At 65.2% G+C, this 57362-nt stretch carries 59 protein-coding genes and 1 tRNA gene (2 of these 60 cut by a window edge); 14 read left to right on the plus strand and 46 right to left on the minus strand.

The window, feature by feature from the left end; all coding sequences use genetic code 11:
- Positions 1-686, plus strand: the 3' portion of a protein-coding gene (locus BH95_RS02430; RefSeq protein WP_037180872.1) for an alpha/beta fold hydrolase. Its footprint begins 256 nt before the window's first position; the window shows 686 of its 942 coding nt (coding positions 257-942); its start codon lies off the left edge, out of view; the stop codon is at positions 684-686.
- A gap of 19 nt (positions 687-705) precedes the next feature.
- Here BH95_RS02430 and BH95_RS02435 read toward each other — a convergent pair whose 3' ends face one another.
- Both BH95_RS02435 and BH95_RS02440 read right to left on the minus strand, forming a co-directional pair.
- Positions 706-1263, minus strand: a complete 558-nt coding sequence (locus tag BH95_RS02435) for a CbrC family protein (RefSeq protein WP_037181061.1) — start codon at positions 1261-1263, stop codon at positions 706-708.
- A 145-nt stretch (positions 1264-1408) separates the two neighbouring features.
- A tRNA-Asn gene (locus tag BH95_RS02440) sits at positions 1409-1481 on the minus strand.
- A 139-nt stretch (positions 1482-1620) separates the two neighbouring features.
- Here BH95_RS02440 and BH95_RS02445 point away from each other — a divergent pair.
- On the plus strand, positions 1621-1869 hold the full coding sequence (locus BH95_RS02445; protein ID WP_020111626.1) for a hypothetical protein: 249 nt from the start codon (positions 1621-1623) through the stop codon (positions 1867-1869).
- On the opposite strand, the gene dnaG is transcribed toward BH95_RS02445, so the two are convergent.
- From dnaG to BH95_RS02480, 7 genes are all read right to left on the minus strand, one after another.
- The gene (gene dnaG, locus BH95_RS02450; protein ID WP_019667474.1) at positions 1866-3788 is read right to left on the minus strand and encodes a DNA primase; all 1923 of its coding nucleotides are present in this window, start codon (positions 3786-3788) and stop codon (positions 1866-1868) included. The two genes, BH95_RS02445 and dnaG, sit on opposite strands and share 4 nt — an antisense overlap.
- Positions 3789-3830: 42 nt before the next feature.
- Complete coding sequence (locus tag BH95_RS02455; protein ID WP_037141707.1) at positions 3831-5108, minus strand: deoxyguanosinetriphosphate triphosphohydrolase; 1278 nt, start codon at positions 5106-5108, stop codon at positions 3831-3833.
- The gene (locus BH95_RS02460) at positions 5105-5824 is read right to left on the minus strand and encodes a YdcF family protein (RefSeq protein WP_019667476.1); all 720 of its coding nucleotides are present in this window, start codon (positions 5822-5824) and stop codon (positions 5105-5107) included. The genes BH95_RS02455 and BH95_RS02460 overlap by 4 nt, the downstream gene beginning before the upstream one ends.
- A 54-nt stretch (positions 5825-5878) precedes the next feature.
- A complete protein-coding gene (locus BH95_RS02465; protein WP_019667477.1) occupies positions 5879-6487 on the minus strand; it encodes a response regulator transcription factor in 609 nt (202 codons plus the stop codon).
- Complete coding sequence (locus BH95_RS02470; RefSeq protein ID WP_244164787.1) at positions 6484-7602, minus strand: sensor histidine kinase; 1119 nt, start codon at positions 7600-7602, stop codon at positions 6484-6486. The genes BH95_RS02465 and BH95_RS02470 overlap by 4 nt, the downstream gene beginning before the upstream one ends.
- Before the next feature lie 67 nt (positions 7603-7669).
- A complete protein-coding gene (locus BH95_RS02475; protein WP_037180877.1) occupies positions 7670-8455 on the minus strand; it encodes an ABC transporter permease in 786 nt (261 codons plus the stop codon).
- A complete protein-coding gene (locus tag BH95_RS02480) occupies positions 8452-9354 on the minus strand; it encodes an ABC transporter ATP-binding protein (RefSeq protein ID WP_037160766.1) in 903 nt (300 codons plus the stop codon). The genes BH95_RS02475 and BH95_RS02480 overlap by 4 nt, the downstream gene beginning before the upstream one ends.
- 117 nt (positions 9355-9471) lie before the next feature.
- Between BH95_RS02480 and BH95_RS02485 the strand changes: the two genes are divergently transcribed.
- Complete coding sequence (locus tag BH95_RS02485) at positions 9472-11469, plus strand: TPM domain-containing protein (RefSeq protein WP_037180880.1); 1998 nt, start codon at positions 9472-9474, stop codon at positions 11467-11469.
- Positions 11470-11624: 155 nt separating this feature from the next.
- On the opposite strand, the gene BH95_RS02490 is transcribed toward BH95_RS02485, so the two are convergent.
- Positions 11625-13010 carry a glycine--tRNA ligase gene (locus tag BH95_RS02490; RefSeq protein WP_019667482.1) on the minus strand — a complete coding sequence of 462 codons (1386 nt, stop codon included), beginning with the start codon at positions 13008-13010 and terminating at the stop codon, positions 11625-11627.
- 186 nt (positions 13011-13196) lie between these two features.
- On the opposite strand from BH95_RS02490, the gene BH95_RS02495 reads away from it, so the two are divergent.
- A complete protein-coding gene (locus BH95_RS02495) occupies positions 13197-13610 on the plus strand; it encodes an ArsR/SmtB family transcription factor (RefSeq protein WP_019667483.1) in 414 nt (137 codons plus the stop codon).
- Positions 13611-13613: 3 nt separating this feature from the next.
- Positions 13614-14036 (plus strand): Fur family transcriptional regulator, encoded by a 423-nt coding sequence (locus tag BH95_RS02500; protein WP_020111630.1) that lies wholly within the window; start codon positions 13614-13616, stop codon positions 14034-14036.
- A gap of 1 nt (position 14037) precedes the next feature.
- Here BH95_RS02500 and BH95_RS02505 read toward each other — a convergent pair whose 3' ends face one another.
- From BH95_RS02505 to hrcA, 11 genes are all read right to left on the minus strand, one after another.
- Positions 14038-14433, minus strand: a complete 396-nt coding sequence (locus tag BH95_RS02505; protein ID WP_019667485.1) for a hypothetical protein — start codon at positions 14431-14433, stop codon at positions 14038-14040.
- A complete protein-coding gene (locus BH95_RS02510) occupies positions 14426-15244 on the minus strand; it encodes an isoprenyl transferase (protein WP_019667486.1) in 819 nt (272 codons plus the stop codon). The genes BH95_RS02505 and BH95_RS02510 overlap by 8 nt, the downstream gene beginning before the upstream one ends.
- Positions 15201-16025 carry a DNA repair protein RecO gene (recO, locus tag BH95_RS02515; RefSeq protein WP_026348198.1) on the minus strand — a complete coding sequence of 275 codons (825 nt, stop codon included), beginning with the start codon at positions 16023-16025 and terminating at the stop codon, positions 15201-15203. The genes BH95_RS02510 and recO overlap by 44 nt, the downstream gene beginning before the upstream one ends.
- Positions 16026-16077: 52 nt before the next feature.
- On the minus strand, positions 16078-16989 hold the full coding sequence (gene era, locus BH95_RS02520; RefSeq protein WP_020111631.1) for a GTPase Era: 912 nt from the start codon (positions 16987-16989) through the stop codon (positions 16078-16080).
- On the minus strand, positions 16986-18338 hold the full coding sequence (locus BH95_RS02525; RefSeq protein ID WP_019667489.1) for a hemolysin family protein: 1353 nt from the start codon (positions 18336-18338) through the stop codon (positions 16986-16988). The genes era and BH95_RS02525 overlap by 4 nt, the downstream gene beginning before the upstream one ends.
- Complete coding sequence (gene ybeY, locus BH95_RS02530) at positions 18335-18877, minus strand: rRNA maturation RNase YbeY (RefSeq protein WP_019667490.1); 543 nt, start codon at positions 18875-18877, stop codon at positions 18335-18337. The genes BH95_RS02525 and ybeY overlap by 4 nt, the downstream gene beginning before the upstream one ends.
- Positions 18878-18922: 45 nt before the next feature.
- Positions 18923-19924 carry a PhoH family protein gene (locus BH95_RS02535; protein WP_244164808.1) on the minus strand — a complete coding sequence of 334 codons (1002 nt, stop codon included), beginning with the start codon at positions 19922-19924 and terminating at the stop codon, positions 18923-18925.
- A 150-nt stretch (positions 19925-20074) separates the two neighbouring features.
- A complete protein-coding gene (locus BH95_RS02540) occupies positions 20075-20809 on the minus strand; it encodes an alpha/beta hydrolase family protein (protein WP_019667492.1) in 735 nt (244 codons plus the stop codon).
- Entirely contained in the window at positions 20806-21582 is a 777-nt protein-coding gene (locus BH95_RS02545; protein WP_037180885.1) for a 16S rRNA (uracil(1498)-N(3))-methyltransferase, read from the minus strand. The genes BH95_RS02540 and BH95_RS02545 overlap by 4 nt, the downstream gene beginning before the upstream one ends.
- Before the next feature lie 2 nt (positions 21583-21584).
- Positions 21585-22739: a molecular chaperone DnaJ gene (gene dnaJ, locus BH95_RS02550; protein WP_019667494.1), complete on the minus strand. Its 1155-nt coding sequence runs from the start codon at positions 22737-22739 to the stop codon at positions 21585-21587.
- A gap of 63 nt (positions 22740-22802) precedes the next feature.
- Complete coding sequence (hrcA, locus tag BH95_RS02555) at positions 22803-23846, minus strand: heat-inducible transcriptional repressor HrcA (RefSeq protein WP_026348199.1); 1044 nt, start codon at positions 23844-23846, stop codon at positions 22803-22805.
- 128 nt (positions 23847-23974) lie between these two features.
- Here hrcA and BH95_RS02560 point away from each other — a divergent pair, with 128 nt between their 5' ends.
- A complete protein-coding gene (locus tag BH95_RS02560; protein ID WP_019667496.1) occupies positions 23975-24280 on the plus strand; it encodes a type II toxin-antitoxin system VapB family antitoxin in 306 nt (101 codons plus the stop codon).
- Positions 24281-24298: 18 nt separating this feature from the next.
- On the opposite strand, the gene hemW is transcribed toward BH95_RS02560, so the two are convergent.
- Positions 24299-25507 carry a radical SAM family heme chaperone HemW gene (gene hemW, locus BH95_RS02565; RefSeq protein ID WP_037180887.1) on the minus strand — a complete coding sequence of 403 codons (1209 nt, stop codon included), beginning with the start codon at positions 25505-25507 and terminating at the stop codon, positions 24299-24301.
- A gap of 400 nt (positions 25508-25907) precedes the next feature.
- On the opposite strand from hemW, the gene BH95_RS02570 reads away from it, so the two are divergent.
- From BH95_RS02570 to BH95_RS02590, 5 genes are read left to right on the plus strand one after another with little or no spacing between them, the layout of a single operon-like run.
- The gene (locus tag BH95_RS02570; protein WP_020111635.1) at positions 25908-27641 is read left to right on the plus strand and encodes a nitrite/sulfite reductase; all 1734 of its coding nucleotides are present in this window, start codon (positions 25908-25910) and stop codon (positions 27639-27641) included.
- Positions 27638-28348: a phosphoadenylyl-sulfate reductase gene (locus BH95_RS02575; protein ID WP_019667499.1), complete on the plus strand. Its 711-nt coding sequence runs from the start codon at positions 27638-27640 to the stop codon at positions 28346-28348. The genes BH95_RS02570 and BH95_RS02575 overlap by 4 nt, the downstream gene beginning before the upstream one ends.
- A complete protein-coding gene (gene cysD / locus BH95_RS02580; RefSeq protein WP_037180888.1) occupies positions 28345-29280 on the plus strand; it encodes a sulfate adenylyltransferase subunit CysD in 936 nt (311 codons plus the stop codon). The genes BH95_RS02575 and cysD overlap by 4 nt, the downstream gene beginning before the upstream one ends.
- 2 nt (positions 29281-29282) lie before the next feature.
- Positions 29283-30587 (plus strand): sulfate adenylyltransferase subunit 1, encoded by a 1305-nt coding sequence (locus tag BH95_RS02585; RefSeq protein ID WP_019667501.1) that lies wholly within the window; start codon positions 29283-29285, stop codon positions 30585-30587.
- Position 30588: 1 nt separating this feature from the next.
- Positions 30589-31344, plus strand: a complete 756-nt coding sequence (locus BH95_RS02590; RefSeq protein WP_019667502.1) for a sirohydrochlorin chelatase — start codon at positions 30589-30591, stop codon at positions 31342-31344.
- Here BH95_RS02590 and BH95_RS02595 read toward each other — a convergent pair.
- The 7 genes from BH95_RS02595 to BH95_RS02620 all read right to left on the minus strand — a co-directional run bounded on the left by BH95_RS02595 (position 31305) and on the right by BH95_RS02620 (position 36546).
- Positions 31305-31976: a YoaK family protein gene (locus BH95_RS02595; protein WP_020111637.1), complete on the minus strand. Its 672-nt coding sequence runs from the start codon at positions 31974-31976 to the stop codon at positions 31305-31307. The two genes, BH95_RS02590 and BH95_RS02595, sit on opposite strands and share 40 nt — an antisense overlap.
- A 177-nt stretch (positions 31977-32153) precedes the next feature.
- The gene (locus BH95_RS02600) at positions 32154-33221 is read right to left on the minus strand and encodes a sulfate/molybdate ABC transporter ATP-binding protein (RefSeq protein WP_020111638.1); all 1068 of its coding nucleotides are present in this window, start codon (positions 33219-33221) and stop codon (positions 32154-32156) included.
- Positions 33221-34021: a sulfate ABC transporter permease subunit CysW gene (gene cysW, locus BH95_RS02605; protein WP_019667505.1), complete on the minus strand. Its 801-nt coding sequence runs from the start codon at positions 34019-34021 to the stop codon at positions 33221-33223. Before cysW ends, BH95_RS02600 begins: the two co-directional genes overlap by 1 nt.
- Positions 34018-34863, minus strand: coding sequence for a sulfate ABC transporter permease subunit CysT (gene cysT, locus BH95_RS02610; protein WP_080733908.1), 846 nt, complete (start codon positions 34861-34863; stop codon positions 34018-34020). The genes cysW and cysT overlap by 4 nt, the downstream gene beginning before the upstream one ends.
- 5 nt (positions 34864-34868) lie before the next feature.
- The gene (locus BH95_RS02615) at positions 34869-35891 is read right to left on the minus strand and encodes a sulfate ABC transporter substrate-binding protein (protein WP_037180890.1); all 1023 of its coding nucleotides are present in this window, start codon (positions 35889-35891) and stop codon (positions 34869-34871) included.
- A gap of 200 nt (positions 35892-36091) precedes the next feature.
- Complete coding sequence (locus BH95_RS29940; protein ID WP_329955138.1) at positions 36092-36193, minus strand: Ms4533A family Cys-rich leader peptide; 102 nt, start codon at positions 36191-36193, stop codon at positions 36092-36094.
- Positions 36194-36327: 134 nt separating this feature from the next.
- Positions 36328-36546 (minus strand): hypothetical protein, encoded by a 219-nt coding sequence (locus tag BH95_RS02620; RefSeq protein WP_179275155.1) that lies wholly within the window; start codon positions 36544-36546, stop codon positions 36328-36330.
- A gap of 84 nt (positions 36547-36630) precedes the next feature.
- Between BH95_RS02620 and BH95_RS02625 the strand changes: the two genes are divergently transcribed.
- Positions 36631-38673, plus strand: coding sequence for a glycoside hydrolase family 15 protein (locus BH95_RS02625; RefSeq protein WP_019667509.1), 2043 nt, complete (start codon positions 36631-36633; stop codon positions 38671-38673).
- A gap of 58 nt (positions 38674-38731) precedes the next feature.
- On the opposite strand, the gene BH95_RS02630 is transcribed toward BH95_RS02625, so the two are convergent.
- Entirely contained in the window at positions 38732-39736 is a 1005-nt protein-coding gene (locus tag BH95_RS02630; protein ID WP_037141676.1) for a nitronate monooxygenase, read from the minus strand.
- A 22-nt stretch (positions 39737-39758) separates the two neighbouring features.
- Entirely contained in the window at positions 39759-41657 is a 1899-nt protein-coding gene (lepA, locus tag BH95_RS02635; RefSeq protein ID WP_051127752.1) for a translation elongation factor 4, read from the minus strand.
- A gap of 190 nt (positions 41658-41847) precedes the next feature.
- On the opposite strand from lepA, the gene BH95_RS02640 reads away from it, so the two are divergent.
- On the plus strand, positions 41848-42411 hold the full coding sequence (locus BH95_RS02640; protein ID WP_019664685.1) for a type II toxin-antitoxin system PemK/MazF family toxin: 564 nt from the start codon (positions 41848-41850) through the stop codon (positions 42409-42411).
- A gap of 9 nt (positions 42412-42420) precedes the next feature.
- On the opposite strand, the gene BH95_RS02645 is transcribed toward BH95_RS02640, so the two are convergent.
- Genes BH95_RS02645 through BH95_RS02660 form a run of 4 tightly spaced genes read right to left on the minus strand, consistent with a single transcriptional unit; the run spans position 42421 to position 46584 of the window.
- Positions 42421-43191, minus strand: a complete 771-nt coding sequence (locus tag BH95_RS02645) for an aquaporin (RefSeq protein ID WP_019664686.1) — start codon at positions 43189-43191, stop codon at positions 42421-42423.
- A 46-nt stretch (positions 43192-43237) separates the two neighbouring features.
- Positions 43238-44068: a transglutaminase family protein gene (locus BH95_RS02650; protein WP_019664687.1), complete on the minus strand. Its 831-nt coding sequence runs from the start codon at positions 44066-44068 to the stop codon at positions 43238-43240.
- An 8-nt stretch (positions 44069-44076) separates the two neighbouring features.
- Positions 44077-45051: an alpha-E domain-containing protein gene (locus BH95_RS02655; protein ID WP_019664688.1), complete on the minus strand. Its 975-nt coding sequence runs from the start codon at positions 45049-45051 to the stop codon at positions 44077-44079.
- Positions 45052-46584 carry a circularly permuted type 2 ATP-grasp protein gene (locus tag BH95_RS02660; RefSeq protein WP_244164810.1) on the minus strand — a complete coding sequence of 511 codons (1533 nt, stop codon included), beginning with the start codon at positions 46582-46584 and terminating at the stop codon, positions 45052-45054. It lies immediately after the preceding gene.
- 366 nt (positions 46585-46950) lie between these two features.
- On the opposite strand from BH95_RS02660, the gene rpsT reads away from it, so the two are divergent.
- Complete coding sequence (gene rpsT, locus BH95_RS02665; protein WP_019664690.1) at positions 46951-47211, plus strand: 30S ribosomal protein S20; 261 nt, start codon at positions 46951-46953, stop codon at positions 47209-47211.
- A 62-nt stretch (positions 47212-47273) separates the two neighbouring features.
- Here rpsT and holA read toward each other — a convergent pair whose 3' ends face one another.
- The 11 genes from holA to BH95_RS02720 all read right to left on the minus strand — a co-directional run.
- On the minus strand, positions 47274-48248 hold the full coding sequence (holA, locus tag BH95_RS02670) for a DNA polymerase III subunit delta (protein WP_026347724.1): 975 nt from the start codon (positions 48246-48248) through the stop codon (positions 47274-47276).
- A gap of 66 nt (positions 48249-48314) precedes the next feature.
- Entirely contained in the window at positions 48315-49853 is a 1539-nt protein-coding gene (locus BH95_RS02675; RefSeq protein WP_037180894.1) for a ComEC/Rec2 family competence protein, read from the minus strand.
- Positions 49850-50734, minus strand: a complete 885-nt coding sequence (locus BH95_RS02680) for a ComEA family DNA-binding protein (protein WP_019664693.1) — start codon at positions 50732-50734, stop codon at positions 49850-49852. The genes BH95_RS02675 and BH95_RS02680 overlap by 4 nt, the downstream gene beginning before the upstream one ends.
- A 120-nt stretch (positions 50735-50854) precedes the next feature.
- Entirely contained in the window at positions 50855-51697 is an 843-nt protein-coding gene (locus BH95_RS02685) for a DegV family protein (RefSeq protein WP_020111648.1), read from the minus strand.
- Positions 51694-52437: a diglucosylglycerate octanoyltransferase gene (gene octT / locus BH95_RS02690; protein ID WP_019664695.1), complete on the minus strand. Its 744-nt coding sequence runs from the start codon at positions 52435-52437 to the stop codon at positions 51694-51696. The genes BH95_RS02685 and octT overlap by 4 nt, the downstream gene beginning before the upstream one ends.
- A complete protein-coding gene (locus BH95_RS02695) occupies positions 52424-53089 on the minus strand; it encodes a histidine phosphatase family protein (RefSeq protein WP_033190450.1) in 666 nt (221 codons plus the stop codon). Before BH95_RS02695 ends, octT begins: the two co-directional genes overlap by 14 nt.
- A 3-nt stretch (positions 53090-53092) precedes the next feature.
- Positions 53093-53503 (minus strand): ribosome silencing factor, encoded by a 411-nt coding sequence (gene rsfS, locus BH95_RS02700; protein ID WP_019664697.1) that lies wholly within the window; start codon positions 53501-53503, stop codon positions 53093-53095.
- Entirely contained in the window at positions 53504-54232 is a 729-nt protein-coding gene (nadD, locus tag BH95_RS02705; RefSeq protein ID WP_254924953.1) for a nicotinate-nucleotide adenylyltransferase, read from the minus strand.
- Positions 54233-54256: 24 nt separating this feature from the next.
- On the minus strand, positions 54257-55672 hold the full coding sequence (locus BH95_RS02710; protein WP_037180896.1) for a vWA domain-containing protein: 1416 nt from the start codon (positions 55670-55672) through the stop codon (positions 54257-54259).
- Between the two features lies 1 nt (position 55673).
- Positions 55674-56561 carry an AAA family ATPase gene (locus tag BH95_RS02715; protein ID WP_026347725.1) on the minus strand — a complete coding sequence of 296 codons (888 nt, stop codon included), beginning with the start codon at positions 56559-56561 and terminating at the stop codon, positions 55674-55676.
- Between the two features lie 50 nt (positions 56562-56611).
- Positions 56612-57362: the 3' portion of a glutamate-5-semialdehyde dehydrogenase gene (locus tag BH95_RS02720; RefSeq protein WP_019664701.1), read on the minus strand. The gene runs 518 nt beyond the window's last position; only the last 751 of its 1269 coding nucleotides appear in the window; its start codon lies beyond the right edge, outside the window; the stop codon is at positions 56612-56614.

The raw sequence follows: 57362 nt of genomic DNA on the forward strand, positions 1-57362 counted from the left end.
GATCGTCACCCAGCCCTATCTGGGCCACGAACATGCCCTCGCTGCTCGCACTCGGTGACGTGTACGCACTGGACCTGCTGGGCGAACCGGGAATGAGTGTGCAAGAGGTCCCGATCGAGAACGACGACGACAACGCGGCCTGGCTCGACCAGACTCTCGAACAACTCCCCGAGGACGAATTCAACCTACTGGGCCTGTCCATCGGCGGATGGGCCGCGACCAACCTGGCAACCCATTACCCCGACCGTGTTGCCTCCCTGATGCTGATCGACCCGGCGTACACGTTCGCCACCATCCCGCTCGGGACGGCGGTTCGAGCCATCCCGGCATCTGTCTCGTGGCTACCCAAGTCCTGGCGGGATTCGTTCGCCTCGTACACAGCCGGCGGCGCACCTGTCGAGGACAACGCCGTGGCTCGGATGATCGAAACCGCCATGAGCGCCTACTCGATCAAGCTGCCGCAACCGTCGCTGATCCCCGAGAGCGACCTGGAAGGCCTCCGAATGCCTGTCCTCGCGATACTCGCCGGACGATCGGTCATGCACGACGCCTCCGACGCCGAGGAGGTCGCGCGACGTGCACTCGGCAACGGCACCGTCGTCGTCTACCCGGAGGCGTCGCACGCCGTCGGCTCCGAGGAGGCCGACCGGATCGCCGACGAGATCAGCCGATTCCTCTCGTCCTGAACCTGTATCCGGCACTGCCTCAACAGGAGTCGACATGCAGCCGGTGTGCACCGCAGGTCAAGCACTGGAACAGGTAGCCCGACAGATCACCTTCGACTTCCAGACACTTCCTCACGACGACGGGCTCGAAACCGGTTCCACCGTCGACATCGGCGGCGAAGTCCTTCTCGTGCAGATACACGACGAGTTCGTCCGCGCCTACGTATCCGACGAATGCGCAGGGCCTGCCACAGTGGGACCGCCATTGCTCCTGCTGCCACGAGGGGTACGACGGCGTTCGGTCGGACACCTCACGGGCCTCGTCGACATCGACGCTGATCACACCATCCGGCGACGGCGGCACGCCGTCGATACCGATCCAGTCGTTGAACTCACCGTCGAACTTTCGGGCCGCCGTACCGTCGGCGATACACCATGGACAGAGAAACTCGACCTTCGCAACGGAGTAGAACGAACCCTGGTACTTCAGGTCATTCGGTCGACCGCACGCATCGCACTCCCCCTGCGTCTCCTCGAAGAACCCGAGTTCGTACGCGCGCGGATTGAACCGAAAGACGGGCGGGCGGTCGCGGTTCACGTCCTCGATGATGACATCCACAACCCGCGACGAAATTCACCCACCTGTTGTGCGTTGCGCACGTCTGCGTACGCACAACAGGTGGGTGAATGTGCGCCCTCGACAGCAGAAAACCCCCACCCAGGAACTGGATGGGGGTCTCGAGCTCCCCCGGCTGGACTCGAACCAGCAACCGTCCGATTAACAGTCGGAAGCTCTGCCAATTGAGCTACAGGGGATTACTCAGTGGCTTCGCACTCTCGTGCGGGCCGAGAGAAACAATAGCGCACACCCCCATGGGAGTACCAAATCGCCCTGCTCGGGCCCCGTCAGGCAGGATGGTGGGACGCGTGCACAACACTGATCTAAGGACTTGTGATGATTCGTTTGGTTCTGGCTGCTGGGGCGGCGTACGTGCTCGGAGCCAAGGCTGGTCGTGGTCGCTACGAGCAGATTCGTAAGACGGCTTCCGCCGTGGCGGGTAGCCCGGCGACCAAGAAGGTCATCGAGGTCAGCAGGCAGAAGCTGTCGGATTCGCTGAACACGCAGCCGAAGCTCGAGCCGATGAAGCCCATCGACGACGAGACGCAGCTCTACATCCCCCAGGATCAGCTGCGTAAGCGTTAGCCGGCTGCGGAGTCGTCCTCGACGTTGCCGATGGCCTGTTCGAGCAGGCTCCGTCGGTACTGTTCGAGGGCGATGACGTCGCCGAGCAGTGCGTAGTACTCGTCCTGGTTGTCCTGCGGTGACATGCGCTGCATCTTGGATTTGAGCTCGGCGACCTGCTCCCCCACCCAGACTTCCTGTAGACGAGCCAGTACCCCGCCGATGTACCGCGTGAGCGCGATGTCCGCCACCGGGATGTGCTCGACCGCGAGCTCCATCACGAGCGATTTCACGACCGCAGTTTCGGTCCGCTTGGCGACGGCGTCGACCCATTCCCCTCCGCCGAGGCCTGCGGCGGTCCCCCCTGCGGCGGTCACCGCTGCGCTGACGGCGGCGTAGGCGGGGTGAGTGAAGGTCTCGGGAGGCAGTGAGTCGAAGACCGACCCGGCGATCGCCGGGTTCTGCAGCGCGGACTTCAACGCCTCACGCTGAGGCCACAGGGACGGATCCTTGGGGTGTGGACGCGTCGGGCCGGCCGGCACCTCCGCCGGGGGCGCCTGGCGCTTGTCGAACGGTGTGCGTTTCTTCGTGTCTCCGCGTGCGCCCTTCTTGGCTTCGTCTCGAACCCGTGCGAGAACCATCGCGGTGTCGTCCCAACCGGTCCAGCCGGCGAGTTGGCGCGCGTATTCGTCGCGCAGCGATGCGTCCTTGATCCGCGCCACGACGGGGACGGTTCTGCGCAGCGCTTCGACCCGACCTTCGGGCGTGTCCAGATCATGTTCACGCAGAAGCGATTTCACGACGAAGGCGAACATCGGGGTGCGGCGTGCAACGAGGTCACGTACGGCGGGGTCGCCGGATTTCTGCCTCAGCTCGCAGGGATCCATGCCCTCGGGTGCGATGGCGACGAAGGTCTGTCCGGCAATTTTCTGATCACCCTCGAAAGCCTTCATCGCGGCCGCCTGGCCTGCGTCGTCGCCGTCGAAGGTGTAGATGACCTCGCCGCGGAAGTAGCTGTCGTCCATCATGAGTCGACGCAGCATCGCCAGGTGGTCCTCACCGAAGGCGGTGCCGCACGAGGCGACGGCGGTCTTGACGCCTGCCAGGTGCATGGCCATGACGTCGGTGTATCCCTCGACGATGACGGCCTGATGCGATTTGGCGATGTCCTTGCGTGCCATGTCGAGCCCGAACAGCACCTGAGACTTCTTGTACAGCATGGTTTCCGGCGTGTTGATGTACTTGCCGGGCATGGTGTCGTCGTCGAACAGTTTCCTGGCGCCGAAGCCGATGGTGTCGCCGCTCTGACTGCGAATCGGCCACACCAACCGTCGCCGAAACCTGTCGATGGGTGTTCCGCGCTTACCGGGTGTCGCCAGGCCCGCGTCGATGATCTCCTTGGCTTCGAAGCCGCTGGACAGCAGGTGCTTGGTCAGGGTGTCCCAGCCGTCGGGCGCGTATCCGCAGCCGTACGCCAGCGCGGCTTGGCCGTCGAAGTTGCGCTCGGTCAGGTAGTCCCGAGCGGCCTGGGCGTCGGGTTCACGCAGACGCGCGGCGTAGAACTCCTGGGCCGCCGAGTTGGCTGCGATCAACCGCGCTCGGGTGCCCCGGTCACGTTGAACCGATGGCCCTCCGCCCTCGTAGGTGATCGAGTAGTTCAGCCGGTCGGCGAGTTGCTCGACGGCTTCGACGAAGGAGATGTGCTCGATCTTCTGGAGGAAGGAGTAGGCGTCACCTCCCTCACCGCAGCCGAAGCAGTGGAAATGCCCGTGGTTGGGTCGGACGTGGAACGACGGAGATTTCTCGTCGTGGAAGGGGCACAGGCCCTTCATCGAGTCGCCGCCCGCGCGCTTGAGAGAGACGTAGTCACCGACGACGTCTTCGATCCGTGTGCGTTCGCGAATGGCGGCGATGTCACGTTCAGGAATTCGGCCGGCCACGAAGGGCAGTCTAGTCCTGTCCCACGACTCCGACGAAGCGGATCAGCCCCAGCTGGCCTGAGCTCCGAGGCTGCGCTTGTCGATCAGTTCGAGGCGGCTTTCGGTGTACGACGCGATCTGGTCCACCACGACTCGGGTGCGCTCGGCATCGGACTGGGCGCGGTTCCAGGCGGGGACGAAGATAGGGTCCAGCTCACCCGGCCCGGATCGTTCGACCCATTCGGCGACGCGGTGAATGCGGTCGCGTTGGCGTGCCTGCCGCACTTTGTGGCTCGCGTCGGACATCACGTAGCGCAAGGCCATCGTCTTCAGCAGAGCGACCTCGGACGCAACGATCGGCGGGATGACCAAGTCCGCGTCGTACCGGGACAGGGGTTCGGTTCCCCATTTCTGACGGGTGGCGTCGATGGCTGCGGTGGCGAATCGCCCGACCAGCTCGCTGGTCAGATGCTTCAACGCGACCGACGCGGCGAGGGTGCCGTCGAATTCACCGACAGCGAGGACCACCGGCATGCGGGACAGGCGTTCGGCGGCTTCGACGAGCTCGTTCTGGTCTAGGCCGCGAAACTCGCGAACACCGAGTTCGGCGAGCTCTCGTTGCTCGGACCGGTCGCCGAGTGACCGGAGTGCGATGCGGCCGTCGATGACGCCGTCTTCGACGTCGTGAACCGAGTAGGCGACGTCGTCGGCCCAGTCCATGGATTGGGCTTCGAGGCATTTGCGACGGTCGGGTGCGCCGTCGCGTACCCAGTCCAGGATGGCGGAATCGTCATCGTAGGCACCGAATTTCGCGCCGGGCGACGGTCGCAACCAGGGATACTTGATGGCGGCGTCGAGCGATGCGCGGGTGAGATTGAGCCCGACGCTGGTGCCGTCGGAATCGAGGATCTTGGGCTCGATTCCGGTGAGGATGCGCAGGTTCTGCGCGTTGCCCTCGAACCCGCCGCAGTTCGCTGCGACCTCGTCGAGCGCTTTCTCGCCGTTGTGCCCGTAGGGCGGGTGCCCGATGTCGTGGGCGAGACCGGCGAGGTCGACGAGGTCGGGGTCTGCGCCGAGCCCTTCCCCGATGCTGCGACCGATCTGTGCGACCTCGAGTGAATGTGTGAGCCTGGTGCGCGGAGTGTCGCCGTCGCGCGGCCCGGTCACCTGTGTCTTGTCGGCGAGCCTGCGCAATGCCGCGCAGTGCAGCACACGTGCTCGGTCGCGCGCGAACTGACTGCGATGCGACGCGTTTTCCTGCCCGCTGTCCAGCCCGGCGGTCTTGGGTGCTTCGGTGACGAATCGTTCGATGTCGTGGTCGGTGTAGTCGCTCACTGTCATTGCCCTGCCGTGTAGGAGAAGTCCGCGGTGAAGTGCGTCAGCTGATACCACAGCAACGCACCGGTCTCACGCGCGATTCCGTGGGCCTGGGACTCGCGGGTGTACACGGCCGGGCCGGTGCGGGTGGGCGATGTCCACGCTTCGAGTCCAGCGTCGCGGGCCATGGTGCGCGTGCGCAACGAATGCCACGGATCGCTCACCAGCACGACGGACGACTTACCCTGTGCGCGAAGCGTTTCGCTGACCGCCTCGATGCTTTCCAGCGTGTCCGAGCCCTGTTCGACGGCAATGATCTTGTCCGCCGGCACTCCCTGATCGATGAGGTAGTTACGGCCGGACGCAGCCTCCGTGTAGAGGTCGCCTTCCTGCTTCCCGCCGACGGTCACTATTTCCGGTGCGACCCCTTCTTCGTACAACGCGGCTGCCTGTGACAATCGAGCCTCGAACACGCTCGACGGAGTGCCCGAGTACTGCGCTGCGCCGAGCACCACGATCGCCTGTGCAGGCGTGTGGTCGTCGATCCGGGCCACCTGCCAGACCCGCACCGCGGTGCCGCCGACGACGACGAGTCCCATCAGAACTACGCCGACGACGAGCCTCGTCGTCCAGCGACCGAGCGTGCCGAAGAACCCGAGCCGCGCGGGTTCGGGCTCGGTGTATTCGTACGTCTCCCCGTAGGGATCGCCGTACGGATCGCGGTCGACAGTCGAGTTCACTCCTCGAGTTTGCCAGCCCGACCCGCGAGAAGGCGCCTGGGCACGCGGGGCGGCCTACAACCATCCCCGTTCCCGCGCGACTCGGATTGCCTCGGCTCGCGTCGTCGTACCCGTTTTTCCGATTGCCGCGGACAGGTGATTCCGTACCGTCCCTTCCGACAGATGGAGCGCAGCGGCGACTCGACCTGCGGTTCCTCCCTCGGCAGCAGCACGGAGAACTTCCTGCTCACGTGCCGTCAGCGGGGACACTCCGTCGGTCAACGTCTCGGTTGCGAGAGTGGGATCGACCACCCGCAGGCCCATGTGAACGCGCCGGACGGCGTCGGCGAGTTGGCGCGCCGGGGTGTCCTTGACGACGAATCCATCGGCACCCGCGTCGATGGCGCGTCGCAGATATCCGGGCCGGCCGAAAGTGGTGACGATCATCACTCGGCAACCGGGGTAGTGCTTTCTCAGTTCTGCAGTCGCTGCGATGCCGTCGAGGCCAGGCATCTCTACGTCCAGCAGTGCGACGTCCGGGCGATGCTCCACGGCCGCCGCAACCACCTCGTCGCCGCGCCCGACTTCCGCGACGACCTCCAGATCGGATTCCAAGTCCAGCAGCGCCGCCAAGGCGCCTCGGACGAGAGCTTGATCGTCTGCCAACAGCAACCGGATACTCATGCCGCCACCACTTCCACCCGAAATCCACCCGCAGCTGACTTCCCCACGCTCAACGACCCGTTCGACGCCTTCACGCGCTCGGCGAGCCCGCGCAGGCCGTGTCCGTCGTCCGAGATGCTTCCGGACGTACCGACGCCGTCGTCGGAGATCTCGATGCGACCGGGTTCGACGACCACCGTGCACTGGCGGGCCCCACTGTGCCGGATCACGTTGGTGACCGCTTCGCGCACAGTCCACCCGAACAGTTCACGGTTGCGGAGAGGGACAACGTCGGCATCGGCGGGAAACACGGCGTCGATCCCCGCCGCGTCGAGAGCCGACCGCGCCGACGCGAGTTCCGTTGCGACGTCGACCGTGCGCATGGCCCCGACGGTGGAACGGACGTCGCCGAGTGCTTCCCGCGCGAGAGCTTCCACCTCGGCGATCTCGACGGCCGCCCGGGCAGGATCGATCTCGACGAGCCGCCCGGCGAGTTCTGCTTTCACCGTGATGACGGTCAGCGAGTGCCCGAGAATGTCGTGGACATCGCGGCTCACTCGTTCACGTTCGGCGACGACGGCGAGGTCGGCGAGCTGTTGCCGTGCCTCGGCGAGTTCGTGGTTGCGCTTGAAGACCTGAGTGATTCCCCAGGCCGCGACTGCACTGATCACGAGCTGAAATGCGAAGAAGGAACCGGGATCCCAGGACGAAACGATGCGGGGCAGAAGTTCGACGACGGCGACCAGTGCGATGACAACCGCCCACGCCTGACGGGTGGACAACGTCATCATGGCGAGAACCGCCATGTAGATGGTCGCGCCGAACGCCTGACTTCCGATGAGTACAGCAAGGAACAGCGTCAGTGCCGCCATGCCGGTCAGGCTCGCCCAAGCCCATCCACGGGCGAGCGCAGGTCCTTCCCGTCGCGCAGTGCGAAATGCCCAGAACGTGACGACGAACAGAGCACCGAACGCGACGACGGCGGTCACGCCCGCCACTTTCCCGGCCAGACTGGGCAGCGCCAGGGACTCCCCCAGCGGGTACGCGAGATAGAACAGCCAGATCATGCCGAAGACCCAGCCGAAACGGAACGTCCGTCCAAGTCCCTCGGAGTCGTCCGTGTCTGACCGGGTCATGGCGAACACGCTAGTACGTGCGTGGAAATGTGTCCCAGGGGACACATTTCCACGCACAGCGGATCGGTCAGACACGCTTGGTGTCTCGGCGGAACAACACGGCGGCACCGAGTACGAACAGACCGGCCCAGACGGCCAGGTTGGCCAGAGCGATCACGAGCGTCCCCGTCGTCGGACCCGTGAACGGCGCACGCGCAACCGTCGCGAGCCCGTAGAGCGGAGTGAACTTGGCAACGAAGGGGAACCATCCGCTGTCTGCCAGCGGTACGAACAGTCCGCCGGCGAACGCGAGGACGGCGAGGAGCGGACCGAGGACCTGCATCACGTTCTCGGATGGCAGCAGGTATCCCATGAACAGTCCGAAGGCTGCGAACACGCCGCTTCCGAGCCACGCGATGAGGCCGCTGGTGATCCAGATCCAGATCGGCATGTCCGCCCCGACGAACGCGGCGACCACGAAGACCGCCACCACCGACGCAAGGCCCATCGTCATCGCGACCAGGATCTTGGTGACGATGTACGCGACCGGACGCAGCGGTGTCAGCCGGAGCTGTCTGCTCCAGCCCTGCGCCCGCTCGACGGACACCATCGCTCCACCGCTGGTTGCGCCCAGCATCGCACCGTAGACCGCCATGCTGATGGCGATGTACGCGGTGACGTTGCCGTGCGCGAAGGAATAGTCGGACTTGAAATCCGACTGCGAACCGAAGATCACGAAGAACACCGGTGGCATGACGAGAGTGAAGGCAATGGTCCGCCGATTGCGGAACAACCTCTTGATCTCCAGTCCGAGAAACGTGGGGCTGAACCCTCCGAGAGCCAGGGTCGGGCGAGGAGCGGTTGCTGTGGTCATGTCGCACTTCCTACGAGATCGGTTGTCAGAGCGAGGAATGCATCCTCGAGGTTCTTGGAGACGATTTCTACGTCGACGGCGTCGGTGCACGTCAACAGATACCGCGCGACGGCATCGGAATCCTTACCGTGGACTATCACTCGCTCGCCGCGCATCTCGACGTGGTCCACACCTGGAATACGCAGCAGCGCAGTCTGATCCACACCGCGGGCTGTTGCCGTGACAGTTCGACCGGAGGCGAGGTTCTTGACTTCCGCAGCGCTGCCGTCGGCGACGATCCTGCCGTGGCGCAGGAGCACGATTCGATCCGCGTACGCGTCGGCCTCGTCGAGATAGTGCGTCGCGAACATGACCGTGCGGCCGTCGCGAGCATCGTGACGAATCGCATTCCAGAAGTCGCGCCGCCCTTCGACATCCATTCCGGTCGTGGGCTCGTCGAGAAGAATCAGATCGGGTTCCGGCAGCAACGCGAGGGCGAAGCGAAGCCGCTGCTGCTCACCCCCGGAGCATTTCGCCACGCGCCGATCAGCGATCCCAGTGATCCCGGCACGCTCGAGAACGCTGTCGACCGGACTCGTGCGCGGAAACAGTGACGCGGTCAGCTGAATCGTCTCGCGGACCGACAGATCCCGGATGAGCCCTCCGCTCTGCATCACCGCCGACACCCTCCCGTCGGCGATCGCCTCGGCGGGTGAGCGGCCGAACACCCGCGCAGTACCTGTATCGGGCTTGGCCAGCCCGAGCATCATGTCGATCGTCGTCGTCTTGCCCGCTCCGTTCGGACCGAGAAACGCCACCACTTCACCGGGCTCCACGCGCAAACTCACATCCGCGACGGCCTGGACTTTCCCGAAAGCTTTGCTCAGGTGCTCGAGATGCACCGCAGGTGTTGTTGTCATGAGAACTACCCTGCTCGCGTTCGGCCTTTCATCCCTCGTCCGAGCGTCACGTTGTTGCCGTGACACCTGTCATGGGTGGTGCCGCGGTGTTACCACCGGACGGTAGATTCTCATCTCATGACGCAGTTCACGGTCCGACGCTTTTTCGCAGTCACTGTTCTCACGTCGATGCTCGGGTTGGCCACCCTGATCGGAGTGACGGCCCCGGCCTCTGCGGAAGCGCCGTCGAGGCTCGCCGGCCAGATAACGGATTCGGTCGGTGCACTCGACGAATCGGAACTCGTCGACGTTCAGGCCGCGATCGACGATCTGTACAACTCGGCACAACTGCGACTGTGGGTCACGTACGTCGCCGACTTCGACAACCTGTCGGCCGAGCAATGGGCCCAGCAGACCTATCGGGCGAGCGACTTCGGGCAGCGCGACGTGCTGTTGGCGGTCGCCACCGTCGACCGGTCGTACTACCTCGCCGTCGACACGTCGTTGGACCGAATCACCGCGAGCGAGCAGACGGACATTCGGACCGACGACGTCGAGCCCGCTCTGCGAGAACAGGATTGGTCCGGCGCAGCCATCGTTGCCGCTGGATCGCTCGGCGAAGCGTACGCGAGTTCCGGCAGCGGCGGCTCCAGTACACCGTGGCTGATCGGCGCAGGCGTCGTGGTCGTTGCCGGAGGCGGCGCCGTCGTCTACTCCTCGCGGCGCAACAAAGCACGCAGGCAAGCGGGAATCGACGCTGCACACAACATCGACCCCACCGACACCGCAGCACTGTCCGCTCTACCCCTGGAAATTCTCGACGCGAGAGCGCACACGATGCTCGTCGAAACCGACAACGCCGTCCGGTCGAGCGAGGAAGAACTGTCGATTGCGCGCTCGGAATTCGGCGACACCACCTCCGCCCCGTTCATCACCGCGTTCGAAGAGGCGAAGAAGGCGCTCGGAACCGCGTTCGAGATCCGTCAACGCCTCGACGACGCCATCCCGGAAACTCCGGAACAGCGACGCTCGATGCTCATCCAGATCATCTCCTCGTGTGGCCGCGCCGATCACGAACTGAATTCGCGGGTCGCCGAGTTCGAGTCGATGCGAGACCTGCTGATCAACGCAGATTCCAAGCTCGACTCGCTGACGCAGGCCGTCGTCGAACTCACCGTGCGCGTACCCGAGTCGGATGCCGTTCTGAAGGCACTGCACACCGAGTTCGCGGAGCCGGCGCTCGCCTCGATCTCGTCGAACATCACCATGGCCCAGGAGGACATCGAACTGGCCGAGCGCAACATCGAGGTCGGCCGCGAGGCTGCGACGAAACCCGCAGGCCAACAGGGCGAGCTCGTGTCCGCGATCCGGACCGCGGAAAAAGCCGTCGACCAGGCTCGGGCGCTGCTCGACGGAGTAGACCACGCGCAGAACGACATTCGCAATGCAATTGCCACACTGCCCGCAGCGATCGACGACGTTCGTCGCGACATCCAGAATGCCGCCACGCTCGCCGAGCACGGCGGACAGAAGCTTCAGAACGCACGCGCCGCGGCCGAGCAGGCACTCCGCATCGCCGAAGAATCCAAAGCGACCGATCCGCTCGGCAGCTTCACGCAACTCGTCGCTGCCGATCAACACCTCGATGCCGTCATCGCCGACGCCACCGAGGCGAAGACCCAGGACGATCTGCTCCGTTCGCGACTGGCCCGCGACCTCGGTGGCGCACAATCCCAGATCACCGCAGCGAAGGACTACATCTCCACCCGACGCGGCGGCGTCGGCGCGGAAGCTCGCACGAGGCTCGCCGAAGCGGAGCGCCACTTCGCTGCGGCTCGACAACTCGAATCCTCGGACCCGGCCAAGGCAATCCAGCACGCACAGGCAGCAGCCCAGCTGGCATCGAGGGCATCTCAGTCCGCGCAGGCCGACGTACGGGACTGGGAGAATCACAACCGCCCACGAGGCGGTAGCAGCGGGGGCAACGTCGCCGGCGCAGTCCTCGGCGGCATCCTCATCAACAGCGTCCTCCGCGGCGGCGGAGGCGGTGGCTTCGGCGGTGGTGGTTTCGGAGGCGGAGGCTTCGGCGGGGGCGGTGGTGGCGGCGGCTTCGGTGGCGGCGGCGGTCGGTTCTAGCTCCTCTCCGGTGGCCGAACCAGCGCCCCGTCCGGTGAGCGAACAGCGCCCCGTCCGGTGAGCGAATGAACCGTTCGGTCACTTGGAGTGACCGAACGGCTCATTCGGTGCTACGTGCGGGTCTCGACCGAGCCGAAGCTGCGGCGAGGGGTGGACTAGGCGCCCAGTAGCCGGGCCGCGAGGTAGGCCTCGACTTGATCGAGGGCGACGCGTTCCTGTGCCATGGTGTCGCGCTCGCGGATGGTGACCGCCTGGTCGTCGAGGGTGTCGAAGTCGACGGTGATGCAGAACGGCGTACCGATTTCGTCCTGACGACGGTAGCGGCGGCCGATGGCGCCGGCGTCGTCGAATTCGACGTTCCAGTAGGCGCGCAGCTGCTGCGCGAGGTCCTTGGCCTTCGGAGTCAGGTCGGCGTTGCGCGAGAGCGGCAGTACGGCGACCTTGACCGGTGCGAGGCGACGGTCGAGCTTGAGTACGACGCGCTTGTCGACGCCACCCTTGGCGTTGGGGGCTTCGTCCTCGGTGTAGGCGTCGACGAGGAATGCCATGAGTGAACGCGTCAGGCCGGCTGCGGGCTCGATGACGTACGGCGTGTAGCGGGTGTCCGTCGCCTGCTCGTAGTAGCTGAGGTCCTGACCGGACGCTTTGGAGTGGACCGACAGGTCGTAGTCGGTGCGGTTGGCGATGCCTTCGAGCTCGCCCCATTCGCTGCCCTGGAACTTGAAGCGGTATTCGATGTCGACGGTTCGCTTGGAGTAGTGCGAGAGCTTCTCCTGCGCGTGCTCGTAGAGGCGTAGGTTCTCGGGGTCGATACCCAGGTCGGTGTACCACTTCATGCGGTAGTCGATCCAGTACTGGTGCCACTCGTCGTCTTCGCCGGGCTTGACGAAGAACTCCATCTCCATCTGCTCGAACTCACGGGTGCGGAAGATGAAGTTGCCGGGGGTGATCTCGTTGCGGAAGCTCTTGCCGATCTGGCCGATGCCGAACGGCGGCTTCTTGCGCGAGGTGGTGAGGACGTTGGCGAAGTTGACGAAGATTCCCTGCGCCGTCTCGGGACGCAGGTAGTGCAGGCCTTCTTCGTTGTCGACCGGTCCGAGGTAGGTCTTGAGCAGACCCGAGAATGCGCGGGGCTCGGTCCACTGGCCGGGGTCGCCGGTTTCGGGGTCACGGATGTCGGCGAGACCGTTCTCCGGCGGGCGTCCGTGCTTCTCTTCGTACGCTTCGAGGAGGTGGTCTGCGCGGTAGCGCTTGTGCGTGATGAGCGACTCGACCAGCGGATCGGAGAACGTCTCGACGTGTCCCGACGCTTCCCACACCTCACGCGGAAGGATCACCGAGGAGTCGAGGCCGACCGTGTCTTCGCGGCTGGTGACCATGTTGCGCCACCACTGCTTCTTGATGTTGTCCTTGAGCTCGACGCCGAGCGGACCGTAGTCCCACGCCGACTTGGTACCGCCGTAGATCTCACCGCACTGGTAGACGAGTCCTCGACGCTTGGCGAGGTTGGCGACGGTTTCGACTTTGGACTTGGGTGCCACTGGCGGAGCTCTCCATCTTGTGTCTTGCGAGAGGGACTTGTACAGGCGTCAAGACTATCGGTCGAGGGCCGCTTTCTCCGAACGCTCCCGTTCGCGTTTGACATGCGCACTCGTGCATATCAAAATGGAAGTGATTTGCATTAACGATCGCTGGACTACTGTGAAGCAGGTACGCGAGCCCTGAACATGAAGGAGAATCTGTTGGCAATCCTGGAGACGGACCCTTCGCACCTCGGCAACGAACAGCCTGCACACAGCCCCTCCACCGAAGCCCACGTGCATGATCCGTTCGTGTCTGCGCCGCCCGCGCCGGTCCCGGCCAAGGAGACACTGACGGCCGCAGGCGACATCCTGCGCGCGCTGGCAGCGCCTGTTCGAATCGCGATCGTGCTGCAACTTCGTGAATCCGAGAGGTGCGTCCACGAACTGGTGGGCGCCCTCGGAGTGACCCAACCGTTGATCAGTCAGCACCTGCGCGTGCTCAAGGCCGCCGGTGTCGTACAGGGTGAACGCAATGGACGCGAAGTGCTGTACCGACTGGTCGACGATCACCTGGCTCACATCGTCGTCGACGCTGTCGCCCACGCAGAGGAAGGCTGATAGATGCCGGAGAGCACGAGAACCCGCAAGCCCGTCGCAGTCGGGATCCGAGCGACGAAGCAGCGCAGTGCCATTTCGGATCTGTTGGACAACATCGACGAGTTCCGGTCGGCGCAGGATCTGCACGACGAGCTGCGCAAGCGCGGCGAAGGCATCGGGCTGACGACGGTGTATCGCACTCTCCAGGCTCTGGCCGATGCCGGCACCGTCGACGTCCTCAGAATCGACACCGGGGAATCGGTCTACCGGCGGTGCTCGTCCGGCCACCACCACCATCTGGTCTGTCGTGATTGCGGCTACACGGTCGAGGTCGAGGGCCCGACAGTCGAGAAGTGGTCGCAGGGCGTCGCGGAGGACAACGGATTCTCCGACGTCAGCCACACCATCGAGATCTTCGGCACCTGCAACGAGTGCAGGGCCAAGTAGGTCACGGAAGCAGGCCCTCGCGCGCTTTCTCCACTCCTCCGAGGACCAGCACCAGCATGGTCATCAGGGCTTCGTCGTCGAGGCCACTCGCCGGAAACGTGTAGCGCAGCAGCACATCCGCCGATTTCTCGTGGACGTTCACCGAGATGGACCCGAACTGCGAGTCCGCATTACGGTCCGCCACCTTCTTGTGCAGAGCGGCCTTGAGGGGCCGGTCCCACGCCAGCACCGCCGTCAGCGACAGCACCTCGAGCCCTGGCGACAGTGCCACCGAGCGGAGGGAACACAGGGCCCCGGCATAGTCGAAGCCGAGCGAGCCTTCCTCCCCGACGACGACCGTCGCGAACTGCGACAGCGCCAGTTCGGCACGCGACTGCAGGGTCGTGGGCTCACTCATACTTCACTCCTCCGAATCGACGGTCCCTGGACGCGTACTCGATGCACGCTTCCCAGAGGTCCCGGCGATCGAAATCCGGAAACAGTTTCTTCTGAAAGACGAACTCCGCGTATGCGGACTGCCAGATGAGGAAGTTGGATGTGCGCTGCTCCCCCGACGGACGCAGGAACAGATCGACGTCCGGCATGTCTGCTTCGTCGAGGTACTTGGCGACGGTGGCTTCGGTGATCTTCTCGGGATCGAGTTTTCCCGCCGCCACCTGACGCGCGATTTCTCGTGTTGCGTCGGCGATCTCGGCACGCCCACCATAATTGACGCACATCGTCAGCGTCATGACGGTGTTCTTCTTCGTCAGTTCCTCGGCGACTTCCAGTTCCTTGATGACGCTGCGCCACAAGCGAGGCCGTCGTCCGGCCCACCGAACTCGGACACCCATCTCGTTCATCTCGTCACGGCGACGCCGGATGACGTCGCGGTTGAAGCCCATCAGGAACTTCACCTCGTCCGGGCTGCGCTTCCAGTTCTCTGTCGAGAACGCGTAGGCCGACAGCCACTTGACTCCGATGTCGATGCATCCGCAAACGGTGTCCATGAGCACAGCCTCGCCGCGCTCGTGACCTGCGGTTCGTGGCATTCCACGGTCCTGTGCCCACCGGCCGTTGCCGTCCATGACGAGGGCGACGTGACGCGGAATCAGTTCGGGTTGAATGATCGGAGGCGTGGCTCCCGACGGGTGTGGATCAGGGGGCCGAATCGCCCTGTCACCGTCAGACTGACTGCGCGGTTCGCGTCGGAGAATCACGGTCTTCATCCTGCCCGACGCCGGTTGCTCGAACCGCACCAGGCCCGACCTGATGCGGCGCTGTGCGTTCGACGAGCGGCAACGTCCGGAGTTGGCGTTCCAGGTGCCACTGAAGATGAGCGGCGACCAGTCCACTGGCTTGGGACCGAACGGCCGTCGACGTCGTTTCCGTGTAGTCCCATTCACCGCGTTCGAGGGCGACCATCAGGTCCACGACGCCGGTCATGGGCGTCGCCGAACCCGGGGGCCGGCAGTGCACGCACACGGACCCACCTGCCGCGACATGAAATGCTCGGTGCGGCCCCGGAGCTGCACACCGCGCGCATTCGGTCAACGACGGCGCCCAGCCGGAGAAGCCCATGGCTCGGAGCAGGAACGCGTCGAGAATCAATTCAGGAGGGTGAGATCGATCGGCGAGCGCGCGCAGCGCGCCCACGGTCAGCTGGTGCAGACGTTTCGCCGGTGCATGTTCTTCACCGGCCAGCCGCTCCGCGGTCTCGAGGATCGCGCAGCCGGTGGTGTAGCAGCCGTAGTCGCTGACGATGTCGCCGCCGAACGCGTTGACTGTGTGCACCTGGGTGACGATGTCCAGATTTCGACCCGGATGAAGAAGCAAGTCGACGTGGGCAAAGGGCTCGAGCCGAGCCCCGAACTTCGATTTCGTGCGGCGCACCCCCTTCGCGACGGCCCGAACGATGCCGTTGTCACGAGTCAGTAGCGTGACAATACGGTCGGCCTCGCCCAGCTTGTGCTGGCGCAGCACGACTGCGTTGTCCCGGTATAGCCTCACGTACTCCAGTGTCCCACGGAGCGGGGGTAGCGCATCTTCGCCACTCGGGCTTCTAGAAGCCGAGCTTGCCCATCTGCTTCGGGTCGGTCTGCCAGTCCTTGGCGATTTTGACGTGCAGGTCGAGGTAGATCCTCGTGCCGAGGAGTTTTTCGATCTGCAGCCTCGACGCGGTGCCGACCTCTTTCAGTCTCGATCCGCCTTTGCCGATGATGATGGCTTTCTGGCTCGGGCGTTCGACGTAGAGGATCGCGTGGACGTCGAGCATGTTGTCGTGGCCCTCGCGAGGGGTGACCTCGTCGATCACCACGGCGAGCGAGTGCGGGAGTTCGTCGCGCACGCCTTCCAGCGCTGCTTCGCGGATGAGCTCGGCCATCAGGACGTCTTCGGGCTCGTCGGTCAGTTCGCCGTCCGGGTAGAAGGCAGGGCCCTCCGGCAGCTCCGACGCGAACAGGTCGACGAGCTTCTCCACCTGCTCACCCGACGCGGCGGAGACCGGAATGACGTGACTGTCCTCGCCGAGGAGCTTCGAGAGCGCCATCAACTGCTGTACGACGCGTTCCTTCTTGACTTTGTCGATCTTGGTGACGATGCCGATCAACGTGGTCCTGGGCGCGATGTGACGCACCTGTTCGAGGATCCACCGATCGCCGGGGCCGATCTTCTCGTCGGCCGGGATGCAGAGCCCGATGATGTCGACCTCGGAGTACGTTTCCTGGACCAGGTCGTTCAGGCGCTGCCCCAGAAGCGTTCTGGGCCGGTGGAGTCCGGGCGTGTCGACGAGGATCAGCTGCGCGTGCTCGCGGTGAACGATTCCGCGGATGGTGTGCCGCGTCGTCTGCGGCCGGGACGAGGTGATCGCGATCTTGGAGCCGACGAGCGCGTTGGTGAGCGTCGACTTGCCGGTGTTCGGCCGTCCGACGAAACAGATGAATCCTGATCGAAATTCGGTGCCTGCGTCGGTCATTCTTCGTCTCCCAGCTCTTCCCGCCGTGTGTGGCTGGGATCGTCGTCGTCTGCCGTGTCGTGCTCGTCGTCCTCTTCGGGAGCTGGCACTCGTTCCACCAGAACGGTCGTGATGCGTACTCGCCCACGTGGGTCCGCCCCACCTTCGCCGATCAGGATCAGGCCGTGTGTCTCGACGCGCGAACCGGGTAGCGGCACGCGGCCGAGCTCGTAGCCGAGCAGGCCACCGATGGTGTCCACGTCCTCGGACTCGATCTCGATGTCGAACAGTTCACCGACGTCCTCCAGTGTGACGCGGGCGGACACACGATAGGTGCCGTCGCCCAGGTCCTCGATGGGCGCGACCTCGGCGGAATCGTATTCGTCGGCGATCTCGCCGACGATCTCCTCCAGCACGTCCTCGATGGTCACCAGCCCTGCGATGCCACCGTATTCGTCGACCAGCAGGGCCATGTGGTTTCGATCGCGCTGCATCTCGGCCAGCAGGCTGTCCAGTGCCTTCGAATCCGGCACGAACACCGCAGGCCGCATCAGTTCGTCGACCTTGACGCCGCGGCCACCGTCGGTGGAGTAGTACGTCCGCTGGACGAGGTCCTTGAGATACACCACGCCCACGACGTCGTCGACGTTCTCGCCGATGACCGGGATGCGGGAGTGTCCGCTGCGGACTGCAAGGGATGTGGCTTGGCCTGCCGACTTGTCGGATTCGATCCACACCATCTCCGGGCGGGGCACCATGATCTCGCGCGCGGAGGTGTCCCCGAGTTCGAACACCGACTGGATCATCCGACGCTCGTCGTCGGCAACGACGCCGCGTTCGCGGGCCATGTCCACCAGCTCGCGAAGCTCGATCTCCGACGCGAACGGGCCGTTGCGAAAACCGCGTCCAGGTGTGATGGCATTTCCGATGAGGATGAGAAGCCGGCTGATCGGGCCGAGTATCCAGCCGAGAGCTCGAAGCGGAAACGCGGCGGACAATGCGATCGAGTACGCGTGCTGCCTACCGAGCGTTCGCGGGCCGACACCCACCGCCACATAGCTGACCAGCACCATGACGACGGCGGTGACCGTCAGAGCGAGTGTTTCCGACAGCAGGTCCATCATGCCGCCGACGAGAAGTACGGTTGCCGCGATCTCGCACAGAATGCGCAGCAGAACCGTCAGGTTGACGTAGCGTGGCCGGTCCGCGACCACCTCGAGCAATCCGATTGCACCGGGCCGCTCGTCCTTGGCCATGTCCTCGATCCGTGCCCGCGACACGGTGTTGAGGGCCGAGTCGACGGCAGCGAAGACACCTGCGACGGGCACCAGCACCACTGCGGAAACGATGAGTGCGGGTGCACTGCTCACAGGTTCTCGTCCCTGGAGAACCCGGTCTTGCCCAGTAGCCGTGCGTCGCGAGCCGCTTGGATCTCGGCTTCCTCGGTCCGCCGGAGATCCTCGTACCATTCTTCGAGGATGCGATTCTGGAGACCGAACATCTCCTTCTCCTCGTCGGGCTCGGCGTGGTCGTAGCCGAGCAGATGCAGCACACCGTGCACCGTGAGAAGAGCGAGTTCGTGTTCCAGCGGGTGCCCGGCTGCGGCTGCCTGATCGGCAGCGAACGACGGACACAACACGATGTCGCCGAGCATCGACGGCCCCGGCTCGGGGGCGTCGGGACGGCCTCCGGGCTCCAGTTCGTCCATGGGAAACGACATCACGTCCGTCGGACCCGGGAGATCCATCCACCGCATGTGCAGGTCGGCCATGGTCGCCGAGTCCACCAGCACCATCGACAGTTCGGCGGCAGGGTGCACGTCCATACTCGCGATCGCGAACCTCGCCACGCTCACCAGTTCCGGCTCGGAGACATCCATCCCCGATTCGTTGGACACCTCGATACTCATCTACCGCTCATTCTCTGTCGATTCTCCGCTCGGGCAGCCATGAGTCTAACGGCGTGCGGCACGTGCCCCACCCGAGCGTCGCTGCGCACGGTTGCCGATCGAGTCGTTGCTCTCGCGCGAGGACTCGAAGCGCTCGTACGCGTCGACGATGTCGGACACCAGCCGATGCCGAACCACGTCACTGCTGGTCAGCTGCGCGAAGTGGATGTCGTCGACCTCGATCAGGATTTCGCTCGCGGCGCGCAGACCCGATCGAGCTCCACCCGGCAGGTCGACCTGGGTGACGTCTCCGGTGACGACGATCTTGGATCCGAACCCCAACCGCGTCAGGAACATCTTCATCTGCTCGGCAGTGGTGTTCTGAGCCTCGTCGAGAATGATGAAGGCATCGTTGAGGGTTCGGCCACGCATGTACGCGAGTGGCGCCACCTCGATGACGCCCGCCTGCATCAGCTTCGGGATGGCTTCGACGTCCATCATGTCGTGCAACGCGTCGTGCAGCGGACGCAGATACGGATCGATCTTCTCGTGCAACGTGCCGGGCAGGAATCCGAGACGCTCGCCGGCCTCCACTGCCGGCCTGGTCAGGATGATTCGACTGACCTGCTTGGCCTGCAGAGCCTGCACGGCCTTCGCCATGGCGAGGTAGGTCTTGCCGGTTCCCGCAGGCCCGATGCCGAACACGATGGTGTTCGCGTCGATGGCGTCGACGTACCGCTTCTGGTTGAGGGTCTTCGGCCGAATGGTCTTGCCTCGGCGCGAGAGGATGTCCAAGCTGAGGACCTCGGCCGGCGACTCGGAGACGCCCTCGGTGAGCATCGCCACCGTGCGCCGGACGGCGTCGGGAGTCAGAGGTTGGGCACGCTTGACGACGGCCGCCAGCTCGGAGATCACGCGTTCCGCCAGCGCGACGTCCGCGACCTTGCCGCTGAGCGTCACCGCGTTACCGCGCACATGGATATCCGCGCTCAGCATCTGCTCGAGTGTGCGTAGGTTCTCGTCCGACGGTCCCAGCAGCGGCGGAACCGCTTCTGGTGCCAATTCCATACTCGACCGAACCTGGCGTTCGGCAGGAAGATCGCTGTGTTCACTCACGTGGTGGCTATGGCCTGCTTTCGGTTGTCTGGTCTCGAACTCGGCTGTTGGAAGTTTAACGCTCCTGGATGTGAGCGCATTCCAATTACTCCGCCCGCAGCGTCACTCCACCACCGCGGCGAGAGAGTGCTTCCAGCATCGGCTACCGGGCTGGAGAAATGCGAAATGATCCTCGCCGTCGACGACGACCGAGGTCACGTGGTCTCCCGCCGCACGTGCCGCCTGTGCGTACTCTTCGCTCTGCGACACCGAGACCTGCACGTCCTCGGCCCCGTGGATGCAGTGCACGGGAATACCGGTCGGCACGCGATGGAGCGGCGATGCCGCACGGTAGGTCTGCGGCGCGTCGTCGTAGTCGACGTCGAAGAGTGCCCGAATCGGCTCGTAGGAGGCGCGGGACACCAGATCGAGTACACCCGCCTGCGACACCACCCGCGACGGCCGAATTGCGACGTCCCGCTCCCCGGCAAGCCAGACCGCGAGGTGGCCACCGGCCGAATGACCCAGCAGACGCACGTCGGCGAGATTCAGCGTGCGCGGTGAATTGTCCTGCACCACAGTGGCGACCGCGGCGACGGCCGACGCCACGTCGCTGCTGATCTCGGGCCAGAGCCCTCCGGCACCCACACGTCGGTACTCGATGTTCCAGGCGGCGTACCCGGCCCGCGCGCATTCGACGGCGTACTGCGTTCCCAGGTTGAGCGCGTACTGCCCACTCCAGAAGCCGCCGTGGATGACCACGACGACCGAAAGCGGTTCCGTCGCATCACCTTCGGGCAGATACAGATGCCCGAACTGCTGCGGGTGGTCACCGTAGGCGATGGTGGTTCGCTTCATTCCGGCGATCCGAAGTCGAGGGGCGCGTGCCTCCATCTGTCGGTGAGTGCCCCGATCGCACCCAGCGCAACCGCTGCCGCCGTCGACGTCCGTAACACCGTGGGCCCCAGCATGACCGGGGTCGCCCCGGCATCCGTCAGCCGAGCGATCTCCTTGTCGTCGATGCCGCCCTCCGGCCCGACGATCAACAGGACCTCCGGGACGGTTCGGAACGGGAGCGAAGAGAACTCGGCGGTTGCCGCCTCGTGCAGCACCGCGACCACCCCGCCTCGTCCGACCACGTCGCGCGCCAGGGAGACCACGCCTGCGGTGTCCTGCACGTCGCTCACCGACGGCACGAACGGCCGCCTGGACTGCTTCGACGCCGCGGCTGCGACTCCTTGCCATCGCGCGACGCCCTTGGCTGCCTTCGGTCCGTCCCAGCGCGCAACGCAGCGCGCGGACTGCCACGGGTGAATCGAATCGATACCCGCTTCGGTGGCCAGTTCGACCGCCAGCTCCGAGCGCTCTGCTTTGGGTAGCGCCTGGACCAGGCCGACGGTCGGTGTCGGCTGCGTTGCTGCGGATCGAGCGTTCACCGACAGCTCGAGACGGTTTTTCTCCGCAGCCGTCACGACGGTGTAGGCGAGGCCGCCTCTACCGTCGGACAGCAGTATCCGTTCGCCGACGCGGATGCGCCGGACCGTGGCGGCGTGGTGACCTTCCTTGCCGTCCAGCACCGCGACGCCACCGACCGCGGGCAGCGGATCGAGATAGAAGACGGTAGCCGCCATCGTCAGCGACCGCTGAACGCTTCCCGCAACCGGGAGAACAACCCGCCGCTGTGCTGAGATCCGGTGGTGACGACCTCGGCGGCGTCGCGGTCACGCAACCGCTTCAGGTCCTCGAGCACCTGAGTCTGCTTGCTGTCCAGGCGAGAGGGCACGACGACTTCCAAGTGCGCGTGGAGGTCGCCGCGGACGCCCGAGCGGAGCTTCGGCATTCCGTGTCCGCGCAGCACCGCGACCGACCCCGGCTGGGTGCCCTGGTCGACCGTGATCTCGGTCGGTCCGTCGATGATGGCGTCCACGGACACCGATGTTCCGAGTGCTGCGTCCACCATGGGGACGCGGATGGTGCAGTGCAGGTCGTCGCCGTCGCGAACGAACACCTCGTGCGGCTGCTCGACGATCTCGACGTACAGGTCACCGGCAGGGCCACCACCCGGTCCGACCTCGCCCTGTGACGCGAGGCGGATACGCATTCCGTTGCTGACGCCGACGGGCACCTTCACCGAGATCTCACGACGCGACCGCACCCTGCCGTCACCCGCGCACTTACGGCACGGGTCGGGAATGGTCTCGCCGGCTCCGCGGCACGTAGGGCACGGGCGCGACGTCATGACCTGGCCGAGGAACGAGCGCTGCACCGACTGGACCTCACCGGCACCGCCACACGTCTCGCAGCGCACCGGCTTGGAGTCCCCGTTGGTGCCGGAACCGGTACACACGTCGCAGAGAATCGCCGTGTCGACGGTGATGTGCTTGGTGACACCGGTGGCGCATTCGTCGAGCGTCAGCTTGGTGCGCAGCAAGGAGTCGGCACCGGGCTGAACACGGCCACGGGGACCACGCCCGCCGCCTTGGCCTCCACCGCCGAAGAACGCTTCGAAGACGTCGCCGAGACCTCCGCCGAAGCCCGCGCCGCCGAAGCCACCGCCTCCGCCGCCGCCCTGCTGCAACGGATCGCCGCCGAGGTCGACGATGCGGCGCTTCTCCGGGTCGGACAGCACCTCGTACGCCGTCGAGATGTCCTTGAACCGAGCCTGGGCAGCCTCGTCCGGGTTCACGTCGGGGTGGAGCTCACGCGCCAACTTGCGGTAGGCGCGCTTGATCTCCTGGTCGGTGGCCTTCTGACCGACCCCGAGTGTTCCGTAATAGTCCCGTGCCACGTGAGTCTCTTTCTTCGAATCTGTTCTTGGTTGATCGAGCCGATGCAGTCGAGCTGGAGGTGCTCAGCGTTCTGCGAGCACTTCTCCGATGTATCTCGCAACGGCCGCAACCGATGCGATTGTTCCTGGATAGTCCATCCGCGTGGGCCCCAGCACACCCATGCCACCGAGCACCATGCCAGCCGAACCGTATCCAGTGGAAATCACCGAGGTGCCGCGCATCTCCTCGACCTGCGTTTCCTCGCCGATCCGGACGGTGACCGTGCGCGTGTCCTGCGTCACGGCTAGAAGCTTGAGCACGACGACCTGTTCCTCGAGCGCTTCGAGGACACCGCGCAAGGACCCGGGGAAGCCCGCGTCGCCCGCGAAGTCCGCCGCGTTGCGCGTCAGATTCGCGGTTCCCCCGAGAACCAACCGTTCCTCGGGATGTTCGACGAGCGATTCGATCAGAACAGTTGCCGACCTGATGATGGCGTCACGCAGGGATGCGGGCGAGTTCTCCGCGAGCTCGGCGACGGCAGCCGACGCCGCAGCCAGCCGCTTGCCTTCCATCGCGCCACCGAGCAGTCGCCGCAGTTGCGCCAGCTCGTCGTCGTCGATGACGTCGCCGAGTTCCACGATCCGCTGATCGACGCGGCCCGAGTCCGTGATGAGCACCATCAGCAACCGTGCCGGGGTCAGCGCGACGATCTCGAGATGACGAACCGAGGACACCGACAGGGTCGGGTACTGCACGACCGCCACCTGACGAGTCAGCTGGGCCAGCAGCCGCACACCGCGTCGCAACACGTCGTCGAGGTCGACGCCGTTCTCGAGAAACTCCAGAATTGCCCGGCGCTCGGCGGACGAGAGCGGTTTGACGTCCGCGATGCGGTCCACGAACTGCCGATACCCCTTGTCGGTGGGTACACGACCGGAACTGGTGTGCGGCTGCGCGATGTACCCCTCGGCCTCGAGCACCGCCATGTCGTTGCGGACGGTCGCGCTCGACACGCCCAGATTGTGACGCTCCACCAACGCCCGGGAGCCGACCGGTTCCTGAGTGGAGACGTAATCCGCGACGATTGCACGCAGAACTTCGAATCGCCTGTCCTCGGTGCTCGACACGTTCCCCCCTTCGGTTCGTTCGGTCACGCGGTTGTCAACAGTCTGAGTCTAGTAGCCGCGACGAACACGAGCCGTCCAAGGCCTTACTGTGGTGCGGTGACCTACTCGACTTCGACGACGTTCACCGCATGATCTTCAAGGGCGTACGCGACGGGAAGCCGTATCCGGAGCACGGTCTCTCTCTGCGGGACTGGTCCAAGATCCCGCCGAGGCAGCTGCGACTCGACGAGATCGTCACCACGACGAAGGTGCTCGAACTCGACAGACTCCTGTCCGAGGACTCCACGTTCTACGGCGACCTGTTCCCCCACGCCGTTCACTACCGGGGCGTGATCTACCTCGAGGACGGACTGCATCGTGCAGTGCGCGCTGCGCTCCGGAACCGGACCGTGTTGCACGCCCGCGTGTTCGACTACGACGTCCTCGGCGCCTGACGGTCCACACCCGACCGGTCAGGTCGCAATCGCCCTGACGACGGCGTCGGCGAGCAGGCGCCCACGGTCGGTCAGCACATAGCGTCCGTCCCCGAACGTCATGAGGCCGTCGGCAACCACCTGCGCTGCTGCACTGCGTTCCGTCTCGCTCAGCACATCGGCGGGAAGGCCGGTTCTCAACCGGATCTTCAACATCAGCTCTTCGAGGTGGCGATCGTCCGCCGTCAACCGTTCGCTGCCCGCGATCGGCAGAGCACCGGACGCCAGATCGTCCGCGTAGCGGGCCGGGTGCTTGACGTTCCAGAAGCGCGTGCCGCCGATGTGACTGTGCGCGCCTGGTCCGGCGCCCCACCAATCGCCGCCGTCCCAGTACCCGATGTTGTGCTTGCACTCCGCATCGGCGCCGGTCGCCCAGTTGGACACCTCGTACCAGTGCAGGCCGGCAGCGTCCAGCACCGCATCGATCCGCTCGTACCGGCCCGCGAGAACGTCGTCGTCGGGCATCGGGAGTTCTCCGCGCCGGACCTTGCGAGCCATCGCGGTTCCGTCCTCGACGATCAGCGCGTACGCGGACACATGGTCGACGCCTGCGTCGAGCACCGCGGCCAACGACGCGTCGAGGTCCTCGTCCCTCTCCCCCGGCGTTCCGTAGATGAGGTCCAGATTCACATGCTCGAAGCCTGCCTCGCGCGCCTCCTTCGCAGCCGCCACCGCCCGGCCGGGCGTGTGCGTGCGATCGAGAACGGCCAGTACGTGCTGGGCGGCGGACTGCATGCCGAGCGAGACCCGGGTGAACCCAGCGGCACGAAGATGCTCGAAGAACTGCGGCGACGTCGATTCCGGATTCGATTCCGTGGTGACCTCGCCTCCCTCGGTCAGGCCGAAGCTCGAGCGCACAGCGGCCAGCACGTCGGAAAGACCGGCTCCCCCGAGAAGAGAAGGCGTGCCGCCACCGACGAACACGGTGTCGGCCGTCGGAACGTGCCCGGAACGCGCGTCCATCACGGCGGCCGCAGCGTCGAGCTCGCGCCGCAGGCCGTCCATCCAGGACTCCGGCGATGCGGATGTCCCCAGCTCACCGGCGGTGTACGTGTTGAAATCGCAGTACCCGCAGCGCGTCGCACAGAACGGGACGTGGACGTAGATTCCGAACGGCCGCTGTCCGATTCCGTCGAACGCCTCGTCGGGCAGGTCGAGTGGGACGGGCGGGGCAGCGAGCAGGTTCACCGCTCCAGTGTCCCAGAAGTCGAGCGCACCGAATCACCTCGCGGGCTCGCAGCCTCGTGTCGGGAGCGCGCCGCGAGTTTCCGGCCCTCTGCCTGCCTATTTACCGAAAATCGTGGGTAAATAGCCCTGCTGCGGTCGGACCAGCAGGAATGACGTGGCACAATGGTCGGCGTGACTGACTCCGGGATCCCGCTCGTGGCGCGTCGCCACGTCGATCTCAAGCGTGTGTGCAGTTCCTCGTGTCCTTGTTGTCGAGTCTGTAGCTGAGCTCTGCGCCGGCCTGCTCGACCGAACACCCACACTCGAAGTCAGAACGATCCGTCCGGATGCGCGTGCACGCGGCGAGAACAAGCCCTCTCCCCGCGGCGGCCCGGAAGCCGATAGATCCAGGAGCACACCGATGTCGTCGACAACCGACGCGGCCACGTCCGCCGCTTCGTCCACGCCTGCGCGCGTCGCCCCCAGGGAGCGCACCGCCAGGCCGACCAAGCGCCGAGCCGAGGGCCAGTGGGCGCTCGGCTACCGCGAACCGCTCAACGCCAACGAGCAGTCCAAGAAGGACGACAACCCGCTGAACGTCCGCGCCCGCATCGAGAACATCTACTCGAAGCAGGGTTTCGACAGCATCGACAAGGGCGACCTGCGCGGTCGGTTCCGCTGGTGGGGTCTCTACACCCAGCGCGAGCAAGGCTACGACGGCACGTTCACCGGTGACGAGAACATCGACCTGCTCGAAGCCAAGTACTTCATGATGCGCATCCGCTGCGACGCGGGCGCACTGAACCTCGAACAGTTCCGCACGCTCGCCGGGATCTCCCAGGAATTCGCTCGCGACACCGCCGACCTGTCGGACCGCGAGAACGTCCAGTACCACTGGATCGAGGTCGAGAACGTCCCCGAGATCTGGCGTCGCATCGAGGCAGTCGGCCTGAAGACCACCGAGGCGTGCGGCGACTGCCCGCGTGTCGTCCTCGGATCCCCTCTCGCCGGCGAAGCCGTGGACGAGGTATTGGACCCGACGTCTGCCATCGACGAGATCGTCGAGCGCTACATCGGCAAGCCCGAGTACTCCAACCTCCCGCGCAAGTTCAAGACGGCCATCTCCGGCCTGCAGGACGTGGTGCACGAGATCAACGACTGCGCCTTCATCGGAGTCAACCACCCCGAGCACGGACCGGGACTGGACCTCTGGGTCGGCGGCGGACTGTCGACCAACCCCATGCTCGCCCAGCGCGTCGGCGTGTGGGTGCCGCTCGAGGACGTGCCGGACGTCTGGGAAGGCGTCGTCTCCATCTTCCGCGACTACGGATACCGCCGCCTGCGCACCAAAGCTCGCCTGAAGTTCCTGATCAAGGACTGGGGAATCGAGAAGTTCCGTCAGGTGCTCGAGGACGAATACCTGCACCGCAAGCTGATCGACGGCCCGGCGCCGGAAAAGCCTGCCCGCCCCCGCGACCACGTCGGCGTCCAGAAACTCAAGAACGGGCTCAACGCAGTCGGCGTCGCGCCGATCGCCGGCCGCATCTCCGGAACGATCATGGCCAAGGTCGCCGACGCAGCCGAGAAGGCCGGATCGGATCGTCTGCGGTTCACTCCCTACCAGAAGCTGATCGTCCTCGACGTCCCCGACGACAAGCTCGAGCAGCTCATCTCGGACCTCGACGCACTCGGACTGCCTGCCCGGCCGTCGCACTGGCGCAAGAACCTGATGGCCTGCAGTGGAATCGAGTTCTGCAAGCTGTCCTTCGCTGAAACTCGTAAGCGCTCACAGGTTCTCGTTCCGGACCTCGAGGCTCGCCTCGAGGACATCAATGCCCAGCTCGACGTACCGGTCACGATCAACATCAACGGCTGCCCCAACTCGTGCGCGCGCTCCCAGATCGCCGACATCGGATTCAAGGGAATGCTCGTCGACGACGGTGCCGGGAATCAGGTCGAGGGATTCCAGGTTCACCTAGGAGGCAGTCTCGGTCTGGACAGTGCGTTCGGCCGGAAGCTGCGCCAGCACAAGGTGAACAGCACCGAACTCGGTGACTACATCGAGCGAGTGGTGCGGAATTTCGTGAAGCACAGAGGCGAAGGCGAGCGGTTCGCTCAGTGGGCCGTGCGAGCAGACGAGGCGGATTTGCGATGACTACCAGACTGGACCTGTCGGTCGATCAGCTGAAATCGATCGCCGAGCGCGGCGCGAGGGAGTTGGACGGCGCCAATGCCGTCGAGCTGCTCGAGTGGACCGAACGAGAGTTCGGCAACGACTACATCGTGGCGTCCAACATGCAGGACGCCGTTCTCGTTCACCTCGCCGCGCAGGTACACCCGAACGTCGACGTCTTGTTCCTCGACACCGGCTACCACTTCGCGGAAACCATCGGCACTCGTGACGCCGTCGAGGCCGTGTACGGCGTCAACGTCATCAATGCGCGTGCCGAACAGACCGTGGCGCAGCAGGATTCGACAGAAGGCAAAGACCTGTTCGCACGCGAACCCAACCGATGCTGCGCACTGCGCAAGGTGGCTCCGCTACGCAAGGAACTCGCCAACTACAGCGCCTGGGTCACCGGTATCCGACGCGTGGAGGCACCTACCCGCGCCAACGCGCCCCTCGTCTCGTTCGACGATGCATTCGGCCTGGTGAAGATCAATCCGATCGCCGCGTGGTCCGATGACGACATGCAGCGCTACATCGACGAACACTCCATCCTCGTCAATCCACTCGTCGACGAGGGATATCCATCGATCGGGTGCGCGCCGTGCACCGTCAAACCTGCCCCCGGCGCCGATCCGCGTAGCGGTCGGTGGGCCGGCAAGGCCAAGACCGAATGTGGGTTGCACGCCTCATGACCGTGAACACAGCAACGGATCGCCCCCGTGTCGACAGCGCGCGCTTCGACACTCTCGACGCACTCGAGTCCGAGGCAATCCACATCTTCCGCGAGGTCGCAGGGGAATTCGAACGCCCGGTGATTCTGTTCTCCGGCGGTAAGGACTCCACGGTCCTGCTGCACCTGGCGATCAAGGCCTTCTGGCCGGCGCCGCTGCCGTTCGCGCTCCTCCACGTGGACACCGGGCACAATCTGCAGGAGGTGCTGGACTTCCGCGACTACGTCGTCGCGAAGTACAACCTGCGCCTGCACGTCGCGAAGGTCGAGGACTACCTCGCCGACGGCCGCCTCACCGAGCGTCCCGACGGCATTCGCAACCCCTTGCAGACCGTTCCCCTGCTCGACGCCATCTCCGAGAACCGCTTCGACGCGGTCTTCGGCGGCGCACGTCGCGACGAAGAGCGCGCTCGCGCGAAGGAACGGATCTTCTCGCTGCGCAACGCATTCGGCCAGTGGGACCCGAAGAAGCAGCGCCCCGAGTTGTGGAACCTCTACAACGGCAAACACTCCCCCGGTGAGCAAGTGCGCGTCTTCCCCCTCAGCAACTTCACCGAACTCGACATCTGGCGCTACATAGCGCGGGACAACGTCGAACTGGCGAGCATCTACTACGCCCATCAGCGCCCGGTCTACCAGCGCGACGGCATGTGGATGACCCCGGGCGTGTGGGGCGGTCCGACGGAAGCCGAAGAGCTGCAGACACTGTCGGTGCGCTACCGCACCGTGGGCGACGGATCCACCACGGGCGCCGTCCTGTCCGACGCCGCGGACAACGAGGCCATCCTCTCGGAGGTGGCCGCATCCCGCCTCACCGAACGTGGCGCCACCCGAGGCGACGACCGCGTCTCCGAGGCAGCCATGGAAGACCGCAAGCGCGAAGGATACTTCTGAGCATGTCCACATCTGGTTCGCAGCTTCTTCGCCTCGCCACCGCCGGTAGCGTCGACGACGGTAAATCGACACTCGTCGGACGGTTGCTGTACGACACGAAATCGGTGCTGGCAGACCAGATCGACGCCGTCACCCGGGCGTCGGTCGACCGTGGCCTGAGCACACCCGACCTGTCGCTACTGGTGGACGGCCTCCGAGCCGAACGCGAGCAGGGCATCACGATCGACGTCGCGTACCGCTACTTCGCCACGCCTGCACGGTCTTTCGTGCTCGCCGACACTCCCGGCCATGTTCAGTACACACGCAACACGGTGTCCGGTGCGTCGACGGCGCAGTTGGTGATTCTGCTGGTCGACGCCCGCAAAGGTGTCATCACACAAACTCGTCGTCACGCTGCTGTTCTGGCGCTCCTCGGTGTGCCGAAGCTGGTTCTCGCGGTCAACAAGATCGACCTCGTCGAGGATCCGGCTCAGGTGTTCGCGGACATCTCGGCCGAGTTCAACTCGCTCACATCGTCACTCGGATGGGCGTCGGAGGACGTCGTCGAGATTCCGGTGTCCGCGCTGCACGGTGACAACGTCGCGGTCCGGTCGACCAACACTCCGTACTACGACGGCCCCACGCTCATAGAGCACCTCGAATCCGTTCCCGTCGACGCCGAGCCCCATCGCGTCGGCCTGCGGTTCCCGGTGCAGTACGTCATCCGTCCACGGACGGCCGACTTCCCCGATTACCGCGGTTACGCGGGCCAGGTCGCGGCAGGAGCCGTCACCCCCGGGGACGAGGTGGTCGTGTTGCCTTCCGGAACCCGTACCACCGTCGAGCGAATCGACACGGCCGACGGAGAACTCGATTCCGCACACGCAGGGCGCAGCGTCACGCTGATCCTCGCCGACGACGTCGACGTCTCCCGAGGCGACACCATCGTCTCGCCGCAGGACGCTCCCGAGCCGATCGGCGAATTCGACGCCACCGTCTGCTGGCTCGCCGAGAAGCCCCTGCGTCCCGGTGCCCGCCTGCTGCTCAAGCACGGCACACGCACCACCCAGGCCATCGTCGGCACACTCGTCGAGAAGTTCGACGAGCAGAACCTCACGGCCGATCCTTCACCGGAATCGTTGGAGCTGAACGACATCGGACGCATCTCGGTGCGTGTCGCCGAGCCGATCGTCGCCGACGACTATGCCGTCAACCGGCACACGGGAAGCTTCCTGCTCATCGATCCCTCCGGCGGCAACACTCTTGCTGCCGGCCTCGTCGGCGACGCCCTGTCCGCGGTCGAGCTGGGGGAATCGGTACCGGCCTGACATGAGCGTCCTGATCGCCGTCGCCCACGGCAGTCGCGATCCGCGTTCCGCGGAAACCGTTGCTGCTGTGGTCGACGGCGTTCGACTTCGCCGTCCGGATCTGGACGTGCGGGTGGCGTATCTCGATCTGACCGAGCCTGCTGTCGGCACCGTCATCGGTGAGGTTGCGGCCGAGGGACATTCGTCCGCGGTCGTGGTTCCGCTCCTGCTCGGCAGCGCGTTCCATGCGCGCGTCGATCTTCCGGGCATACTCGACGCGGCGCGCGTCCGATACCCGTGGATGACGTTCACTCAGGCCGATGTACTCGGTGACGATTCGCGGCTGGTCGACGTGCTCCGCGCACGCGTACTGGGCACCGGCGTCGACCGTGACGACCCCGACGTCGCCGTTGCCGTCGCCGCCGTCGGATCCTCGGATTCGCTTGCAAATCGACGCACTCGCACGTTGGCGTCACGTCTTCTGGTCGGAACCGAATGGTCGGGTGCGCAGGTCTGCTTCGCGACCGGGGTCGAATCCCCGCCTGCCGACGCCGTCGCGCGGCTGACAGCGGCGGGGCCCCGCCGAGTCGTCGTAGCCCCGTGGTTTCTCGCGCCGGGCTTGCTCATCGACAGAGTGTTCGGTGCGTTCGACAACTCGGCCCTACGTGCCGATGTGCTCGGCGACCACCCGCTCGTCGCGGACGTGGTGTCGTCCAGGTTCGACGAGGCACCGCGATATCAACCGAGAATCGACGAGTCCTCCACCGTCCGCCGGTAGGTGTAGAGCGTGGTGACCGCGCAGACGACGGTGGCGGCGATCAGCACCTGAGGGCCGGTGATGGCCAGGCTCATGATTCCGCCGACGAGAGCGCCGAGACTGAACGCTGCGTAGAGCAGGAAGTATTCGAGCCAGTCCTTGACCGATCCGCCGCTGATGTGACGCTCGATCCCCTGCCCCATCTTCACCAATGTTCCTGTGACGTAACTCAGCGGGATCGACACTTCACCATTCTTCACGAACGACGTGTTGAGCGCGCCCATTGCGAAGGAGATGAACAGGATCGGCACGAACTGCACCTGCGGAGCGCTCCATCCGCTCATCACGACGTCGACCACGGATGCGATCGCCAACGCGATGGTGGTGAGTACGGTTGCGCCGTGTGGATGATCGCGCCAGACGTGGCGCCGACACAGCGACGCGATGACGACGCCTGCGACGAACGTCAGGATCAGCAGAATCGCTGCAGCGGCCATGGCGTTCTCACCTCGGAAGAATCCGACCGCGCCGCGCTCGGTGTTTCCCGTCATGAACGTCACGAAGTATCCACCGGTGTTGGTGAACGCTGCGGCACCGACCAACCCGGCGAGGCCGGCGAGCACCCAGGACAGTCGGGCGTGAGAGCTGAACATTTCTCGCATGTACCCCGACGGTAGCGGGGCCTATCCCGAGGTTCCCGGTGGAATTCGTCACGGTGGGCGTAGCGGTGCGACCACGTCACGTGGAGATGCGATTATCACGGACTGCCGTTACAGTCCCGGCGCGCGTGCGCCGGGACCGTGACGCCATGGAGCCGAAATCCGTTGCTGCTAGCTGGAAGTGGCACTCTCCAGCGGATCCGTCTGCACGGCATCACCCGTCGGCGCGATCTCCGGGATCCTCGTCGCTCTGGCGTACACGGTTTCGCCGGGGTTCAGCTGCAGCGCTTCACTGTCGCCGCGGGTGATCTGCGCCGCGAACAATTCTCCGGTGGCCGCGTTCTGGAGTTCGACCTTCACCTCGAACCCGAGATGCACGACACGCTGGACGACGGCGCGCGTGACGCCTGCGGATTCGGCGGTCCCGTTCTCCTGAGCGAGAGCCAGCGACGGGTCTCGGCCGACCCGGATGTCGTGCGGGCGAACCAGTTGACCGTTGAGCTTGGCAACCTGCCCGAGGAACGACATGACGAAATCGTTGCCCGGACGGTCGTAGAGATCCTCGGGCGAACCGACCTGTTCTATGCGCCCCTTGTTGAGAACGGCGATCCGGTCGGCGACGTCGAGCGCCTCTTCCTGATCGTGCGTCACCAGGACGGTGGTGACGTGCACTTCGTCGTGCAGCCGCCGCAGCCACGTGCGCAGGTCCTCACGGACCTTCGCGTCGAGTGCACCGAAAGGCTCGTCGAGAAGCAGGACCTGAGGGTCGACGGCAAGGGCCCGTGCCAATGCCATGCGCTGGCGTTGACCACCGGACAGCTGTGCAGGGAATCGAGTCTGGAAACCCGCCAGTCCGACGATCTCGAGCAAGTCGTCGACCTTGCGTTTGATCTCGTCCTTGGGACGCTTCCTGATCTTCAGACCGAACGCGACGTTGTCCCGGACGCTGAGGTGCTTGAACGCGGCGTAGTGCTGGAAGACGAACCCGATCTCGCGCTTCTGGGGGCTGATCCACGTCACGTCCTGCCCACCGAGTACGACCTGGCCGGAGTCCAACTGTTCCAGACCGGCAATCGATCTCAGGAGCGTCGACTTGCCGGAACCGCTCGGCCCGAGCAGCGCGGTCAACGAACCCTTGGGGATGTCGATGCTGACGTTGTCGAGGGCCGCGAAGTCGCCGTAGTGCTTGTTGGCACCGATGACGGAGATCTCGATGTCGTCCGATTTCTGTACGGTCATTACTTCGTCCTCTTCTTGTCGAGGGTCGTCATCAGCAACAGCACGATGACGGCGATTGCCATGAGGAGCGTCGATGCCGCATAGGCGCCCTGCTGGTTGAAGTCCTCGTACCTCGAATGAACCAACAGCGTCAGGGTCTGCGAGATGCCGGGAAGGTTGGTGGACACCATGATCACAGCACCGAACTCACCGAGCGAACGTGCGACGGTCAACACGATCCCGTAGGTAAGACCCCAACGGATGGCGGGCAGGGTGATGCGCCAGAACGTCTGCAACGACGACGCGCCCAACGTCGACGCGGCTTCTTCCTGCTCCTCGCCGATCTCGTACAGAACCGGCTCCACCTCGCGAACCACGAACGGCAGCGTCACGAAGATGGTCGCGATGACCATGCCTGGAAGCGCGAAGATGACCGTGAAACCCAGGGTTTCGAGTCCACCGAACCAACCGTTCGCACCCCACAACAGGATCAGTGCCACACCGATGACGACGGGTGACACCGCGAACGGAAGGTCGACTATCGCTTCGAGCACGCCTTTGCCGCGGAACCGACCGCGAACCAGAGCGAGCGCGGTGATGACACCGAAGACCACGTTCACCGGCACGACGATCGCCACGATCAGCAGCGACAGCTGCAAGGCGGATTGCGCTGCCGGAGTGGTGATCAACCCCCAGAACTCGAGGAAGCCGTTCTCGAACGTGCGGTACAGAATGGCACCGAGCGGGAACAGCACGAGGGCAGCGAGATACAGCAACGCAATCGACCGGAGCGACAGCTTGACCGGTAATCCGATCCTCATCGAATCTGCTCCTCACGACGTGCCAGGCGATTGCCGACGATGCGCAGGACGAACAGAACCACGAACGCGAAAGCAAGCAACACGACCGAGATCGCGGCGGCGTCGACGGTCTGGTCGTACTCGATCAACTCGCGAATGTACTGCGAGGCGATCTGCGTGTCGCCCGGAATGTTGCCACCGATCAGCACGACCGAGCCGAATTCACCGATGGCCCTAGCGAAGGCGAGTCCGGTTCCGGTCAGCACGGACGGGAGCAGAACCGGCAGAATGATCGACCTGAAGATCGTCCAGTTGTTCGCGCCCAACGACGCCGCAGCTTCCTCGACCTCTTGATCCAACTCGATCAACACGGGCTGCACGGCACGAACCACGAACGGCAGGGTGACGAACAGCAGTGCGACGACCACTGCGGGCTTGGTCGCGTTGAACACCAGGCCGATCGGGCTCGCCGGCCCGTACAGCGACAGCAGAACGAGACTCGCCACGATTGTCGGCAGCGCGAACGGGAGATCGATCAACGCGTTCACGAACCGCTTGCCGGGGAACTCGTCACGAACGAGGACCCACGCGATGAGAGTCCCGAGCACCATGTTCACCACCGCCGCAGCGACCGAGACGATCAGGGTCACCTCGAACGTCGCGATCGCGCGAGGTGCCGTGACCGCATCCCAGAAGCCGACGATGCCGTCGTCGAACGATTTCACGGTGAGCGCGGCGAGCGGCAGCAGCACGATGATGCTGAGCCACAACACCGCGACCCCGAGGCCGAGGGGTCCGACGGACCCCGGGCCACGAAACTTTCTGCCCCTACGTGGCGCGGGGTCGGTACGCGTCGTCGACATGGTGGTTATTTGGTGTTCTCTTTGTAGATCGTCGTGATTGCGCCGGTGTCACCGAAGAGTTCGGCGTCCACGACGTCCCAGCCACCGAGATCGTCGATGGTGCGCAGGTTCTGCGGGGTGAAGAACTTGTCCGAGAACTCGGCGGCGATCTCCGGGTTGGTCGGGCGGAAGCCGGACTCGGCCCAGATGCGCTGGCCCTCGTCGGTGTAGATGAAGTCGTTGAGGGCGTTGGCCTTCTCCAGCTGTGAGCTCGAGTTCACGACGGCGACCGGGTTGTCGATTCGGAAGGTGTCGGCCACATCGACGTGCTCGACGGGCTGGCCCTGCTCCTCGATCAGCAGCGCTTCGTTCTCGTAGCTCAGCAACACGTCACCCTGTCCCTGCAGGAACGCCTCCGTGGCGGCGCGGCCCGATTCCGGCTGCACCGGAAAGTGTCCGGACACGAGCTGCTGGACGTAGTCGAGACCTGCCTGCTTGTCCTGACCGCCGTTGCTCTTGGCTGCGTACGGCGCCAGAAGGTTCCACTTGGCCGAACCGGAGCTGAGCGGGCTCGGGCTGATCACCTGAACGTCCGGCTTCAGCAGATCGTCCCAGGTCTGAATGTTCTTGGGGTTGCCCTCGCGCACCACCAGGGTCACGACCGAGCCGAAAGGCACACCGCCGTAAGCGTTCTCGTTCCAGTTCTCGTCGACCTTGCCGGCCTTCACGAGGCGCGTGACATCCGGCTCGACGGAAAAGTTCACGATGTCCGCCGGAGCACCGTCGGCAACCTTGCGAGACTGATTGCCCGACGCACCGTAATCGGCGTTGATGGCGGTGTCCGTGCCGCCCTCGGTGGCCTCGAACGCAGGCCCGATGGCGTCCCACCCGTTCTTCGGCACCGCGTATCCGACGAGCGTCAGTGTCGAACCGCTGCTCGACCCGCCTTCGGCTCCGACGGTATCGCTCGATCCTCCGCCGCATGCGGCGAGAACAAGCGTTCCCACGGCAGCGAAAGTGGTGAGCAGGTATCGAGAGTTGAGCCTCATCGAGAAGTGCCTTTCATCGAATGTGAATCTGATTGGTCGTTGACGAGATCCGTAGAACAATCGAAGACCGCGCCCACCTGCGTCGCTCTTACCCAGCCGATGGCACGGTGAAGCGTCCGTGGCGCACGCACGAGGAATCCGAGACCTCGTAGCGCACATTTGTCAGCCGCAGGAAGGTAAGGTCCGGTCAGGCGGGCGAATCAGGACGCGGATCGACAACAGTCGATATCCGCGACTGCAAGCATGCCGACCGCGATCAACGCCAGTTCATGGCGGACCCGGTACTCGGCAGCGGCAGACACGGACAGAAATCTAGCAGAGGAACCCGGCGGACTCTAATTGCGCGGGCACGCGTGCGATCACCTGGTCAGAAACCATGCCAGAACGACGAGTACGAGCAGTGCGATCAGGGCCAGCGTGACCCTCGACTTCGGCATCAATGACCTTCCGCAACGGGCGACTCGGACGCATCCTTCTCGGCACGCGCGTCACGTCCGAGGGCATGGAGCACAGCAGCCAGAACTCGATCGAACACCCGAGCCGATCCCAGCGCAGCCGGAACTAAAACGAGCAGGACGACGAGCGACTGCGGCACGAATGGCAGCCCGGTGATCCACAGCTCGATCCCGTCCCACCACGTTGCCACTGCATGCACGAACCTCAGCCTAGAGGGCACGTGCGCCACGCCGAAAATCGCCACCGGTGGACGCCGGGCACCGGTGGCGTCGATGATTGAGCGATGACGGCCTTCGACGAACGTTCCACCGTGGTGCCCGTGCCCGACGATTCGATTCCCCGACCAGGCTCTCCCGACGGCGACGGCCTTGACCCGCAGGGAGTGTTGTCGAGTACCGAAGCGCCGGTGTCGACCATCACCACCGGCCGAAGCGCATTTCCTCCGATCGATGATTACGCGTTTCTCTCCGACTGCGAGACAACGTGCCTGATCGCTCGCAACGGCTCCGTCGAGTGGATGTGCGTTCCCCGTCCCGACTCCCCCAGCATTTTCGGTGCCGTTCTCGATCGGAGCGCCGGACACTTCCGCGTCGGCCCCTACGGCCAATCGGTTCCCGCCGCGCGCCGCTACCTGCCCGGTGGATTGATCGTCGAGACCACGTGGCAGACCGAGACGGGCTGGCTCGTCGTCCGTGATGCATTGGTGATGGGGCCCTGGCACAACACCGATCAACGCTCACGAACACACAAGCGGGCCCCGTCGGACTGGGATGCGGAACACATTCTGCTGCGCACCGTCAAGTGTGTCAGCGGCACCGTCGAACTCGAGATGAGTTGCGAGCCGGCGTTCGACTACCACCGCGCGCCCGCCCGCTGGGAGTACACGGGAAAGGTGTACGAGGAGGCGACGGCGACGTGCGAGGCCAGCTCGGTCGGTGACCAACCGACGTTGAAGCTCACCACCAACCTCCGGATCGGCATCGAGGGTCGCGAGGCGCGCGCACGCACCCGAATGACCGAGGGCGACAACATCTTCGTGGCACTGTCCTGGTCGGATCTGCCCGCACCGCAGACGTTCGAGGAAGCGGCGGACAAGATGTGGCGCACGTCCGAGTGCTGGCGCCAGTGGATCACCATCGGCCGCTTCCCCGATCACCCGTGGCGCGGCTACCTGCAGCGCAGCGCGCTCGCCCTGAAGGGGTTGACGTACGCACCCACCGGCGCCCTGCTGGCGGCGTCGACGACGTCGTTGCCGGAGACTCCTGGAGGAGAACGCAACTGGGACTATCGCTATGCGTGGGTACGCGATTCGACGTTCGCCCTGTGGGGGCTCTACACCCTCGGACTCGACCGTGAGGCGAACGACTTCTTCTCGTTCATGTCCGACGTGTCGATGACCGAGGACGGCAAAGCCAATCCGCTGCAGGTGATGTACGGCATCGGCGGCGAGAAGACGCTGGAGGAAAGCGAGCTGTCCCACCTGTCCGGGTACGACGGCGCAAAGCCGGTCCGAATCGGCAACGGTGCCTACAACCAGGAGCAGCACGACATCTGGGGCACCATGCTGGATTCGGTGTACCTGCACGTCAAGTCACGCGAACACGTTCCGGAGTCTCTGTGGCCGCTGCTCAAGCGTCAGGTCGAGGAGGCCATCGCCAACTGGCGGAAACCGGACCGCGGCATCTGGGAGGTGCGCGGCGAGCCGCAGCACTTCACCTCGTCGAAGGTGATGTGTTGGGTGGCGCTCGATCGGGGCGCGAAGCTCGCGTCCATCCACGGCGAGACCGACTACGCGGACCAGTGGAACGAGATCGCCGACGAGATCAAGGCCGACATTCTCGAACACGGCGTCGACGACCGCGGTGTGCTGACGCAGCGGTACGGACACGAGTCGCTCGATGCCTCCCTGCTGCTGGTTCCGCTGCTTCGCTTCCTCCCCGCGGACGATCATCGCGTGCGGGCAACGGTCCTGGCGATCGCCGACGAACTGACCGTCGACGGCTTGGTCCTGCGGTACATGGTGGACACCACCGACGACGGTCTGGAGGGCGAGGAGGGAACGTTCACCATCTGCTCGTTCTGGCTCGTGTCCGCGCTCGTCGAGATCGGTGAGCTCGCCCGCGCGAAGCACCTGTGCGAACGGTTGTTGGGGTACGCCAGCCCGCTCAAGCTCTACGCGGAGGAAATCGACGCGAGGTCGGGACGGCACCTGGGCAACTTCCCGCAGGCATTCACTCACCTGGCGCTGATCAACGCGGTCGTCCACGTGATCCGCGCGGAGGAAGCCCAGGCCGCCGGCCACTTCCAGCCGGCACACACCAACTGACGTGCGTGGAAATGTAGGCCCAGGCCTACATTTTCCACCCACAACGACAGTGGTCGACTCACTGCAACTGGGTCGCCCATTCCGCCATCAGGTCCGTCGCCGACGCCGCGCGTGCGCGTCGGTGACCGGTTCCGGCCCACATCGACAGCGCCGACGGGTCCCCGGCTGCACCGGACTTCGCGCGCATCGGAGCGGTCAGGTAGTGCAGGTCCGGGTACGCGAGCGGGGCGTCACCGGAGTGATCTCGCATGAACTCGTTGACGATTCCGCGCGCGGGGCGTCCCGAGAATGCGCGGGTCACGGCGGTCTCTTCGGTGGCGGTCAGCTGCTCTCGGTGGACCGGTCGCGTTCCCGCTTCGGCCGTGTTCAGAAACGCCGTGCCCAGCTGAGCAGCGTGCGCCGCTCCGGATTTCAACAGCGGTGCAACGTCGTTGCCGTCCATCAGGCCGCCCGCAGCGATACGAGGCAGAGCGGACGCCCGCCGCACCACCTCGAGCAGCTCCGCCAACGGTTCCTCGGGAGCCGAGCCGTCGAAGCTTCCGCGGTGTCCACCGGCCTCGGGACCTTGGACGATCAGCGCGTCGACGCCGTTGGCCTCGGCTTCCTCGGCTTCGCGTGCGGAGGTCACCGTGCACCACACTTCGGTGCCGACCTCGTGGAGAGCGGCAACTTCCGCCGTGTCGAACGTCCCGAACGTACTCGACACGAGTGGAACCGGATTCTGCACCAGCCAGCGGAACTTCTCCGGGTAGAAATCGTCACGCCTGGTCAGTTCACCGCGTGGAGCGTCGTACTTCTCCAGCCACGGTGCGATTCGATCGGCGTACGCGTCGACATCAGCACCGGAGGGGTCGTCGGGAAGGAACAGGTTGACGCCGAACAGGACCTCTCGCAGCGAATCCACCTTCGCCGCGAAAGCGTCCAGGTCGAGCAGTGCGCCGGCCAGCATGCCGAGGCCTCCGGCCCGCGAGACCGCGGCAGCCAGCTCAGGAGTGGACGGTCCGCCTGCCATCGGCGCACTGATGATCGGAATGGTCAGTTCGTTCAGGAGTCTCGTCGTCACACTCCGTGAAACTACTCCGTGACTATTTCTTGGGCTTGTCCGCCGACGACTCCGAGGACAGTGCAGCGACGAATGCTTCCTGCGGCACGTCCACGCGACCGATCGTCTTCATGCGCTTCTTGCCTTCCTTCTGCTTCTCGAGCAGTTTGCGCTTACGGCTGATGTCACCGCCGTAGCACTTGGCGAGAACGTCCTTACGGATCGCTCGAATGTTCTCGCGGGCAATGATTCTGGATCCGATCGCAGCCTGGATGGGCACCTCGAACTGCTGACGAGGAATCAGTTCCTTGAGTTTGGTCGTCATCTTGTTGCCGTACGCGGCTGCGGCGTCCTTGTGCACGATCGCCGAGAACGCGTCGACGGCCTCGCCCTGCAGCAGGATGTCGACCTTGACGAGCGCCGCACTCTGCTCGCCGACCTCCTCGTAGTCGAGGCTGGCGTAGCCGCGGGTGCGCGACTTCAGGATGTCGAAGAAGTCGAAGATGATCTCGGCCATGGGGATGGTGTAGCGGAGCTCGACACGCGTTTCGGACAGGTAATCCATGCCGCCGAGCTCGCCACGCCTCCCCTGGCACAGTTCCATGATGGATCCGATGAACTCGCTCGGGGAGATGATGGTGCACTTGACCATCGGCTCGAACACGTCGCGTGTCTTGCCTTCCGGCCAGTACGACGGGTTGGTCACGATGTGCTCGGCGCCGTCCTCCATCTCCACTCGGTATACCACGTTGGGTGAGGTGGAGATCAGGTCCAGGTTGAACTCCCGCTCGAGACGCTCGCGGGTGATCTCCATGTGCAGCAGACCGAGGAAGCCGCAACGGAAACCGAAGCCGAGCGCCACGGACGTCTCGGGCTCGTAGGTCAGTGCTGCGTCGTTCAGCTGCAGCTTTTCGAGTGCATCGCGCAGGTCCGGATAGTCGGACCCGTCGAGGGGATAGAGCCCGGAGTACACCATCGGCCGCGGCTCGCGGTATCCGGTCAGAGGTTCCGTCGCGCCCTTGCGTGCCGTGGTGACGGTGTCACCGACCTTCGACTGACGCACATCCTTGACGCCCGTGATGAGGTACCCCACCTCGCCGACGCCCAGGCCCTTGGTCGCCTTCGGATCCGGCGACACGATGCCGACCTCGAGAAGCTCGTGTGTCGACCCCGTCGACATCATCGTGACCTTCTCACGAGGATTCAACGCACCATCGACGACACGAACATAGGTCACGACGCCGCGGTACGTGTCGTAGACGGAGTCGAAGATCATCGCGCGGGCCGGGCCGTCGGCGTCACCGACGGGAGCAGGCACCTGCTTGACGACCTCGTTCAGCAACTCCTCGACACCGACACCCGTTTTGCCCGACACGCGCAGGACGTCGTCCGGCTCGCAGCCGATGATGTGAGCGATCTCCGCGGCATAGCGATCCGGATCGGCAGCAGGCAGGTCGATCTTGTTGAGCACAGGAATGATCGTCAGCTCTTTGTCGAGCGCCAGGTACAGGTTCGCGAGCGTCTGAGCCTCGATACCCTGCGCTGCGTCGACGAGCAGAACAGCACCCTCACACGCCTCGAGAGCACGAGACACCTCGTACGTGAAGTCGACGTGACCAGGTGTGTCGATCAGGTGGAGAACGAACTCTTCACCATCGACGACCCACGGCAGGCGCACGTTCTGCGCCTTGATCGTGATGCCACGTTCACGCTCGATGTCCATGCGGTCGAGGTACTGAGCACGCATCGACCGATCGTCGACGACGCCCGTGAGCTGCAGCATCCGGTCAGCCAGCGTCGACTTGCCGTGGTCGATGTGGGCAATGATGCAGAAGTTCCTGATCCGTGCGGGGTCAGTGAACGTCGTGTCGGCGAAGCTGGGCACTCGTATCCTTTGCTGGCGCTTGCAAGAGAGAACCCGACTATCGTCCCACAGGCCCATTCCACAGCCTCCACTCCCGCCCGCCCCCACCAAGGTCGTTCCGCAGGCTCCACTCCCACCCACCCCACCAAGGTCGTTCCGCAGGCTCCACTCCCGCCCGCCCCCCAAGGTCGTTCCGCAGGCTCCACTCCCGCCCGCCCATGTCCTGGCTCGACGGGTTCCGCGGGCCGGGTCGCTAAACTCGACGCTCATGGCGGGCAACTGGAGCAAATTGGGCAAGCAACTCGGGAAAATTGCGCTACGGGAGGGCCCGAGACTGTTTCGCCAATTGCAGAATTCCGGCGCCCTGCAGAAGGGCAAGGACGCGATTGCCGGGAACTCGTCGCCGGCACCCGGCCCCACGCCGGGTCGCCCGGTGGCGTCGAAGACCGTTCCGACGGCCCATCGAGCGCGTCGGGTCGAGTACTCCCCCGATCTCGACGGCAAGGCCGATCCCGGTGAGATCGTGTGGACGTGGGTCACGTACGAGGAGGATGCGAGTCAGGGCAAGGACCGCCCGGTGCTCGTCGTCGGCCGTGACGGACAGACCCTTCTCGGGTTGATGCTGTCCAGCCAGGACAAGCGCGACGGTGACCCGGATTGGGTGTCGATCGGGTCGGGGTCGTGGGATGCGGAAGGTCGGCCGAGTTGGATCAGGCTCGACCGTGTTCTCGACGTGCCGGAGAGCGGCATCCGGCGTGAGGGCGCCATCCTGGCCAAGGGAAAGTTCGACGCCGTCGCCGCCCGTCTGCGTAAGGATTACAGCTGGTCCTGACCGGCACGGTCAGGAGTCGAGCCTGTCGTACCGTCCGAACACTCCGCGGTACATCAGCGCGCCGAGCGCGCCGCCGATCAGAGGGAACACGATGAACACCCAGAGCTGACCGAGTGCGCCCGGTTGCCAGGGTGCGACGGCCAGGCTGCGAGCCGGGTTCACCGATGTGTTGTCGATCGGGATCGACACGAGGTGGATCACGACGAGAGTGAACCCGATCGACACTCCGGCGAGCGGAACATCGGAGATCTGATCGGTCGACGCGAGAACGACGAACACCAGCAGCGCCGTCAGCAGCACTTCGACGAGGATGGCCGCGCCGATGCCGTATCCGTTCTCGAGGATGCCTCCGAGGGGTCCCTCGATCGCCGACGGGCTGTGCGGGCCCCACCCGTTGGCGCCGAGACCGTTCACCGCACGGTCGTAGGAGGGCAGGCTGTTCGCGACAGCGAACAGCACGGCACCCGCGATCAGGGCGCCCACGATCTGCGCGACGATGTAGAGCGCCGCGGCCTTCGCAGTCAGCTTGCCCAGCAACGCCTGTCCGACGGTGACCGCCGGGTTGACGTGGCATCCCGATATCGGCCCGATCGCGTAGACCAGGAAGAGCAGCGTCAGGCCGAAGGCCAACGCCACACCGAGGTTGCCGACCTTGTCGCCGGCGAACACCGCCGTCCCGACGGCGGTGAACACGAGGACGAACGTGCCTATCGCTTCGGCCACGCATTTCTTCGTGTCCGAGATGACTTCCGGTTCGACGTACTCCTGTGCGGTCGACATTGCCCACCCCTGCTCGATAGGACTTCCCACCCTGCCGAGCAGTACGTTACGCCAGCCTTGTGATCTCCACCACAACATCGAGGGCAGTGGATCCGCCCCCCGAGAAGATGCCCTTCAGTGGTGGCACGTCGGCGTAGTCACGACCGAGACCGACCGAGACGTGTTGCTCGTTGACGGCGATGGCATTGGTGGGGTCGTATCCCCACCAGGCACCGGTCCACGCTTCGATCCAGGCGTGAGACTGCCCTTCCACCGACGCACCGATGACGGCGTCCTTCTTGGGGTGCAGGTAGCCGGAGACGTAGCGGCTGGGAATCCCGAGGCTACGCAACAGGAGCAGCGTCAGGTGCGCGTAATCCTGGCAGACGCCTTTCTTCTCCGACCAGGCCTCGACCGCCGAGGTGTGTACGCCCGTGGTTCCCGGAACGTAGGACATCTCCTGGTTCACCCAGTTCGCGATCTCCACGACCGACTCCTGAGGCGGCAGCCCCTTGGAGAGCTTTTTCGCGATCGCCGCGAGCTGCCGATTCTTGGGAACGTAGACGGTGTTGTCGAGCACTTCGTTGAAGCGGTCGATCACGGGCTCGCTCGCGAGTTCCTCCCACGACGCGTTCTCCTCCGGCGCCAGGAACGGGTCGGTTTCGACGACGGACGACCCCGTCACTTCCAGTTCCGTGTGCGGTGCGTGCAGATCGAAGGCGGTCACCGCCGTACCCCAGTAGTCGGTGTACCGGTAACTTCTGGTCACCGGATTGGTCTCGACCCGATTCAGAATGACGTTCTGGCGGTTGTCACTTCGCGGTGTCAGGCGCGCCTCGTTGTAGGACGACGTCACCGGAGCGTCGTATTGATAGCCCGTGGTGTGGACAACGCGCATACGCCAGCTCACAGTTCACCTTCCAATTGATCCTCGTACGTTCCCGACCCCGCATCCGTCCACGCGACCCAGGGCGCCGCGTGGAAGTACTGCTTCGAAATGGCCTCGCCCAACTCTCGGCACGTCTCCTGCAACGCCAGCAACCTGTCCTGCAGATCGTCCAACAGCGCTCCGGGACGGAGGAATTCGAGCTCACTACGCGCGCGGCCCAGTAGACGCTGCGCTTCGGCGCGCGCACCGACGCGGCTGTTCGGCTGATGGTCGAGCTGATCCAACGAGCGTTCCGCTTCGCTCAGCGCATAGAACACCGAACGCGGGAAAAGCCGGTCCAACAACATGAATTCGAGGACTCGCTGCGCGTCGAGCGCGCCGCGGTACGTGCGGAGGTACGTGTCGTGCGCGCCGGCCGCACGGAGCACGGTCACCCACGCCGGCGACGACGGCCGATCACCGGCACGCGAGAGCAGCAGACGCACCACCATGTCGACGCGCTCCACCGACCGACCGAGGATGAGAAAGCGATATCCGTCGTCGTGGCTCAGCGTGGAATCGGCGAGCCCGGCGAACATCGCCGCTCGCTCCTCGATGTAACTGAAGAACTCGTGTGGTCCGGTGCGCTTCGACGCCCGGATGCGATCACCCAGTCCGTTGTAGGTGGTGTTGAGGCACTCCCACATCTCGGTGGACGTCACTTCCCGTGCGCCGCGGGCATTTTCGCGAGCACCCGACAGGGAGTCGACGATCGATCCGCGCCCTTCGCGGCTGAACGCGACCACCTCGGTCAACGACCATACGTCGAGCGAGACGTCGGGTTCGTGCTGAAACCCCAAAACGCGCAGTAGAACACGCGAGATGTGATCGGGGTCGACCGTCGCGTCCTCGAGCAGCTGATGGACCGTGACGTCCAGGATTCGGGCCGTGTCGTCCGCCCGCTCGACGTACCGCCCGATCCAGTAGAGCGACTCTGCGTTACGCGCGAGCATCTAGCGTCCACCACCGTTCGAAAGCTGTTGTTGCTGCTGTTGTTGTTGTTGCTGGTCCATCGTCAACTCCGGGCCCTGTTCGGCCCGAGGAGCCTCGGGCGGTTCGCTGACGATCTCCTCGCCGGCGAGTTCCTGCTCTTCCTGCGATGTTCGAGTTGCCAGAACCCAGGTGTCCTTGCTGCCGCCGCCCTGGCTGGAGTTGACCACGAGCGAGCCTTCGGGGAGAGCGACCCGCGTGAGTCCTCCCGGCAGCACCCAGACGTCGTCTCCGTCGTTGACCGCGAACGGCCGCAGATCGACGTGGCGAGGAACCAACCTTCCGCCGATCTTCGTCGGGACCGTGGACAACTGGACGACGGGTTGCGCGATCCAGCCGCGAGGATCCGCTCGGATCTTCTTGCTGATGGTCGACAGTTCCTTGGGCGACGCGTCGGGACCGAAGACGATTCCGTACCCGCCTGATCCTTCGACCGGTTTGATGACCAGTTCGTCCACCCGGTCCAGCACTTCCTCGCACTCGTCGTCGAGCCAGCACCGGAACGTGTCGACGTTTGCGAGAAGCGGCTTCTCGCCCAGGTAGTAGTCGATGATCGTCGGGACGTACGTGTACACCAGCTTGTCGTCGCCGACGCCGTTGCCGACGGCACTCGAGATGACGACGTTGCCTGCGCGGGCGGCGTTGACCAGTCCGGCGACGCCCAGGACCGAGTCCGGACGGAACTGCATCGGATCCAGGTAGTCGTCGTCGATGCGGCGGTAGATGACGTCGACCTGGCGCTCACCCTCCGTCGTACGCATGTAGACGACGTTGTCGCGGCAGAACAAGTCGCGGCCCTCGACCAGTTCGACACCCATGAGACGGGCGAGCAGCGAGTGCTCGAAGTACGCGGAGTTCGCGACACCCGGCGTGAGGACGACCACTGTCGGGTCGGCTTCGTTGAGCGCTGCGGAGGCGCGTAGCGCTCGGAGCAGATGCGAGGCGTAGTCACCGACGGCGCGCACGCGGTGCGTGGCGAAGAGATCGGGGAACACCCGCGCCATGGTGCGGCGATTCTCCATGACGTAGGACACACCGGAGGGCGACCTCAGGTTGTCCTCCAGTACGCGGAAGGTGCCCTGGGCGTCGCGAATCAAGTCGATACCGGCGACGTGAATGCGTACGCCGTTGGGCGGGACGATGCCCACTGCCTCACGGTGGAAGTGCTCACAGGAGGTGACCAGACGCTTCGGTACGACGCCGTCGCGCAGGATCTCCTGGTCTCCGTAGATGTCGGCCAGGAACATCTCCAGCGCCCGGACGCGCTGCTTGATGCCACGTTCGAGGCGCGACCACTCGCCTGCGGCGATGACGCGCGGAACCTGGTCGAGGGGGAAGGGGCGTTCCTGTCCCGAGAGGGAGAACGTGATGCCCTGGTCGACGAACGCGCGACCGAGTGCATCGGAGCGCGCGTCGAGGTCCGCTGAGCTCGACGGTTCGAGTGCGGTGTGAATGCCCTTGTAGGGAGTTCGGGTCTTGCCGTCCGGGTCGAACATCTCGTCGAAGGCCAAACCGTATTTTCCTACGTCGGAGTAGCCACCGAAGACGCCGTCCACTTCCGGTTTCTCGCGAGCTGCCGACTTGGATTTGCTTGGCTTGGCCTTGTCTTGGGCAGTGGCTGCAGATCGCGGGCTCATCTCGGCAATGTTGCTACAGAGGCAGGAGATAAGCGCGCCGGACGCGTTAATTTCTGGAAACGCACAACACTTAGGCTGTCAACACGGAGGCCGAATTGGGTTCTGCCGTCGGTGCTGGTATTCTCGATCTTCGGCGCTGGGCTTCACAGCTCGGCAGCAGACTTCGGGCATTCCAGCATGGACCGCCCTGACCGGAATACCGACGAAGACAGAAGGATTTTACGCGTGGCCAACATCAAGTCCCAGAAGAAGCGGATTCTCACCAACGAGCGCAACCGTCTGCGCAACCAGTCGGTGAAGTCCTCGCTGCGGACGATCATTCGCTCCTTCCGCGCCGCTGAGGCCGAGGGCGACAAGGACAAGGCTTCCGCCATCCTCGTCAGCGCAGGTCGCCAGCTGGACAAGGCAGCCAGCAAGGGTGTCATCCACAAGAACCAGGCAGCCAACAAAAAGTCGGCTCTGGCTCTGGCAGTCAACAAGCTCTGATTTTCTCGTCGAAAGAACCCGCTCGGTCTTCACCGAGCGGGTTTTTCGCGTTCGCGTGACTCTTACCGCGCACTGAGTGTGGCTACCTCCGACACTGCGCTCTCCACTGCGTAATCCGCGTCGGCGGCCTGGCCTTTCACGTCGGCGTTGAGCTTCGACACCACCTGGAGTGCATGCCCGATGGACGCACCGGTCCAGCCGCGTGCTTGTGCTTGCGCCTTCTTGATCTTCCACGGCGGCATCCCCAGTTCCCCTGCCATCTTGAACGGGTCACCTCGACCTGCCGACCCGACGAGTGCAATGGTTCGAACGGCATCGGCCAGCGCGTCGGCCAACAGAACATGGGGCACGCCGCGATGCATGGCCCACCTCAACGCCTCGAGGGCGCCGGGAACGTCTCCGCCGACGGCTTTCTCTGCGACGTCGAACCCGGATACCTCGGCCTTGCCCGAGTAGTAGCGGCGGACCGCGTCGACGTCGACCTTGCCCGCGGTGTCCGCGATGAGCTGCGAGCACGCGGCCGCGAGTTCACGAAGGTCGGAACCGACGGCCTCCACGACCGCGTCCACGACATCCTGGTTCACCCGTACCTGGGCCGTGCCGAACTCGCGCTTCACGAAATCCGACCTCTCCGAGGCCTTGGTCAGCTTTGCGCATTCGTGGACGACGGCACCGGACTTCTGCAGCGACCCGACCATCGCCTTGGCCCTGCCGCCGCCGGAGTGCATGATCACCAGGACGGCGCCTTCGGGCGGATCGGCCGCCGCATCCAGGACCAGCGCCACGGCATCCTTGCCTGCCTCGGCGGCTGCTTCGAGCACGACCACGCGGTCCTCGGCGAACAGCGACGGGCTGAGAAGTTCGGCAAGTTCCGGTCCACTTGCGTCACCTGCCCGCAGCTTGGTGACGGGAACATCGTCCCCCTCGGGGGCGGACTTCTTGACCGACGAGACGATCGACGCCACTGCCCGGTCCATGAGCAGTTCCTCGTCACCGAGAACGAGATGCAGAGGTTCCACCGGGCTGTTCGCATTCACACCGACGATCGTGCCATGTGGGTCCGACGCAGTTCACCTCCACCTGCCGCGACGGGGGTTCCCTCTTCACACCGACCAGACGATCCACAGGATCGACGCCGCAGCCCCCACTCCCCCGATCACCCACCGCACGAATCGAATCCTCAGAGAGCAGACGATTGCGGCCGTCGCGGCCACGACGATCGCCACACCCCCTGCGCCGCTGGAAGTTCCGATGCTCGCGCCAGGGACGGATCCCGCGCGTTCGGCAACCAGGACCAACCACGCCAGCGGCGCGTCGGTGAGTCTCAACACCAGGGACGCCGGTCCCGAGGCCCACGGCGCCAATGCGGCAGCGACGACGCCGACGACGGTGATCGGCGCCACGACGGGTGCGACGGCCATGTTCGCGGCGATTCCGACGACCGACAGGGTTCCGGACATGCCCGCGACGATCGGTGCGGTCACCGCATGTGCCGCCGACGCGACCGCGACGATCTCCGCGGCGCCGCGTCCCCAACCGTGGCGGCGCAGCCAATCCACCCACACCGGCGCCACCACGACCAGTCCTGCGGTTGCGGCCACCGACAGCGCGAATCCGACGTCGACCGCGAGTTGAGGGAGCCACACCAGCAATCCGAGGACGGCCGTACACAACGCGGGGACCGCTTGCCTACGTCGGCCGGTCACGAGGGCGAGCAAACCCACAGCGCCCATGACGGCTGCACGCAGCACGCTCGGCGACGGTCTCGCGACGACGACGAACGCGACGAGAACCACCGCGCAGATCAGCACCGTGGTCCTGGGACCGAGCGCCGCCGCACGGGTGAGCAACAGAACCGCACCGAGAAGAATCGCGAAGTTCGCACCCGACACCGCAGTCAGATGAGTCAGTCCGGCTGCGCGAAAGTCGGTTTCGACGTCCTCGGGCAGCGTGGAGACATCACCGACCACCAGCCCGGGAAGCACACCTGCGCGATCGGCAGGGAGAGCGTCCGCGGCGGCGGACGACAGCGAGGTCCGGACGGACGACGCCGCGCGGGCGACGGTTCCCGGCGGCTGGACGTGCAGGGGTGGTCCGTTCACACGGACGACCGCGAGTGTCAGGTTGCGCCTGGTCGGTTCCGCCAATCGACCTCTCACCAGCACCTGTTGGCCGGGCACCAGATGGGCCCATCCGTCCGAGGGCGCGAGCACCGTCAGCCGGCCACCCAATTCGATCGCTGTGCCCGCGAGGTCGATCCGTCGGAGCTCCACGGCGATCGTCACCATCGGCGGTCCGGGCGAACGTGACCGTCGGGGATCCTCCACGACGGACACTGCGGCGCTGATCCAGGCGCGGTCCTGTACCGCCGCGGTTACCGGACTGGACTCGAACACCGCGGCGTGTACGGCCGCTGCGCCTGCGTAGCAGCACGAGACGACGGACATCGCGATCAACCCGGACGCTGCCGCGCCGAGCCGCGCCCGGCAGCACAGCACAACGGCCACCACGACACCCGAGATCACCGCCATCACGGCGGCGAGAACCGACCCACCGAGAACGCCGACGAGGGTCGCACCCCATCCCGCTGCTGCCGCAGGCACCAGGCGCACGTCGTGTGCTCGGATCTGCGGTTCGGTCATACCGTCACCTGGGTTCGGAGCTTCTCGAGTCGCACCGGGCCGATACCGTCGACCTCCGCCAATTGCCCTACGTCGCCGAATTTTCCATTGACCTCCCGCCACGCGACGATGTTGGCCGCAGTGACCGGGCCCACGCCGTCGAGGGCGTCGAGCTCGGCAAGGGTCGCGGTGTTGAGGTTCACCAGTGCCGTGGAACCGGCAGCTGGATTCTCCGCAGAACCCGGCTGGGCGGCGGTGTCTGGGTCGTTCGAGGAACCGGGTCCGGGCGGCGCAGCCGAATCTCGTACGGTGCCACTGACTACCGGTCTACCTTCCGGAGGAAGAACGCCGACGACGATCTGGTCACCGTCGGCCACCTTGGCGGCGAGGTTGAGCGCCAACATGTCCGCACCGTCCAGGACTCCACCGGCCGCAGCGATCGCGTCCGCCACACGGGCACCGGGCGGCAAGTCGACCAACCCGGACGACACGACGAGCCCGACGACGCTGACCACGATGCGCGTCGGGGGCTCGGGCACCGATGGCTCCGTCGCACTCGGTGGTGTGACGGACGATTCCGTCACCGACTGCACGACGGGAAGGGCCGGTACCGGTGCGACTGCCGGCGAGTCCCGCAGCATCGCGTATCCGGCGACGAGCAGCACGATGAAACCGACACCGCACAGTCCGAGGAGACCGGCGCGCCCGGGATCCACGCGAGCTCCACGCCACCGCTCCGGAAGATACGCGGACAGAGCGGAGTCGCGACCGTCGTCGACACCGAACCCGTCCGGTCCCTCCCGTACCGCGATGTCGGAGTCGTCGGTGTGCTCGGGGTCGCCGGCGTTGCGATCGGCTCGAACGGCCTCCCGAGAGATGGGCCGTGCCCGCGGCGATGACATGGGAGGTGACGGTAGCGAGGCCGGCGACCCCATCGAGCCGCGAAACCCAGGTCGTGAATTGCCCTGTGGACAACCCAGCGCCTGTGGACAGGCCCACACCCCGAGGCGGTCCGACGACGGCTACTGCGCGACGACTACCCCGACCGCGCCGGGCCCGACGTGCGCTCCGAGAACAGCACCGAAGGGCACCACATCGATGTCGATCGGGTGCGCGATGCGCTCGCGCAGCATGGACACCACCGTGTCGGCACGGTCCGGGCAGAGCATGTGGTGCACCGTCATGGCGAGGTCGTCGTCCCCCGAGCCGGCGGCGCCCTCTGCCACCCTCGAGGCAGCGTCGACGAGCTTACCCAGCGCTTTCGTCGAGGTGCGTGCCTTCTCGCCTAATACCAGTTTTCCGTCGGTGAGGTGCAGCACCGGTTTCATCGCGAGTGCGGTACCGAGCAGTGCTGCGGCAGCACCGATTCTGCCGCCGCGACGAAGGTGGTCGAGACGATCGACGACGATGAAGCTGCTCGTTCTCGCCGACTTCGACGCTGCGGTGTCGTACACATCGTCGAGACCGTCACCGTTCGCGGCCGAGCGCGCTGCGGCGAGCACCACATAGCCGAGCCCCATGCCTGCGGAGGCCGAATCGACCACACGAACTCGATCGCCGACGGCCGCTGCAGCCTGACGCGCAGCCTCCCACGTGCTCGACAGTCCGCGCGAGATGTGCACGGCCACAACGCCGTCACCGCCACTGCGATCGAGGGCGTCCGCGTAGAGGTCGGTCAGCTCGGACGGCGACGCTCCGGCTGTCGTCACCGGGCCCTGCGCGGCGAAGTCCTCGGGGATTGTGTCGACGCCCTCCCGCAGGTCGACGCCGTCGACGAACACATGAAGCGGTGCCACCGCGATTGCCGAACCACCGCGTTCGGGGCCGATGCATGCCGACGAGTCGGTCACCACGACGACCGTCACGCCGGTGCGCTCCGATCGGGTGTGACCGTTCTCAGCACCGAAAGCATGGCGGCGGCGACCTGTACGTGGGCGTCCCAGCCCCAGTGAATCCCGTCCGGGTTCGCCTGTCCGGAGTCGATGTTCGCTCGTACAGCGGCGGCAAGATCCACGAGCGGGACACCGGTGCTCGAACTCCACTGCCGCAGAGCCTTTTCCGCCGCCGGACGCCCGGAGTGGACCCGGCCGTAGGCCTCGGAGCGGTGCACGGAAGGAAGCGTCCCGACGACCGGTAGATCCGGGCGGACGTAGGCCAGCGCGGCACGCGACTGTTCCAGATAGTCGACGCTGAGTTTGGGCGGCAGAGCGACCGGCCACCCGAGGTGCGCGAGTCGCGGCTGCGCCCACTGGTATCCGGTTCGAACGATCCTGCGAAGCGCGGGCGGGCGAATGTATCGAATCTGCTCACGGAACGCCGTCGGCATGGGCGACGGCAGCGAGTCCATTCCACCGACACCGAACACGACGGCGCCGGCCTTGGGGATCGCGGCCCACACCCGTGGATCCTGGGTCAGCGCCCACCACGCGTCCCGGCTCGTCCAGCCGATCCGAGCGACCAGCTCTACCGTCCAACCCAGCTCGGCGGCAACGATATTCGGCCAGATTCGAGGATCGTCGACGGGCAGTCCGCCTTCGGGCCCGTAGTAACTCAGCGAGTCCGCCAGCACCAACAGAACGGGGGCGGGAGCGTCAGAGGACGTCACTGGCCACCCGTGCCGACGCATTCCACACGTCGAGGCGCCAGCCGAGATTCTCGCCCTCTCCGTGGCTGCTCAACTGCACCCAACTCGTGTTGGACAGTCCGCCGAGGACCGGCCACCGGTCCACCGGCAGGTCCAGCAACGCCGCGGTCAGGGCGGCGATCTGACCGCCGTGAGCGACGAGGACGACGGGTGCGTTCGCCCCGTCGGCTCCCCACTCCGGTAGATCTGCGACGAGTTCCTGCACGACGGGCAAGCTGCGGCGCGCGACGTCGATGCGGCTTTCGCCTCCTGGAGGTGACATCGTCGCGTCGGCGCGCCATGCGGCCCGAGCCCCGGGCGCGACGGCGTCGACATCGAGGTGGGTCAGACCCTGCCATTCGCCGAGGTGCGTCTCCCGGAGTCGCTGATCGGTGTCGACGACCACGTCCGACGCGTCACCGAGCGCAACCGCGGTGTCGTAGGCGCGTCGCAGGTCGGAGGACACGATGCGGAGCGGTGAACGGGTCGCGAGTTCTGCGGCCGCGGTCTTGGCCTGGGATCGTCCGAGTTCGGTGAGGTCGGTGTCCAGCTGTCCCTGCATCCGGTCGCCTGCGTTGTACTCGGTCTGACCGTGGCGCAGCAGGATCAGCTGCCGTTTCGTCGGTTCGGTCACTGCTCAGGAATCCGAACCGTCGTCGCCTGCTGTCTCGGACGTCTCGGGACGCTCGCCGAGCCCGGGGACCTCGATGCTGGGGCAGTCCTTCCACAGTCGCTCGAGGGCGTAGAAGTTCCGCTCGTCGTTGTGCTGCACGTGCACGACGACGTCGACGTAGTCCAGCAGGGCCCAACGGCCTTCCCTGGTTCCTTCTTTGCGGACGGGCTTGAAGCCTTCTTCGCGGAGCTTGTCCTCGATGTTCTCGACGATCGCGTTGACCTGGCGCTCGTTGGGCGCCGAGGCGATGACGAAGCAGTCGGTGATGACCAACTGCTCCGAGACGTCGAGAACCACGACGTCGCTCGCCAGCTTGTCGTCGGCCGCGAGTGCCGCGATACGTGCGATCGAGGTGGCCTGGTCTGTAGCAGTCACTTAACTTGTCTCCCGTTGTGTGGAACTCGAGTGTGTCGAACCGGCTTGTGTCTTCTGGGGGGCAGGCTCCGACATGGTGACGGAGCCGTCGAGGCGCTGTTCGCCTCGTGGTCGGTAGAGGTTGCGCTTGGAGATGTACTGGACCACGCCGTCCGGAACCAGGTACCAGACCGGGCGATTCTCGCTGGCGCGTAGTCGGCATTCGGTGGAGCTGATCGCGAGGGCCGGGATCTCGATCAGCGTCAGGGCGTCCTTCGGCAGGTCTTGGAGATGATCCGCCAGGTGCTCGACACCCAGTTCGAAGCCCGGCCTCGATACTCCGACGAATTTGGCGAGCTCGAACAGTTCCTCCCAGTTCTGCCAGGTGAGGATGCTTTCCAGGGCGTCGGCGCCGGTGATGAAGTACAACTCGGCGCTGGGATGCTGCTCGCGCAGGTCACGAAGTGTGTCCACCGTGTAGGTGAGTTTCTCGCGGTCCACGTCGACGCGACTGACCGAGAACCGTGGATTCGACGCCGTCGCGATGACCGTCATGAGATAGCGATCCTCGGCCGGGCTGACGGCTTTGCCTTCCTTCTGCCACGGTGTACCCGTCGGGACGAAGATGACCTCGTCGAGGCCGAAGCTGTTGGCGACCTCGCTCGCTGCCACGAGGTGGCCGTGGTGGATGGGATCGAACGTTCCGCCCATCACTCCCAGCCTGCGAACTACGTCGGGTTGTCGGTGCACGATTGACGAGCTTACTTGCCGTGCTCAGACGGGAAGGAGTCGCGAGACGATGTCGCTCAGCTGCTGTGCCGATCGGCACTCGTACATTCCGATCACGTCGCTGTACACCTTCGCCGCGGAGTCGCCGGTCCCCCACTGACCCTTCGGTTCCGGATTGAGCCAGTACGCGTGTTTGGCCACCGCAACCGTTCGTGCCAGTGCGTCGAGCTTCGGATCCCGATAGTTCGTGCGGCCGTCGCCCAGGACGAGCACCGAGGTTCGAGAGGTGACGGTGTGCGCGTACTTGTCGTCGAACGTCTCGAACGCGTTGCCGTAGTCGGAGTGGCCGTCGTAGATGATCAGCTCGGATTCCCGCATGATCCGGGACATGGCAGCTCCCAGGTCGCTTCCGGTGTCGAAGAATCGAGTCACCTCGTCCGTCGAGTCGATGAACGCGAACACGCGTACCCGCGAGAACTGCTCCCGCAGCGCGTGGACGAGCAACAACGTGAAGTGGCTGAAGCCTGCAACGGAACCGGAGACGTCGCACAGCACCACGAGCTCGGGACGCGCTCGCCTGGGCTTGCGCTGCACGAGATCGATGGGTACGCCTCCGGTGGACATCGATTTTCTGAGCGTCCGACGGAGATCGATCGAGCCGCGCGTGCTGCGCTGCCGTCTCGCGGCGAGGCGGCTCGCCAGCAGCCGCGCAAGTGGCGCGACGCTCCGCTTCAGGGCGACCATCTCGGTGTCCGACGCTCGGAGGAAGTCGACTTCCTCGGCGAGCTTGGGAACGCCGTAGCTCGCGACGCGTTCCTTGCCGAGGCGCTCGGCGGCGCGGCGGCGAGTCTCCTTGTCCACCATCTTCTTCAGGTCGGCGATGCGCTGAGCGGCCGTCCGCTTCGCGACCTCGTCCTCGTACGATCCCGCGGACCGGTTCGACCCTGTCTCGGCGTTGCCGAGCAATCCTTCGAGTATCCGGCTGAGCAATGTGTCCGGAGCGACGTCCCGGAGAGCCTGGTACGCCGAGAACGACGGTCCGTTCGCCGATTTGTACTGGCCGAGCTCCTCGACCATCTGCGCAGCGAGCATCTCGGTCAGGCCGATCGCCTCCTCGCTGCCGTCGACGAGCAGGTCGGTGATGAGTTCGCGGAGTGCGATGAAATCGACGTCTCCGTCGGGTGTGCGCGGAAGGGCGGTGTCTATCCGGCCGGAGTCGCGTTGCCCGGTAGCAGCAGGGAACCACAGGTCGAACAACGCGTCGTAGGTGTCGCGGTGCGTGGGCCGCCGCAACAGCGCGCAGGCCAGCCCTTCACGGAGCGCTTCGCGATCGAGCAGATCCAGAACCGCGAGCACGTGCCCCGCGTCCACGGTCTCCGACGGTCCGACGGATATGCCGCGCTTCCGCAGCGCCTCGACGAAGTCGACGAGGTGGCCGGGAAGCCCGTGCGGTGCAAGCATGTCAGTTCAACCGGAGCTCGGCCGCGGCCTTGTCCTGATCGGACCGGTGCTTGAGCACGACCCCGAGCGTGGCACGGACCGCGTCGTCGTCGAGAGTGTCCATGCCGAGCGCGAGCAGGGTACGTCCCCAGTCGATCGTCTCCGCTACCGACGGCAACTTCTTGAGTTGCATCGCCCGCATGACGCGCACGACGCGCACCAGCTGCTCGGCGATGGCCTCGGGGAGCTCGGGTACACGGCTCGCGAGGATCTTGCGTTCGAGGTCGGCATCCGGAAAATCGAGATGCAGGAACAGGCAGCGCCGCTTCAGGGCCTCGGACAGCTCACGGGTGGCGTTGGAGGTGAGGACCGTGAACGGTCGCCGCACCGCCGTGATGGTGCCGAGTTCGGGGATGGTGACGGCGAAGTCACTGAGCACCTCGAGAAGCAGGCCCTCGATCTCGACGTCGGCCTTGTCCGTTTCGTCGATCAACAGCACCGTCGGATCCTCGCGGCGGATGGCCTGGAGAAGTGGGCGGGCCAGCAGGAATTCCTCGGAGAACACATCCAGCTTGGTCTCGTCCCAGCCGGCGGACCCGGTGGTGCTGGATTGGATGCGGAGGATCTGCTTGGCGTGGTTCCACTCGTACAGCGCACGGGCCTCGTCGACGCCTTCGTAGCACTGCAGACGCACCAGTTCTGCGCCCGCTGTCTGCGCGACGGCCCGCGCGAGCTCTGTCTTGCCCACGCCCGCCGGTCCCTCGATGAGAAGCGGCTTACCGAGCCGGTCCGCGAGAAACACCGACGTCGCCGTCGCCTTGTTCGCGAGGTATCCCGTCTCGGCGAGCTTGGTCACGACGTCGTCGACGCTCGCGAACAAAGGTGGTGTCGTCGGTAATGCTCGATCCACGGTCAATCCTCTCGGGTTCTGCTTCGGGACCTCGGTCACTCCGGGCACGATCAGACCGGTCGGGTGTGCCCCTCGCCCCAGACGATCCACTTGGTCGACGTGAGCTCCGGAAGACCCATCGGGCCTCGGGCGTGCAACTTCTGGGTGGAGATGCCGATTTCGGCGCCGAAGCCGAACTGCTCTCCATCGGTGAAGGCAGTCGACGCATTCACCATGACGGCAGCGGCGTCGACTCGCGTCGTGAACTCGCGTGCGGCACCGAGGTCTGCGGTGACGATGGCCTCCGTGTGTCCGGTGCCGTAGGTGTCGATGTGCGAGATCGCGGCGTCGATTCCGTCGACGACCTTCAACGCGACGTCGAGAGACAGGTACTCCTCGGACCAGTCCTTCTCCGTCGCGGGCACCAATCCGGGCAGGTCACCGTGCACGACGACACTGTGCGCCTGGAATGCCTGCAGCAGACGCGGAACCGCGACGTCCGCAATCGATTGGTCGACCAGAATGGTTTCCGCCGCATTGCACACGCTGACTCGTCGAGTCTTGGAGTTCAGGGCGATCTTCTCCGCGGTATCGAGGTCCGCGGCCGAGTGCACGTAGATGTGGCAGTTGCCGACACCGGTCTCGATCGTCGGCACCGTCGCATCACGAACGACTGCCGAGATCAGTCCGGCTCCGCCGCGCGGAATGACGACGTCGACGAGGCCGCGGGCCTGGATCAGGTGGGTGACCGTGGAGCGATCGGAGCTACGCAGAAGCTGCACGGCGTCGACGGGTAGTCCGCCGGCTGCGAGCGAGCCCCCG

Source organism: Rhodococcoides fascians A44A, from assembly GCF_000760735.1.
In the GTDB taxonomy this organism is placed as follows: domain Bacteria; phylum Actinomycetota; class Actinomycetes; order Mycobacteriales; family Mycobacteriaceae; genus Rhodococcoides; species Rhodococcoides fascians_E.

What these genes read in the sequence shown, in the direction of transcription:
- BH95_RS02645 (WP_019664686.1), bottom strand. Translation starts at nt 43,191, where the DNA reads ATGTCGACCGCACAGGAGTACGTCGAACCGGAAGTCATCTCGGACACG.
- cysW (WP_019667505.1), bottom strand. Translation starts at nt 34,021, where the DNA reads ATGAGGATCGGATTACCGGTCAAGCTGTCGCTCCGGTCGATTGCGTTG.
- BH95_RS02465 (WP_019667477.1), bottom strand. Translation starts at nt 6,487, where the DNA reads ATGAGTATCCGGTTGCTGTTGGCAGACGATCAAGCTCTCGTCCGAGGC.
- BH95_RS02505 (WP_019667485.1), bottom strand. Translation starts at nt 14,433, where the DNA reads ATGAGTGAGCCCACGACCCTGCAGTCGCGTGCCGAACTGGCGCTGTCG.
- BH95_RS02640 (WP_019664685.1), top strand. Translation starts at nt 41,848, where the DNA reads ATGGCGGGCAACTGGAGCAAATTGGGCAAGCAACTCGGGAAAATTGCG.
- BH95_RS02590 (WP_019667502.1), top strand. Translation starts at nt 30,589, where the DNA reads ATGAGCGTCCTGATCGCCGTCGCCCACGGCAGTCGCGATCCGCGTTCC.
- lepA (WP_051127752.1), bottom strand. Translation starts at nt 41,657, where the DNA reads ATGGGCCTGTGGGACGATAGTCGGGTTCTCTCTTGCAAGCGCCAGCAA.
- BH95_RS02500 (WP_020111630.1), top strand. Translation starts at nt 13,614, where the DNA reads ATGCCGGAGAGCACGAGAACCCGCAAGCCCGTCGCAGTCGGGATCCGA.
- BH95_RS02710 (WP_037180896.1), bottom strand. Translation starts at nt 55,672, where the DNA reads ATGCTTGCACCGCACGGGCTTCCCGGCCACCTCGTCGACTTCGTCGAG.
- BH95_RS02495 (WP_019667483.1), top strand. Translation starts at nt 13,197, where the DNA reads ATGAAGGAGAATCTGTTGGCAATCCTGGAGACGGACCCTTCGCACCTC.
- BH95_RS02510 (WP_019667486.1), bottom strand. Translation starts at nt 15,244, where the DNA reads ATGAAGACCGTGATTCTCCGACGCGAACCGCGCAGTCAGTCTGACGGT.
- BH95_RS02625 (WP_019667509.1), top strand. Translation starts at nt 36,631, where the DNA reads ATGACGGCCTTCGACGAACGTTCCACCGTGGTGCCCGTGCCCGACGAT.
- BH95_RS02575 (WP_019667499.1), top strand. Translation starts at nt 27,638, where the DNA reads ATGACTACCAGACTGGACCTGTCGGTCGATCAGCTGAAATCGATCGCC.
- BH95_RS02680 (WP_019664693.1), bottom strand. Translation starts at nt 50,734, where the DNA reads ATGTCATCGCCGCGGGCACGGCCCATCTCTCGGGAGGCCGTTCGAGCC.
- era (WP_020111631.1), bottom strand. Translation starts at nt 16,989, where the DNA reads ATGACCGACGCAGGCACCGAATTTCGATCAGGATTCATCTGTTTCGTC.
- BH95_RS02615 (WP_037180890.1), bottom strand. Translation starts at nt 35,891, where the DNA reads ATGAGGCTCAACTCTCGATACCTGCTCACCACTTTCGCTGCCGTGGGA.
- BH95_RS02485 (WP_037180880.1), top strand. Translation starts at nt 9,472, where the DNA reads ATGACGCAGTTCACGGTCCGACGCTTTTTCGCAGTCACTGTTCTCACG.
- BH95_RS02570 (WP_020111635.1), top strand. Translation starts at nt 25,908, where the DNA reads ATGTCGTCGACAACCGACGCGGCCACGTCCGCCGCTTCGTCCACGCCT.
- BH95_RS02675 (WP_037180894.1), bottom strand. Translation starts at nt 49,853, where the DNA reads ATGACCGAACCGCAGATCCGAGCACACGACGTGCGCCTGGTGCCTGCG.
- BH95_RS02545 (WP_037180885.1), bottom strand. Translation starts at nt 21,582, where the DNA reads ATGGCGGCTACCGTCTTCTATCTCGATCCGCTGCCCGCGGTCGGTGGC.
- BH95_RS02470 (WP_244164787.1), bottom strand. Translation starts at nt 7,602, where the DNA reads ATGACCCGGTCAGACACGGACGACTCCGAGGGACTTGGACGGACGTTC.
- BH95_RS02535 (WP_244164808.1), bottom strand. Translation starts at nt 19,924, where the DNA reads ATGGAATTGGCACCAGAAGCGGTTCCGCCGCTGCTGGGACCGTCGGAC.
- BH95_RS02560 (WP_019667496.1), top strand. Translation starts at nt 23,975, where the DNA reads ATGATCTTCAAGGGCGTACGCGACGGGAAGCCGTATCCGGAGCACGGT.
- BH95_RS02595 (WP_020111637.1), bottom strand. Translation starts at nt 31,976, where the DNA reads ATGTTCAGCTCTCACGCCCGACTGTCCTGGGTGCTCGCCGGCCTCGCC.
- cysD (WP_037180888.1), top strand. Translation starts at nt 28,345, where the DNA reads ATGACCGTGAACACAGCAACGGATCGCCCCCGTGTCGACAGCGCGCGC.
- BH95_RS02585 (WP_019667501.1), top strand. Translation starts at nt 29,283, where the DNA reads ATGTCCACATCTGGTTCGCAGCTTCTTCGCCTCGCCACCGCCGGTAGC.
- BH95_RS02475 (WP_037180877.1), bottom strand. Translation starts at nt 8,455, where the DNA reads ATGACCACAGCAACCGCTCCTCGCCCGACCCTGGCTCTCGGAGGGTTC.
- BH95_RS02540 (WP_019667492.1), bottom strand. Translation starts at nt 20,809, where the DNA reads ATGAAGCGAACCACCATCGCCTACGGTGACCACCCGCAGCAGTTCGGG.
- BH95_RS02445 (WP_020111626.1), top strand. Translation starts at nt 1,621, where the DNA reads ATGATTCGTTTGGTTCTGGCTGCTGGGGCGGCGTACGTGCTCGGAGCC.
- BH95_RS02600 (WP_020111638.1), bottom strand. Translation starts at nt 33,221, where the DNA reads ATGACCGTACAGAAATCGGACGACATCGAGATCTCCGTCATCGGTGCC.
- BH95_RS02660 (WP_244164810.1), bottom strand. Translation starts at nt 46,584, where the DNA reads ATGTTCGACCCGGACGGCAAGACCCGAACTCCCTACAAGGGCATTCAC.
- cysT (WP_080733908.1), bottom strand. Translation starts at nt 34,863, where the DNA reads ATGTCGACGACGCGTACCGACCCCGCGCCACGTAGGGGCAGAAAGTTT.
- BH95_RS02655 (WP_019664688.1), bottom strand. Translation starts at nt 45,051, where the DNA reads ATGCTCGCGCGTAACGCAGAGTCGCTCTACTGGATCGGGCGGTACGTC.
- BH95_RS02455 (WP_037141707.1), bottom strand. Translation starts at nt 5,108, where the DNA reads ATGACAGTGAGCGACTACACCGACCACGACATCGAACGATTCGTCACC.
- BH95_RS02480 (WP_037160766.1), bottom strand. Translation starts at nt 9,354, where the DNA reads ATGACAACAACACCTGCGGTGCATCTCGAGCACCTGAGCAAAGCTTTC.
- ybeY (WP_019667490.1), bottom strand. Translation starts at nt 18,877, where the DNA reads ATGAGTATCGAGGTGTCCAACGAATCGGGGATGGATGTCTCCGAGCCG.
- BH95_RS02650 (WP_019664687.1), bottom strand. Translation starts at nt 44,068, where the DNA reads ATGCGCGTTGTCCACACCACGGGCTATCAATACGACGCTCCGGTGACG.